Raw genomic sequence first — 42208 nt, 5'->3', positions numbered from 1 at the left:
CACCAGTCACCAGTCACCAGTCACCAGTCACCAGTCACCAGTCACCAGTCACCAGTCACCAGTCACCAGTCACCAGTCACCAGTCACCAGTCACCAGTCACCAGTCACCAGTCACCAGTCACCAGTCCCCTGCTATAATTGCCGAATTTTCCACAGATAGCTAGATAGCCAATTTGTCAGGATATGAGCCATTATTGGTACTAACAAGTTGCCACTCAATAAGGCGCTATATGCCAAGATGATACCGATAATAGTTGCCCAAATTACATAAGGCCATTGTTCAGCACCACTGAGATGTAATACTCCAAAACAAAGACTGGAGACAATGACGGCTACATGATCAGCGCCCAAAGCGGGTAACATGACACCGCGAAATAATAATTCTTCACTTAAACCCGGTAACAGCCCCAGCCAGAGCAAGTCTGGTAAAGCTAACGGTTTAATTACCATTTCTAGGTAATAATCTGCGCTTTTGCGATAGGGAGGAGAGAAGCGATAAGCTAAACCACTAAAAACAGTGATGACTAAACCCAACCCCAAACCCAAAAATAAATCCTGGGGTTCCCAGTACAACTTAAATAGGGCAACGTTACCAAAGCGCAGCCACAATTTGGCGGCTATCCATAAAATAATCGCTGTTGCGCCCATAGCTACGAGGACTTGGGTGCGTGAGAGTTCAGGAATTTCTGGTTCTTGCTTTTGTTGTTCTACCACAGGCGTTTAAATAATGAGGACTGGACTGGGGACTGGGGACTGGGGACTGGGAGCAGGGGGAGAATAACTAATAACTAATAACTAATAACTAATGACTAATGACTAATGACCAAGGATTAATACCTGCTTTGTGGGCGACTAAGACACCGACTGCTTCTAAATATGAGTTTACCTTTATAGATTTTATTCCTAACGCTGGGGCAGGAACTTGTATTAAAGTTTTATTTTCTGTAACAGTTATTATTTGGCATTGTTTCTGGCTTAAACTTAGTAAGGTACTACTCCCACAGGCGTTTGCTGGTACTATAACGGCATCTACTTGATCTGCCCAAATGTCTGCTTGTAAAGAATTGATAAATTCTCTGTTGACGATAAACTGAGGGGCGCGACTTAAACCGACAAGGACGCATGGTAAAAAAGTATAACCTATTTCTTCGGCTGCGGAACGGGGAGATAAATCGGGATCTGGGGGTGCTGGTGCTAGGGCTGGTGCATGGGCGCAAGGTATTTTAAAGGTTCGCACTAATAAATGGCTAATTACGGCTTCTGCACCTGCTAGGGGATCTACGCCTTTTCCATGACGGTAATTTTGCGTTGCTTGTTCATCTATGTTATCGGGAAAACGGGCTACTACTGCGATCGCCTCTGCTTTCTCTTTTTTAATCAATTTTTCTGCTGCCCGCAATAAACTGTCTGGGTTGCCGATTGTTCCCCAACTGGCTCCAGATGGGGATATACGTAATTCTACGTTTAATGGGGCATCTGTAATTACATGATTTGTAAGATTTAGTCCTAGTGTGGCTCTGGCTGCGTCTGCTGTTTGCAGGTGTCGCAGCATTAATTCTGGTTCTAGTCCTTGGTCTAAAAGTAAACCTACTCGGTTACTATGCACGGGTCTTAAACCCCATTCTCCAGCGGCAAATTTATCTAAACCATATCCTTCTACATAGAAAGAGTTGGGAATATTCCAGTATAAACTTGCACCGTTGAGGACATTGGGATGAGTAATCAGGCGATCGCACACCTGTGATATAACTCTAGCTACTGGTAATGCGTCACCTGCATAACCACCTATGGACGCGCCTATGCCGGTAGGTATAATTAAAATTGCTGTATATGGGCGTTGCATCATGGCATTATGAATTATGTTTCCGCGCAATCTCCGTCAGAAGATCCCGCAGGGTAGGGACACAGGAGCAAAGGCGCAAAGTTGCTGGTTGTAAATTTCTCAGTTTTTTCATGCTCATTCAGCAACGCCTTAATCTTAATTATTCAGGGTTTGCTGTGGTGACAACTGCTTCTATTGTTGCTTTTTCCTGTTCTGTATCTACGGAAGTAACCGCCCAGCGCAGGGGTTCACCTTGTTTTTTTAATTCCGCTTCAATAGCTTTTTGTAATTCTGTGGGTGTTTCTTGGAGATCGATTTCGGCAGTAATAAAATGAGTGGTCATGATGGTAAAATATAGGGTTTTGATTATTTCTAGAATACAGCTATTTTGGGTGATTGGTGATGGGTAATTGGTAATTGGTAAACATTGATTACTTAATTACCCATTAAACGGTTGACTAACTTTTACCAAATTGCTTCTGATAAACTACTTCTTCTTTGTCTGTTTCGATTTTTAAATCAGAAAGAGGTTTAGCTACACAAAGTAAAGCATAACCTTGTTTTTGCAATTCTGGACTTACACCCATTCCCTCAGATTGATCTACGCTTCCTTCAGTGATCAAAGCAGCACAAGTTGTACAAACTCCAGCATGACAGGAAGCTGGTAACTCTAAAAGTTTTGTTTCTGCAACAGCTAAGATGGTTTCATTGTCAGGAACTTGCAAATTATAAATTGTGCCTTGGTGGTTAATTTCGACGGTGTAAGTTTTGGTCATATTTAAAAGAGGAGTCTTTCAACTGATAAATTACCTATTTTATCTCATAAGATGCAAATTTCACAATGGTTACTTTTAACTACAAATTTTGCTAGTAATGAATCCTGATTCATGAATGTTTACTAAACATGATCATTTCATTACCCACAACGGGACTACGTGCAATTAATTTATTTTCAGCATCAACAAGTTGTAAATGTGTAAAATCTAGTTCTTGAGAGCGTTTTAATATATCCGCTGCTAATTGTTGCTGTTGTGATGGTTCTAAGGTGTACCAATCATCACTAATTCTTATGGTTAAGTCGCTGGTGCGAAAATTAGCTTGGACTAATTTTATCAGATTAATAGAAATATTTTCATCTTCTTTGGTTTGTACGGAGATAACGGTAATTTCCGCAAGTTGCTGTTCTATTGCTGCTATTAAAGCTTGTTCTGGTGTTAATTGTACTGCTTCTGGTTCTGGTGTTGGTTCTGGTGTGGGTTCGGGTGTTGGTTCTGGTGTAGGTTCGGGGGTAGGTTCTAGTGTAGGTTCTGGGATAGGTTCTGGTGTGGGTTCTGGTTCGGGTGTGGGTTCTGGTGTAGGTTCTGGGATAGGTTCGGGTGTAGGTTCTGGGATAGGTTCGGGTGTAGGTTCTGGGATAGGTTTGGGTGTGGGAACTTCTGCAACTAAAGGAATATCTGGGGGAATGGTTGCTACTTGAGTAGGTTTGGGAGTCAAGAAAGTTGCTGTAACCCCGACTATCACCACTGCAAAAATAGCAAAAATTGCGTTTAAGGTAAAATCTGATACATTATTAGCAACTTTGGATGGTAAAAACAAGCGGAATGTTTGTAAAAATTTATCCCATGCTAATAAAACCCTTGCTAAAAGATTAGGTTTTTTTTCAGTAGTTGGAGGTGGTTCTGTTTCTAGTTTGACTACTGTATTTTCTAAAATTCCTATTGTTCCTCGGAGAAATTGAATTATTGCTGTTTTCCAAATTGGTTGATTTTTTTGGTAAGGTTGTGGAGCAGGTGGAGTTTTTTGTTCTTTTCTGGGTTTGCGTTTTCTATCTTGTGACATATAATTGATGTTGATTTGTTGATTTATTGATTTATAAATATGAAACGTCGGGAATTTTTAGTTTTAGGTGGTCTGAGTGGGTTGTTTTCGGGTTTGTTTGCTGGTAAGTTTGTGAATAAAAATCTTAAAAATCCTTTTTTAGAAACTGCTATAGCTGCAAATTCCAACCAAAAAGATTTGTTATTGCGGTTTGTGTCGGTTGCGGATACGGGAACAGGTGCTAAAGGACAGTATGCTGTTGCTAGGGCGATGAATTTTTATCATCAAAAAAATCCCTATAATTTAGTTATTTTAGCTGGTGATAATATTTATAACAATGGGGAAATTGAGAAAATAGGGGCAGTTTTTGAACGTCCTTATCAACCTTTGTTGAAAAAAGGTGTGAAATTTCATGCTTGTTTAGGTAATCACGATATTAGAACTGATAATGGTGTTCCACAGGTAAATTATCCTGGGTTCAATATGCAGGGAAGGTACTATACATTTATTAGGGATAATGTACAGTTTTTTGGTTTAGATACTAATGGGAATGCTGACTGGAAAAATCAGCTAATTTGGTTAGATAAAGAATTGAGTTTAAGTAAAGCTGCTTGGAAGATTGTATTTGGTCATCATCAGATTTATGCTTCTGGTGTTTATGGGAGTAATGCGAATTTTATTAAGACGTTTACTCCTTTATTTCAAAAGTACGGTGTGCAACTTTATATTAATGGTCATGAACATCATTATGAACGCACTCGTTCTATTAATGGTACAACTTATTTAACTTGTGGTGCGGGTGCGGGAAATCGTTCTGTGGGTCGTTCTGAGTGGACTGAATATTCTACAAGTAATTTGAGTTTTGCTGCTTATGATGTGTATGCAGATAGAATTGAGGTGAGTGGTATTGGTACTAATAATCGTGTTTTTGATCGGGGTTTGATTAGGGTGAAGGGTGTTTGATAATAATTGTTTGAATTAGGATTTTCAGGATGTGATTTTGTCAGAATCAGGTGGTTATCGAGCGACCTGTACTGAGCGCAGTCGAAGTAAGTCGAGATAATGTCCAGGATTTAAGGATTTTTAGGATGTGTTTTTTGATAAAATGCTATTTGAGTTGCTTTGATTAATTTGTAAACAGATATGCTATAATCATGAGCTATAGCAGAAGGCTAGAGTGAAACCCTTGCTATTATCAGTTGTTAAGGATTAATAATTTCATAATAATTCTGGCTACAGCTATATGAATAAAGAATATATAATTTATGTTGGTTCAGTTTTTCAGTTGGAGTGGTATTTTGATGAACATGGTAAAAGTGAAGCTCTGGAGTATTTTAATCAACTATCCGAACAACAACAATTAAAATTTTTATTTTTAGTGAAAAGAATTGGTGATTTTGGCAAAATAAGTAATAAAGAGCAATTTCGTAATGAAGGAGATAAAATTTACGCTTTTAAACCACAACCAGATAGATTTTTATGTTTCTTTTTTACTGGTAAAAAAATTATTGTCACTAATGCTTTTCAGAAAAAAACACAAAAACTACCCAACAATCAAAAAGAGAAAGCTATACAATATATGAATGCTTTTATTCAACGTCATGAGGAAGGAAAATATTATGAAGAAGAATGAACAGTTATCAACTTTTGATAGAATGATGCAAGATGATGATTTTCAAGCTAAGTTTGCATCAGGATATCAGGAGTTTTTACTATCTGAATTTTTAGTTTCTATCATGGAAAATGATCATATTTCTATTGAACAATTAGCTAAAGAAGTTAATCTTTCTCCTGCTGTTATTCAAGATATTTGTTCTGGAAAGAAAAATGATATTAACTTTAGTAAGTTTTTGCAAATAGTTCAATCTTGTGGGTTTCGTCTGGTTTTAGAGAAAGGTGATGATCGTATTCCTCTAGGTTTGTAAATCTGATTATTCATTTTATCAATTTGTCTGAATCAGGATATCCAGGATTTCAGGATTTTCAGGATGTTGAATTTATTAATACCCACATACTTCATATCCCGGACTTCTTTAAGAAGTCCGGGATCTAGTATTTTGTCTGAATCAGGATATCCAGGATTTAAGAATTTACTGTTGTGGGTTACGCCCTCATTAACCCACCCTACTATACTTATAGTAATTTGTAAATTATTGCTCCTGTGGATTTATCGTTGGTAATTTCCATGAGTCCATCAGTACAAATAGTTTCTAAAATTGAGCGCACTTCTGAAGTAGGTTGACCAAGTTCAATCACTGCATCAGTGAGTGATATACTACCACCTTTACTTTGAGCTAACTTTAAAAGTGTGACAACATCATTTTTGGCTGAAGGTGCAGGTTTGATTTGTCCTTGGGGAAACTGTTGTTGTGGTAGTTGAATATTAGAAGAATGATAACCTGATTCTGGTATTTGTCCATCAAAATTATGGAAACTTCTATCTGAGGTTTTTAAAGAAGATATTAAACAAAGTAATGTTCATTCTATTTTAGAAAATCAAGCTGCATCTACTATCTACAATTATGGTAATTCTTCATTGATTATTAGTAAGCCTAATATAAATAAAAGCCGTATCAATATCTGTAGAGAAAACTCCCAATCTTTAGAAGATATACAAAATCAATCATCTTCTTCGCAAAACCAAACCCCAATAATTGACCTTACAAAAGCACCAGAATTAAACTATAAATATGGACGCACTTCAGAAATTGCCACTCTCAAACAATGGATATTAGAAAATCACACTAGACTAATCACAATTTACGGATTAAGTGGAATTGGTAAAACCGCCTTAACACTGAAATTAATCTCAGAAATTACCACACAATTTGATTATATTATTTATCGCAGTCTTGATAATCTTCCTAAACTGATAACTGTTAAAAACGAACTTAAACAATTCCTTTGTTAATCCCTATCAAAACCATTACCTGAAATCCTAGATTATTTTAAATCATCTCGTTGTTTAGTGATCATGGATGACCTAGAGAATATTTTTCAATTTGGTAACTTCCCAGGTCAATATTTAACAGAATACAAAGATTCTAGTAAATTTTTCCAACAAATTGCAAATTCATATCATCAAAGTTGTGTAATTTTAATCAGTTGGGAAAAACCCGCAGATATCGAAACCTTAGAAAATGAAAACCAACATACAAAAACATTACATCTGCAAGGTTTAGGAGAAGATGCTAAAGCAATATTCCAAGAAAAAGATTTAAAAGATGATGAAAAATGGGAAGAATTAATCACACTCTATCAAGGTCATCCTGGTTGGTTAAATATTATCACATTAGCGATTAAAGAATTATTTAATGGTCAAGTTTACCAATGTTTAATAGATGAAGATGAGGTATTTTTAGGAGATATAGAAGCACTATTAGAAAATCATTTAGAACGTTTATCAGAATTAGAATATCATGTAATTAACTGGTTAGCAAGACAAAATGAACCGATAGATATTCTTCAAAAACCTACTGATTTGGAATTATCAAATGCTAGATTTATCAAAGTTTTACAGTCTTTAAATCGTCGGTGTTTGGTGGAAAAGGTGTTAATAGAAGAGAAAGTGAAATTTAAGGTAAATTCTTTATTCAGGATATATCTCAATAATTAATATTATGGTTGATTGAAAAGATTTTATTATCTGCGTTTATCTGCGTTTATCTGCGTTATTATCCTGTAAATCCTCAAATCCTGGACATCCTGATTCTGATAAAATTCAAATTATCTCAACAAGCAACAAAATTACATAAATTTGACATTTATAAAACCCGTAAAGTAATCAGGAGTCAGTAGGGGTTTAGTAATGCTAAACCCGTACATAATTCAGGATATTATCTATTCCACAAATTTAGGACGATTTTGTTGATTTAACTTGAGCTTTTGCTCTAAAACTTCCCAGTTTTCCTGTTCAATCACGTTAATAAATATGTCGAGGTTTTGACGATATTGATGTAGTGAATTGATTAATGCTTGACGATTATATTGCGCCATCATCACCCCTAATTCTGGATTACCAGCACCAACGCGGCTGGTATCTCGAAATCCTGAACTAGCAAGGTTTTGGGCTAATTGAAAAATTTCTGGATCGGTTTCACCCAAACAAGCAGCCATCAAAGAGGCGCTAACCATCACAGGTAAATGGGAAATCCAACTCACAGCCCGGTCGTGTTTTTCTGGCTGACAATGATAGATAATAGAACCAAGCGATCGCACAATTTCCTCTAAAACAGTAATGGCAGTAGTTGGGGTTGTTTCTATTGGTGTGAGTACATAAGGTCGATTCACAAATAAATTGCGCTGTGCGGCCTCTATACCCACATCTGTATTTCCCGCCATAGGATGACCGCCAATAAAATTCTTCCATAGAGGAGAAATTGCATTGACTATAGGTGCTTTTACTGAACCTACATCAGTTACAATAGTAGTCTCAGGCAAATGAGCAACCAACTGTTCAACTTGAGGCACAATCAGTCCTATAGGAGTACAAATAAACACAACTTCAGCACTAGCTAACAAACTCAAATCAATTGATGCTTGATCGACACTGCCAATATCAACAGCTTTTTGACAGGTTGATTCACGACGGCTAACTCCTAAAACATAATGTCCTTGGGAACGTAAATCAAAACCTAATGAACCGCCTATCAGTCCCAGTCCTAAAATACCAATTTTCATTTTTGCCTTTAACAACTAAACTTTGAAATATTATCTGTATTTCTGACTCCTGCTATAACTAAGAAAATTATATGGAGAAGAAAAATGAGCAATTTTTTTAATAAAATGATGGGTAGAACTCGCTATGTAGTTTGTCGTCTATTTGTGCATTTAGCCGGCAGTGAAGTAGCACCAATTTTAGGAGTTTTAAACCGCGCCGCAAGAGAAGCGATTGAAGCTGACGGTGATTTAGAAGTTTTGGGCGAAGGATTAGTAGAAATTTGTGAAACTTTGCTCAGATACGATCAATACTGGCTTTCAGCAGCTAATGAAGGAGATGTTTTTTGGAATGAAGGAGAAGCGGGAGATTATGTCAATGAATTATTTACCGACTGCGCCCAAAGATACGGCGCTGAATTTGATATTAGTTCTTCCTCTGGTTTCGATCAACCTTTATCTATTCCTGTAACGCGCAACGTAGTCATCATGGTGACAGTGGCTTATGAAGGAGAAGTACCAGAATTAGAAACAGACCTTTCCAACATCCAAGCCTTAAAAGAAGGATTGAAAGCTTTCATCAACTTACACTACAACCATAAACTCCGAGCTATCCAAGTGCATTTCTCACCAGCCCAGCTAGGAGACGAACTCACAAACGATCAATTGTTGCAGTATTTTCCAGAATTGATCCCATTGTAACTTGTTGTTACTCTTTAGTTATCACACCTAACATCGACAATGATAACTAACACATAAGGACAATTATCTAATGATCAGGACTATAATGCGTAAACTAACAATTTTTTGTTTAGCACTAAGTTTGTGCTTGACAAGTGTCGCCTGTGGGGGAGGAAACCAAACTACATCTTCTACTCAAAGTAGTAGCCAAAGTAGTAGCCAAAGTAGCAGCCAAAGTGCAACCCCCACCAAATTAAATGATGGACGGTACGACGTACAACAGGCTACTTACAATGATGCTAATGGGGAGTATACGCTGTTTTTACTTGGTAGTCAGCCGCCTACCTTTAGCACAGAAAAGTTACAAATGGCTCGGTTGACAGATGAAGAACTCAAAGCAGGTAAAAAAACCTATCTCAAAGTAGAAAATGGTCAGCCAGCCTTATATCTGACAGAAGACTTTAAAATTGAGTACGTTCACAACGTCACCGAAACCAAAACCAATCCCCAAACCGGACAACAAGAAACCGTAATTGTACGTCAAGAATCTAACTTCTGGACACCTTTTGCTGGAGCTTTAGCTGGTAACATAGCAGGTCAAGCTATTGGTAGTCTGTTATTTAGACCTCAATATTATGTACCTCCCGTTTATCAGCCCGGTGGAATTATGACCGGTTATGGTGGATATGGTTCTAGCTATGATGCAGCCGTTTCCAGTTATCGTTCTCGGTATAATGAACCACCCGCAGCCGTAAGAAATCGTACAGCTTTCCGCACTACAGGTTCGATCAGAAACACAGGGGGTTCTACTTCTACCACAACCCGCACGAATACAGGTAATAGAGCAACAGGTTCAGGTTTTGGTAGCAGTAATCTCCGTCCTTCTGGTAATTCCAGTTCTACTCGCCGTAATTCTGGTAGTAGTTTTGGCAGTGGCCGTTCTTCTGGTAGCCGTTCAGCCGGTTTTGGTAGCAGAAGAAGAAGATAATTTATAGGAGGCAGGAGGCAGGAGGCAGGAGGCAGGAGGTAAATATTTCTTCCCATCTCCCCTCACAAGGGTAGGTATTTTACATTGTCGTGAGGGCAAGACTTGGAGGACAAGGCAGACAAGGTGACAAGGGAGGAAATACGTAACAAGAATGTACAATTGGTAACAAAAACTGAGGCTAAACAGACCTTGTTTTGTAGAAAATCTTCCTTGTCTACTTTCCCTCCTTGTCTTCCAGGTCCTGCCTCAACAGATAATATTAAAAACCTATCCCTGTGAGCATCTCCCCATCTCCTCATCTCTACTGTCACCTGTCACCTGTCACCTGTTATATTACACAATTGCCAATGCAGGTTGTGGCCAACGACCGACGGCTTTACCAATAACTGCTAATTCTGACATGAGTTGATCAAAGCTGTCTGGTGTTAAAGATTGGGGTCCATCGGATAAAGCCTTGGCTGGGTTGGGGTGAACTTCAATCATTAAAGAATCTGTACCAGCTGCGATCGCTGCCATTGCCATTGCAGGTACAAACTCAGCCCAACCCACACCATGACTAGGATCAATCATAATCGGTAGGTGAGTCAGTTTTCTTAACACCGGCACAACAGATAAATCTAAAGTATTGCGCGTATACTGACGGTCAAAAGTTCTAATTCCCCGTTCACACAAAATCACATTCGGATTACCAGCAGCCAAAATATACTCAGCGGCCATTAACCAATCTTCAATAGTTGCTGCCATTCCCCGTTTTAAAAGCACTGGCTTAGATTGCGCCCCTACTTGTTTTAAGAGAGAGAAATTTTGCATATTTCTCGCCCCTACCTGAATCACATCAGCAACTTCGGCGATTTTTTCCAAATCTCCAGCGTCCATCACCTCAGTAATGATTCCCAGTCCACTGACTTCCCGCGCCTTTGCTAACAACTCCAAAGCACTTTCACCGTGACCTTGGAAAGCATAGGGTGAAGTTCGGGGTTTGTATGCACCACCACGCAGGAACTTAGCACCAGCCGCTTTAACCCGCTGTGCAGTTTCCACAATCATGGTTTCATTTTCCACCGAACATGGTCCAGCAACCACAACTAAAGGATGATGTTCACCAAAAATTACAGGCCCATCGGGAGTATTTACCACCACCTCAGAAGCTTCACCGTGGCGGAACTGACGACTAGCGCGTTTATAGGGTACTTCCACCCGTAAAACTTGTTCGATCCATTGACTGAGTTCTTGAATTTGCAGGGGATCTAAATCCGCCGTTTCACCTACTAAACCTATTACTACTTTATGTTTGCCAATGATTTTTTCTGGTGTTAAACCCCAGTCAGCTAATTCTTGAGTTAAACGATCTATTTCTGACTGTGGGGAGCCGACTTTCATTACAACAATCATTTTAAAATCCCTGTATTTTTGAGTAAACTTTGAGTCAAATATTTACCGAGTCAGGAATGTTGATTTAATTTTTGGCTACTGGAATTACTAAATAATTAAGCGAGAAGATATATAAAAAATGTAGCGCCAGGTACTTTGTCTGCATATTGGGTATAAATCAGATAAGAGTCATTTCCTAATTTACCCAATATGGCAGTTATCTCAAGATACCTGAGCGCCGTTGATCAGACGTTCTTTTTGCGTGTTTCTCGCCAACCTTCGACCATTCTGCCCCAATTGGTACTAAATTCACCAAAACCTAGTAAAGTACCAGGTCTTTCTACATCCCAAGAGGCGGAAAGTACACCGTAGGTTATGCCTAAAACCCCTAACCCAAATAATCCCATATTCACCAATAATACTGCGATGGGAGGTAATTGGACATGAGCGTAACTGACCAACAAATAGCTGACCACCAGAGTAGTAATACCTAAAGCCGTAGGTATCCCACAAAATGCAGCGACTCTGCGGATCATCCGCTGGCTGACCACTTCAGGAATCGCCATTTCCTCTTTCGTGTAAGGTGGTTGCTGTGGCGACTTTTGATTAGATTCCTGTGTTTTTACTATCGGTTGAGTTTTAGTTTTTACAGGTTTTTGACGCTTTTTATTTGGCTCAAAAGGTAAATTACTGCGTTCTGATCCTTCAGCAGACATAAGCAATAATTCCTAACCACGAATGCCCAGGCGAGAAATCAAAGCCTGATACTTTTCCCGGTCGTTTTTGAGAACATAAGCTAAAAGACGCTTGCGCTGTCCGATCATCTTTAATAGTCCTCGGCGGGAGGAGTGATCTTTTTTGTTAGCTTGCAGGTGTTGGCTGAGGCGGTTAATACGATCAGTCAACATAGCGATTTGGACATCCGCAGATCCGGTATCGGTTTCGTGTACTTGGAAGCCAGAGAGAATTTCTTGTTTGCGCTGTTGCGTGAGAGCCATGATTGATTAAACTTCGATTTTCGCTAAATGTATGCAGCAGTCTCTTATAATATCACAGCAATCAAAGTCTGTGGTAATTTTAGGTGATTGGTGACTGGTTATTGGTGATAGGGTTATTTACCTCCCCATCTTCCCCCTGTTCCCTATCCATGACTTTCGTTCTGTTTTGCGTAAGTCCTGAAGTATTTAATCGAACTGAATATTAGTTATTTTCTTGCATACTTCTAACAATTTTTGTCACCATCTTTCGAGGAAAAAATCTGACACTTTTCGCCAGAATTTGATTTAAAAGTCCGGGAATAACTATAGTTTGACCGCGCATTAAGGCATCATATCCCATCAAAGCCACAGTTTGAGCATCCATCATTTTTTGACCTTTCAACAATTTAGAATCTGCCATTCCTGTGCGTTCATGAAATGCAGATACAGTTGAACCTGGACACAAAACAGTTACTGTTACACCTGTACCTTCTAACTCATTAGCAATAGCTTCAGAAAAGGATAAAACATAAGCTTTAGTGGCAAAATAAACCGCCATTAAAGGACCAGGTTGAAAAGCAGCAGCAGAAGCAACATTTAATATTTTCCCCCTACCTTGCTTAACCATATTTTTGAGAAATAACTTAGTTAAATGAGTCAAACAAACTAAGTTAACCTGCAACATTTCTAATTCATGATTCAAGCTGGTTTCATTAAAAAAACCATAAGTACCAAATCCGGCATTATTCACAAGTACATCAACTTGAATATTATCTTGTTGCAATTCTGTAAAAATTTCGTTGGGAGAAGTATGTATAGATAAATCTTTAACAATAGTTTTGACAAGAATATTAAATTTCTCCTTGAAATCAATAGCGATTTCTAAAAGTTTGATTTCGTTTCTATCTACTAGGACTAGATTGTAATTCTCAGAGGCAAATATACAGGCTAATTGGTAGCCAATTCCACTTGCTGCTCCAGTAATAAGAGCAGTTTCTTTACACTGTAATTGACCTTTGATGTTCATATTATAAACTGGTGTTATTCACCTAAAATTATTAGATTGTAAGGTGGGGAATGCCCACCCTACTTTTTTAAGACTATAATTATGCGAGAGTCAGGAAACCTGTTTGCATTAAATAGGAAGTGTAAGTGATTAATAATTGTGAGTCAATTTGCGGACAAACAATAGAACTTCCTTTCAATGCTTCCAGGGTTTCTTCACAGCTAATAATTGGTCTTCTTGCTTGCAAATACAAATCAGGAATGGTGATTTGTTCATCAGACCAACGCTCTAATAAAAAGGGTTTCAGGGTGTATAATGGATTCTCTTGGTCAGTGACATTATTGATTAATTCATTTTGCCATTGTTCGTAGGGAATCATTTCTAATTTAAAGCCAAAGGTGCGTATCCATTCCACCAATGATTTTAAAGAAGCGGGTTGGGGATGTTGCAAATGGAAAGCTTGACCAATGGATTTTTCCTGTCTAGATAAGTAAACTACTGCTTTACTTACATAGTCTACAGGGGACATATCCAACATATAATCTACATCGGGAAAACATCCCATTTGTAGACAACCTTTAATCATTAAATTGATAAAATCATGGGTGTTACAAATCCCAGTTTGGCTATCTCCAGCAATTAAAGGTGGTCTGTAGATTGTAATCGGTAATCCTCTGTCACCAGCAATTTTAACTAACTTCTCAGCTACCCATTTTGTTTGAGAATAACCTAAGAAAATACCTTGCCAATCATCAAAGCTATCTTGTTCTTTAACTACCTTACCAGCGTAAGCGGTAGATTCAAAAACAGCAACGCTAGAAACGTAATGTACAGGTTTAACTTTGGTTTTGCAAGCTAACCTTAAAACTTCCTGAGTTCCTAATACGTTTGCTGCTTTTAATGCCGAATAAGGATAAACATAATTCAGCAAAGCACCACTATGATAAATGGTGTCAATATTGGCAGCTAAATTTTCAAATTGTTCTGCACTAATGCCTAAAAGTGGTAACGATAAATCACCAACAATAGGTATTAAACGCTCACTATATTGATCATCCCAAATGGCATACTGTTGGAGATTTTTGATTAATTTGCTCTTAGCTTCGGCAACATCAGCAGCACGTACCAAACAATAAATAGTTGCTGGGGTTTCTGTTAGAAGTTCCTTAATAATAAACGCCCCTAAATAACCAGTCCCCCCTGTTAAAAAGATGTTTTTAGGATTGGTAACAGCAATCGCATTATTACCCACTGGTTGAATAGTGGGATCTAGTACCACTTCCACACCTAAATCTAAAAATGGTACAGGAATATTGACATTATTAACAGTACCATTGCTGGAGTTTTCTAACTGGGCATTTTCGGGATTTTCTTCTGATAAACGTTGAGAAAGCGCAGCGATGGTGGGATAATGCCACAATAAAACCGGAGAGGGTTTAAAACCTAGTAAATTTTCTAATTTACTAATAACAATCATAGCTTGGGCAGAATCCAAACCATAATTTTCTAGATGTTCTTGAACGTCAATTTCTTCTGGTGTTGTCCCTAGCACTTCTGCTAAGTTAGACACCATAAAATCTTGAATTTGAGCAGCATTATAAGTAGTTGTTAAACTCATGTTTACATCTCCAATTTAGAGTTAAGAGGTTGATATTGACTGTAAAAACTGGGAAGTTGCAAACCTTGGAATTTTAGGTTTTGAATACGATATAAAAAGGCAGTTCCTAACATAATGTGATTGGCGACATCAACAACATGACGGTTTTGAGGTGCTGCTAAATAAGAACCTTTTACCCAGTCGTTAAAACTGCCCATTGCAGGACCGCACCAAATTTGATAATCTACTTCTCGACCTTTTTCGCCGCTACTTGACCAACGAGAAGATAAACCTAAATACCAACGAAAAATTAAAGCCATTTTTAATTTAGGGTTATTAACAGCTTTACCTAATTTTTCCGGGTTTTTCTGTGATAAATAAGCGGCTGTTCCTTCCCAAACTTCGGCGATAGTTTTACGGAAGATTTGTTTTTCTAACTTCTCTCTTTCTGCTTGGGGAATATCTTCAATTGAGTCATAACTGCGGTATAATTCATATAGTTTTTGCGCCCGCATGGGAAACATTGTTCCCCGTTTTAAGACCTGTAATTTGACTCCCATTTCAAACATATCAGCAGCAGGAGCCATCATCATATCTGCCATTTCTGCTTGTGCTAATAACTTTTTGGTGTATTCACAAGCTCCCGATTCTATGCAAGATTGATTGATAGAACCAGTGACTATATAAGCCGCACCCATCATAAATGCAGCTAGGGCGGATTCTGGTGTACCAATGCCTCCTGCTACTCCCACTCTAATGGGTTTTTCGTAATTATATTTACCTTGAATTTCGTCCCGCAAACTAATAATTGAAGGTAGTAAACATACGAGGGGACGATTATCTGTATGACCGCCAGAATCAGCTTCTACGGTAATATCATCAGCCATTGAAACTTTGCTGGCTAAATTTGCTTGCAGTTCGGTAATTAATCCTTGGGCAAGTAATTCTTTAACCATTTTTTCTGGGGGTGGCTGCATAAATTTGGTAGCAACTTCACGCCGAGAAATTTTGGCAATGACTTTATTTTTGATTTCAATTTGATGATTAGAATTTAAACTTAATCCGGCAATGCGATAATAAACAATGTTAGGAGTTAAGTCTAAAAATGCTGATGCTTCGACAGTGGTAACGCCATATTTTAAGTATAATTCTACGGCGCGACGTTCTATTGCTGGTTCGTTGGGACTGTGAATTAAATTAAAAGCATAAGGTCCATTGGGTAGGGCAGTTTGGATGTTTTGAATGGCTGTTTCTAGGCGTTCTGGAGGTAAACCACCTGCACCAAATGAACCTAAAAGTTGTTGTTTTCCTAGTGCAATGACCATTTCTTCGGATGCTATTCCCCCAGCCATTGCACCAGTCATGTAGGCATATTTTACATTATAGGTGGAGAGGAAAGAGCGATCGCCAAATTGTTGCAGTTCTAATGCTGGTAATGATATTAATAGTTCTGCTTGTTCGGATGCACCGTTGTTAGCAGGTGTTAAATATCCGTCGTTGGTTACGCCAATGTTACCTGCTATTTTGACTATATGACAGGGTTTTTCTAGGGTGAGTAGTTTTTGTTTGATGGCGTTTTGTTCAAAGGCAATATAATCTAATGAACCTCTCCAAGCTTGGGTTTGATGTTGGGAAATGTGGGAGAAGGTAAGTCCGTTGTTGGGTTTGTTGAGTACCGTATTAAATGTTGTCACGGTAGTTATTTCCTCAAGTTATCAAGGTTTTTAGTAGGTTGGGTTGACGAAAGGAAACCCAACATTTTGCTTACAAAGATTTTGTTTCGCGCAAAGATGCTAAAGAGCAAAGAGGCAAAGGAAGAAAGGAAGAAAGGAAGAGAATAAAGCATTAATTTTTTTCTCTGCGTTCTCTGCGCCTCTGCGGTTAGTTATTCAAAATTCAGGTATTCTAACAGTAGGATAGGATTAATTTCTACCATCTTACTGATAGCTGAATGCTAACTATTATTTTTCCTGTTGCAGTAAGTTTTGAGCGCAAGCTAATTGCAGTTTGATAATTTCGCTCATTTGTTGGCTGAAGTCTTTTCTAGCTTCTAAAAAGCTGGTGTGTGCTTTTGTTAATTTGGAGTTGTTATTGGTCAGTTTTTGATACTGAGCTATTTTTAAATCGTTCATGTGAATTTTACAAGGTAATTTTTTAGGTGTGGGTTTTTGAGTGCAGGTTAATTCTGAAAAGTTTAATGCTTCTTGGGGTTGAAAACGGTTATCCATGAGCGGTTTTATGGCCGTTTTTTCTGGTTCTGGGTAAATGTCTTGGGGTTGAATTTGGTAAGATGGTTTGAGAGAGTTAATGATTTTATACTCTCGATAATTGGTGTTTGATTCCGGTTTTTGATGTGTATCTTTTTGGAACAGTTGGCGGTTTTCTGCTTTTAAAATTTCGGCGGTGATAGAGTTGCCACCTAGTGTTACTTTTCTCAATGTTGCTTTGTTTTGTTTGGTGGTTGCTAGGGAGAGGTTATACAGGGGAGAAATATCTAATTTAACTCCATGACTGAGCAGTTTTGCTAATGCCTTGACTATTGATGTATGGTCATCTAAGCCACGACGATTTAAGGATACGTTAATGTGTTCTTGGTTGCTGAGAATTTTATCTATCCACCGTGAACAAATACCACCAGCACCAGCTTCAATAAATACTTTTGCACCGTCTTGATAAACTCGATTGACTAAGCGAGGAAAGTCTAATTCCTGACATAATCCTTTGGCGATATTATGGGCAATTACTTCACTTTCTAAGGTAATTGGTTGATATTCTGCCGCAGAATAACAGGTAACTCCGGAAATTTTTTGTGCTGGTAAGTTGTTGAGTCGGAATAGTTCTGGGTATTCTGACTGCATCGCTGGAGCGTGAATAACGTGGTCAAAAGGTGCAGGAAAAGCGTTACATCCTAATTTTTTGATCACTCTTTCACACGCTGCTGGTTCACCGGCAATTAATACTTCTTCTCGTGTATTAATTTGGGTGAGGTAGACACGATTTTCACCTTTTAAAACTTCTCTAACTTGGTCAGGTGTAGACATTAAAACGTAGTTACTCCACAAATTATTATCATGATTTGCAGAATTTTTTGGTAGTCCCCAATACTCTCTGACTGCATTTTTTTGTCCTGATAATCTATCACCAAATAATGATGATGAGTTGAAGGTGTTACTTCCTTGATAGAAGTTGCTCCAAACTCCTTGGGCAACCATCATACTGGTTTCACCTAAGCTATAACCAAAGATATATTTGGGTTTAATTTGGAAGTCATCGCTAATAATTGTGGTGATGAATCTCGTAAAGAGCATTTCTGCTTCAAACATAGCCAGAGAATCATCTAACAATTTCTTTTCTAGTGTTTCTAGTTCTCTGGTAGTTAGTTTTTTCAGACTTCTGGGAAATACTAATTTTTCAACATCGGCTGCCCGTTTGTACAAACTTTTAACAATTACGTCATCAAAGGCTTTAGGAAATAGTCGGAATAATGTCCGTCCAATTCCTACATAAGTGTTAACAGCCGCAGGATAAACAAAGGCAATTTCGCCATTTTTTCCTAATGGTTTGGGTGTAAAATAACTACCAATGGGTGTCACCCAATCTTTGCCATTTACAAAGGCATTGGTTACACCTTTTTTGGCAGAATTGATTTCTTTGAGGAGTTCTTTGTGGTTGCGTCCGGTGATAGATAAGGTATAATTGGCGTTAGGTTGTTGTTGAAAATTGATAAATGTTTGACTGGCTGTGGTTTTCAAACATTCAGCAGTTTCAATGGTTTTTTCTAGGTTATTTAACGCAGTTAATAAGCTAGTTTCATCATTTCCATTGATAGGAAAAAGATGATAGGGGCGTGATTCTAAATATCTGCTATTGCGTTCTTCCTGTTGGGTTTCTTCTGATAAAATAACGTGAGCAAAAGAACCGTCACAACCAATACTGTTAATAGCAGAAATTCGACATTTGACCTCTTTTTGTAAAAACCAAGGTCGAGACTCGGTAGCAACATAAAAGGGGCTTCCTTCCCATACTTGCGGTGTTTTCACACCTGACCAGTTGGGGGTTGCTGGTATATATTTATAGTAAAGACTCAGGGCAGTTTTGATTAAACTGGCAATACCAGAAGCCACGAAAGTATGACCAATATTAGCTTTGACGCTACCAATGGCACAGTGTAAACCATCTCCCACCGAAGGATAAGCTTGCAGCATACCCTGAATTTCTGCTTCGTCCTCTTGGGGTATGCCACTACCGCAGACTTCTAAGTAATTGACCTCTTGGGGTTGGATGCAGGCTTGTTTTAATGCTTGTTTGCAGACTTGATTGATGGTATCTGCATTTATCGCCATTGCAGGAGATTGACCAATACTTAAACCATCAATGACTGCATAGATGCGTTGATTGTTTTGCAATGCGGTATCATGTCTCTGCAAAACTACCGCACCTGCACCTTCTCCCACATTCCAACCGTCTGCATTTTGGTCAAAACTGAGGGTATTTATGCCTGTATTTAGTTTACCAAATTGACTTCTCAGGAAGACATTTTCTACACCCCCAGCTAAGTCAACAGCACCTACAACTACTGCTTCAACTTCGTGAGTTGCTAATAGCATTTCTGCTAATTCTAAAGCTTTAAAAGTGGCAGTTTCTACGGCGTTAATAGTGAAGGATGGACCAGAGAAATTCCACAAAGAAGAAACTCGACTGGCCATGATATTGCCGACATAACTGAGATATTCGCCAATATCAACTTGATGGTGAATGCTATCTTTTACTATGTTTTCTAGTTGGGTGATTTTTTCTGGTGGTAAGGCAATTTCCGCAGCATTCAAACCATCTTTTAATTGCCAAGAAGAATTCCACCGTTGTTGTAATTGATGTACAGATAATTCTATATCAGCGGCGATAATGACAGCGACATTACTATTAGGTTGAATGTTACCATCTTTGAGGGCGCGATCGCACACTTTTAATAGTAAAGTTTGCTGCGGGTTGAGTTTTTCAACTTCGTTGGGCGGAATTTTGTAAGCTAATGTGTCAATTTCAAAATCTTTAATGTATGCACCGTTGGGTACTGTTCCTGCTTCTAAACCGTAACCTTGCAATAATTTTTCTTGTTCATTAATCCCATGCCATCTTTTTTCAGGTAAGGGAATAAAATGTTGTTTTCCGTCGTAAATACTGCCCTCAAAGGCATCTAAACCATCACATTCCCCAAAAAAGGCATCCATGCCCACAATCGCCATTTTTGCAGCCATTTGCGCGTTCATTCTTTCTTGATTATTCATTATCTGACTTCCCCTTGCTCAAGAATTATGCTCAATAATTAAATGAGAGTTTGTTCCACCAAATCCAAATGCACTCAAAGCTACACGCTTAGTTTCTTTACTCGGCCACGGTGTGGCGGTTCTGACAATGTTTTGAGGCGATATCACATTATTTTCAGAACCCATCGGCTCACTGACATTAATAGTTGCAGGGATGACATTATTAGACATTCCTAAAATCGTTTTTGTAATCCCCACCATGCCGGCAGCAACGAGTAAATGACCGATATTATTTTTAGTTGAACCTACTAAGGGTTTGGCATTTTTCGCGCCAAAAAATCCTTCAATAGAGTTAGATTCGGTGGTATCTCCTAAGAGAGTGCCGGTTGCATGACACTCTAAATAATCTATTTCTTGGGGGTTAAGTTTTGCTTCGTCATAAGCTCTTTGATAGGCTGTCATTTGCCCTTGAGCATTAGGACTTAAAAGATGTTTACCTTTGCCATCATTAGATAAACCATTACCGCAGATTGTTGCTAAAATTTTGTCCCCATCTCTGACAGCATCACCATATCTTTTTAACATTAACATCCCAATGCCTTCGGACGTAATTAAACCCCGTGATGACTTATCAAGAGGGCGACTAATGCCATTTTCTGGATATCCTTGAATACCTGAAAATAACATTCTTAAAAACAACGGATCTGAACAACTAATAGCACCAGCTAACATTAAATCTGCTTTACTTGATTGCAGATAATGGGATGCTAATTTAATGGCATAAAATGATGATGAACAGGCAGCATCTATACAAAAATGAGTTCCAGAAAGATTAAAAGCGCGGGAAATTATGGCAGCAGGTAAACCGGAAACCATTGCATTATAGGGTGATGCTTTAGCAGCGGTTAATGTACCACCTAAACGGAAATCTTTTTCCTGTAAAAGTTCACTAATTGCAGGTTCTATTGTTTGCTGATAAATAGGGGCAAACAATTGATTTGATGCTTTAGTTGGTAAAGCGAGAGTTCCTAAAATTACGCCACATTCAGAGAGTGCAGATTGATTTCCCCAATAGCCACTGTTAATAATTGCTTGTTTAGCTGCATACAGTGACCATTTAAAAGTATTGTCCAGACTTTGGACAAATTCCCCAGGTAAATTATATTCGTTGGGGTTAAAGTCAAAGTTACGGATAAATCCACCTTTTAAAAAGTAGAATTTTTCCGGTTTGCCTTTGGTTTTATCGTAGAATATGCTAGGATCTAAACCTAATTCGGTTACGCTAATATCAGAAGTTGAGTCTTTTTCTGCGCTGAGATTCTGCCAAAATTGCTCAGGATTGTTTGCGTCTGGAAAGAGGCAGGATAATCCGATAATGGCTATTTTTTCCACTGTTGAAATCCTCGTTGGGGTAGGAGGGAAAGAAGTAAGTTTCTCACGCAGAGGCGCAGAGGCGCAGAGAGAGAGATTTTTACTTCTTTTCCCAAGTTTCTAAGGATTTACGCGATTCCCCCAAACGTGGTTCAAAGTTTTAATTGTAGGTTGGGTTTCCTTACGTCAACCCAACATGAGAAAAACCAACATTTTGTTGATGTTGTTGGGTTGCGCTGTCGCTTAACCCAACCTACAATTTCTTTATCTATCTATTTCTTACTTAACATTTTCATCGGCCAAATGACTGCTTTTGCTCCTAAAATGCGGGAGTATATTTTTCCTTCTCGACTGTGTAAGATAAAGTTGGCTGTTACTCCTGTATCTGTTTTATTTTCTACTTCGCAGGAAACATAAAATGGTAAATTACAAGGTACTGCTAAAAATTGTTCTGAATACGTTAATTGTCCTGGTAAACATACTTCTTGATGAAAGTGGTTTAACCATATCCAAAGTGATTGGGTACTGATATCTGTGGTATAGGGATTATGCCATTTAACGGGAAATTGTCCTTGTGCTTGTTCAGATATTTCTTGCCAGCAACACTCGACGGTAATTTTATTAGGGTTAACATTTAATACCCTGGTAATTTCCTGGAAAGCTGGTCCATGAAATAAGGATGAATCGCCATTTTGATAAAATTCTTTACCTATAGTGGTAATGATGTTATCTTCTGTGAGATTCATTGCTTCATAGATTGGCGCTTCTGGCATTTTACCCACTACTCTGATGATAGCAGAGAAATGAAAATGGGTTTTACCTTGAGCATTTTTACTCAATATTTTGGTTTGAAATTCTATAAATTCACCATCAGCTTTTGATAGTTCTTGAATTTCTAAAATGTATTCATCTGCGAGGGTGGAATTAAAGGATATTCCCTTTAAGACTTTAAATTCTTTGCAATTTAAGTAGCGATAACCTGGATAAATTTCTTCACAAGCATGAATCATCCAAGACATGGCACAGGTAGCTGGTAATACTTGCACCCCGGCAATGGTATGATCATATAAAAAGGGATTTTCTGCTAATGTCATCCGTCTGCGGAGACGATAACTTTTTAGTTCGCTTTCTAGGGGTGTGGGTGGTAAATTCATGGGACTACCAATCACCACCTGGGATTGATTTTGAAAGGCGGGATGGAGTTCATTAACTAACATTTGTGTACCGATTTCTACGGGAATAATATCAATTCCACGTTCAGCAAATGCTTTTTTCAATTGTGGTGTCACCATCCCACTATCCCAACCACCCCAGTTAATTGCGACTACATGAGTTTGGGGATAATGTTTTTTAAATTGGTGGGCTGATTTGTTGAGAATTTCGTTAGCTATAGCATAATCACTTTGACCAATATTCCCATAAAAACCAGTCACGGAAGAAAACAAAACTAAATGCTGTAATTGTTCAGGATGAATGCAATTGAGTAAATTTTGTAAACCTTGAACTTTGGCAGTATAAACTTTTTCAAAATCCTCAGATGTTTTCTTTTCAATTAACTTATCTGCTAAATTTCCAGCACCGTGAATAATACCTGTAATTTGCCCAAACTTTTGAGCAACAGTATTAAGTTTTTCTTGTAATGCTACTGTATCAGTCACATCAACGCTGATATATTCAGCCTTTCCCCCTGCTGCTTCAATTGCGGCTAAAGTCTTTTTAATTTCTCTGCTGGAAGTAATTTGATTAAATATCTTTTGTACCATCATGGGTGTTGGTTTCTTACCTTGAGAAATCAAATTTTCCATGATGCGTTTTTTCAAAGCTGGTTCTTCTAAACAATCACGGGTATAATCTGGTTCTTCTGTAATTTCTGAACGACCTAAAAGAATGAATTTACAAGGTTGATTTTGGGCTAATTTAATTGTGCATTGTGCAGTGATTCCCTTTGCTCCACCACTGACAACAAATACAGATGATGGGCTAACTTGAAGTGTTGCTGTCATAATTCAACTTTATAATTGATTCTGTGTTGATGAATAAATTTATTTTTTTCTCACGCAAAGACGCAAAGGCGCAAAGAGAAGATTTATTGAACCACGAAGGGCGCAAAGGACACGAAGGAAGAGAGGAAGAAGAGAAAGAAGAATAGAGGTACTTAGGAAATAAGTAATATTTACCTTTGCGTCTTTGCTCCTTTGCATCTTTGCGCGAAACACAATTTCTTTGTGTGGTGGGCATTGCCCACCTTGCAGGTTATTCGGCTTCAGCTACAAGCGTTACTCTTCCCTTTGAGCTATAACCAACTTCACCAATATATCGGTTAGAATCGTACAATTCTCCCACAATATATTCTGCTGATTGATGTGGGTCTAAGTTGGGATGTAAATCAATTGCTCTCAAGAAGACTTTTGGCCATTCCCATCTCAAACTCTTGGTTAATCCAAATAATCCTGCGCCGATAATTCCGAAGTTTTCTGTGTAGTCTAATCCAAATGCACCGTCAAGATGGGCAACTGTACAAAAGCTAACTCTTCCTTCTAATTCGGCGGCTGTGGTCAGCGATTGTTTGAGATGTTTTGCCATTAAAAAGATGTGTTTGACAATCGCTTTTTCTGTTTCTGAATAGCCGAGATTTGCGGTTGTGAATTGTGGATGTAGGTGAATAAATGCCCCAATCTTTCCATGTTGAATAGTTATACTTTGCAGTAGTAGTTGTAGGTGTTCTTCACTCATGTTTGCTAAGGTGAGGCGGGTAACTCCTACTGGTAATGGTGACTGTTCTGGAACTATTGATTGGGGGAAACTCAAAACTACTACTTTCCAACCTTTTTCTATTAGCGCGTGGGCTAATTTTGTTGTAGTTAAAGAACCGTCATCTGTGATTAATCCAATGTGTCCTTCTGGGAGTTTATATTCCCAAAAATCAGGTCTGGGTAATGTTTTGAGTTTGGCTGGACGACGAGGTAAATTTGGGTCTGCTGGTAGTGGTGGGGTTAAGTCCACCACTTTTTTTATTGTTTCTGTTTGTGTTTCTATCTGGTAAGAATCAAGCTTTTTTTTTTCACCTGCCACCAGTTTTTGGAGGTAGTTAACTATCTGTCCAATTGTTCGCAGGTCGCCTAATTCTTCGATGTTTGGTTTGGGTAAATCGGGGTACGCTTCTTGCATTCCTCCTAATATTTCTACCCGTTTGATGGAGTCAATTCCCAGGTCAGCTTCCATGTCCATGTCTAGTTCTAACATTTCTACTGGATAGCCTGTTTTTTCACTGGTAATTCTTAACAGGGTTTCGGCTATATCCGGGTGTTTGGTACTGGGGACTGGGGACTGGGGAATAATGACTAAATCTTGTTTTACTTCCTCTATTTCTGTCACCTGTAACCTGTAACCTGTCACCTCTTCTATCACCTGTAAACTGTCACCTTTCACCTCATTTTTTACTTCTGAACTGTTAACCGTAACCTGTTTTACTAGATATTCAACTATTTGCCCGATGGTGCGTTTTTCTGCCAGTTCTTCTAAGTTTGGTTTGGGTAAATCAGGATATAATTCTTGCAATCCTCCTAAGATTTCTACCCGTTTGATGGAGTCAATTCCCAGGTCGGCTTCCATGTCCATGTCAAATTCTAACATTTCGATGGGATAACCTGTTTTTTCGCTAGTAATTGCTAGGAGATTTTTACCTAGTTCATCAATATTAACTGCGGGTTTTGTTGGCTCAGAAATTAATGCTACAGGTGCAACTGGTTCGGGTTTATTTTCTATTACAGGTTCAGCAATTTTTGTAATGGGAACTTGTTCTATTACAGGTGCAGTTTGAGTTATAGGTTCTATTACTGGTTCAGGAGTTTCTACTATTTTGTTAACAGGAGTAACAACTGTTTCTGTAATAGTTGGTTCTGGGTTTTGGGGGATAAATTCCCGTAGACTTTGGGTGTGTGTTTCGGTAAATTGTGGGGGAATGACAGGTGCGGTTTCTGTAGCGTCAATTAGTAATGAATATTCTTGTTGAATAAGCTGGAAGAAGTTTTTGGTGTATTCTACTTGTTCCCGCAAATATTGTTCATGGATGCGGAGAGTTTCGGCTTGTTGGTTGTGAAATTGCACCATGCTGCGCTCGAAACTTTCCATGATTGATTGTTTAATTTGGGCAGTTTCGGCAGCTTGACTGTTCATTAACAGGGCGTTTTGTTGCTGCATCAATTGGAAAAATGTTTTCGCATATTCCATTTGATGATTTAAATATGTGCCGTGAATTTCTAAGTTATCACTTTGATTATTTTGAAACTGGTTGAGGAGGTTTTCTAAACTTTCCAAAACCTGTTGAAAGTTGGTGTTTTTATCTGGTGTTTCCATATTCCCTCCTAGACTCTCTGCCAGCGCATAAGGCACTTTAGATAATTGTTCTTTGGTGGCTGGATTTAAATTTACAGGTGTAGCAGGATTCATCTGAGAAACTGTTTGCAAAGAAGTAATTACTGGTGTTTTCTTGTTGCCGTTACCGTTACCGTTACCATTTCCGTTTCCGTTGCTGAAAGAAGTTACAGAAGTTACAGGAGTTATAGAAGTTGCAGAATTTTTAACTTCTAAAATCTTAGATTCTTCTAAATTCCGAGATTCTTTAATTTCTTGCACTCCTTGAATTTTGAAACCATCATTAAGTGCTTCGGTAAAGGCATTTTTGGTTTTATCGGAAACGTAGTTAATGCCTCTTAATTTAACGTTTAAGGCTTTTTTGGTTTCTTTGGTGGGTAATGTTTCTGGTAGTTGGTAGGGGTCAAGATTACCTAAAGTCATACCAATTACACGCAGTTGTACTGCTGCTTCTCTGAGAGAGCGATCGCTATTTTTCTGGGTGCTAGGATTGAGAGATATAGTAATATGTGGACGCTCACCCAAAATATCTTTTACCAAGTTGGTAAGAATGCGTTTTGGTCCAAATTCTACGAAGCAATAACCACCGGCAGCATAGATATTTTCTATCTCTTGTTTGAAGTGAACTGAGCTAGAAAGATGACTTTCTAATACTCTTTGAATGGCGGATGGTTCTTGAGGATATTGTTTACCAGTAACGTTACTGAAAACAGGAACTTTGGGATTTTGGAAGGATACAGATTTTGTTGCAATGGCAAAGGATTTTTGAGCAAAGGCAATTAAAGGTGTGTGGAACGCGGCGGATACTGGCAAAGGAACAGCACCATATCCTAACTCTTGAAACTTCTGGTGAATTTTCTGAATTTCCGCAGTAGGACCAGCTAAAACAATTTGAGTGGGAGAATTGAAATTAGCGATCGCAATTTTCGGGAAGTTCTTCAGCACTGCTTCAACTTTGCTGATATCTTCTTTCACCGCTAACATACTACCTGCATCATGATCAGGATCTTTCGGTGCAGCCATCGCTTGACCTCTAGACTTAACCAAGTACAAATAATCTTCTTCACTCAACACTCCCGCAGCCCACAAAGCGGTTAATTCACCAAAACTATGACCGGCGGTAAAATCAGATTGAAACCCAGCTTGTTGGAAAATAGAATACAAACCAGCACTAAAAACACCAATTGCCGGCTGTGCATATTCTGTTCTTTGTAAAGCTGCAATTTGCTCGTTTTTCTCCGCTTCATTAAAAGTTGGATGAGGGAAAACAACTTCCGAAATAGGCTGCAAATTATCTTTATTTAACAACCCATCCATCAACCCATACAACCTTCTTAAAGTTGGGAAATTCATCACCACCTCTCTACCCATTTCTAGGTATTGAGAACCTTGACCAGAGAATAAAGCCACAACTTTTCCAGCTAATTCTATCCCAGAAGCACGGTAATAAATACCCTGTGGATGTTCCCAAGAAGTTGCAGATTGTTTATTTTTCAGTAAGTCAATACTAACTTTGAGTAACTTACAAGCCTCTGCTTTATTCTCGGCTACAAAACCAATTCTCGCCGCAGTCTTAGGAATACTTAGAGATTGAGATTCGAGAACCAATTGTGAATAATATCTATCACCATCGCTAGATTGCAAGTTATTAAAATTTGCTTCTAACTTATTGATTAATTCACTAGGATTGGTAGCAAATAATAACATTTCACTTGCCACATTATGTAAACGATAAGCCTCTTGTTGCTCCCCTTGATATTCTTCCAAAACTACGTGATAATTAGTGCCACCAAAACCAAAGGAACTGACACCCGCACGTCTTGGATCTTCACCTGCTGCACGTATCCAAGGTCTAGTTTCAGTGTTTAAATAAAATGAAGAATTTTCAATATCAAGCTTCGGATTTGGTTCAGTAATATTGATAGTTGGTGGTAAAATCTTGTGGTGTAAAGCTAGGGCAGTTTTCACTAAACTTGCTGCACCTGCGGCGGCTTTTGTATGTCCAATTTGGGATTTTACACTACCTAAAGCAATATGCTGTTTCTTGTTATCATATTGACTAAAGAAACTGTGTAAAGAAGCAAATTCTGTAGGATCTCCCGCCATTGTTCCCGTACCGTGAGCTTCCATTAAACCCACAGTTGCCGGCGAAAAACCAGCATCATTATAAGCACGTTCTAAGGCTTTAACTTGTCCTTCTTTTCGTGGTGCATAAATACTCTTATAGCGACCATCGCTAGAAGTACCAATACCTTTAATTACAGCATAGATTTTATCGCCATCTCTTTGGGCATCTTCTAAGCGTTTGAGAACTAACATAGCGATACCTTCACCTAACATCATCCCATCTGATTTTGCATCAAAAGGTTTGACATTTTCGCTAGGAGAAACCGCCGGAGTTTTGCTAAAAGAAATGTAAGCCATGATGGTGTTATCGGTATCCACACCACCGGTTAACATCATATCGCTGCGATGTTCTACCAGTTCACTAATGGACATTTTTAAAGCACCAAAGGAACTAGCACAAGCAGCATCAACTACACAATTCATACCGCCAAAATTGAGACGGTTGGCAATACGTCCAGCCACAACATTTGCTAACATTCCAGGGAATGCGTTTTCATCCCATTTAACGTAAGCACTCTTAATTTTTTCGACTATTTTCTGAGTATCTTCGTCAGATAAACCGCTACTTTTAAGAACTTTTTCCCACACAGGATATTCTAATCTGGCTGATAATGGCATACCCAATTGTTTAGCCATTGCCACACCTAAAATAACCCCCACATTCTCCCGGTTAAAATCACGAGATTCACCATAACCAGCATCTTCCATTGCTTCTTTAGCAACTACTAAACTTAATAGTTGCGAGACATCAGTAACTTCTAAAATGCTGGGAGGAATCCCAAATTCCATCGGGTTAAAATCAACTTCAGGAAGAAAACCACCACGTTTACAATAGGTTTTATCTTCTGGAGTTCTGGGGTTAGGATCGTAGTAATCTTTGACGCTCCAATGGGTTTCAGGAACATCAGTAATACAGTCAGCTTTATTAACAATATTTGACCAGTATTGTCTTAGGTTTCTAGCTTGTGGCAATAGAGAAGCCATCCCCACAATAGCAATAGGATTTTGTTGCAATTGTCTGTTAATTTTGTGAGTTGACATTTGATTTTCTGACTTCATTTTTCTTTCCTCTATAAACCTAATCAAATCCTTTTCACAACTGTTAATAAGGCTCTCTAACTCTGCCAAGGCAGTATTAATTGAATCAGCAGACATCATGGCATAGAGTAATTTTGAGGATTGTTAATTGTTGAGCAACAGAATTTACGGAAACGTCTGTGGCTTACAAATCATAGACCCATTTTTTTCTTACCAGTATTTCTTGATTTAGCTGTGTAAGAAATCAGGCATTTTCATCCATTAACACCACACGGTAAATACTGCCTTGATTTCCCATTTTAATAATTGGATTCTTTGGTGTTTTGATGTAATTGGCTAACACTATAAACCTGAAACGATACTATACAATGTTGTCTTTCCTTTTCTTGTTTGTTTAGAGACATTATCAGTAAAAACTGGCGTGTGTGAGAAAAGACAGCAGGATTTAGAAAACTCAATCCAAAGAACTCAGGATATTGTAGAAACTGGTAAAATTTTCTGAACTTGTTTGGTTACTAATTGGTTAGTAAATTGGTTAATTGTCTAATCACAGTAGATATGATGTCAGCATTTGTGTGAGCATTAAATTACCAGTGATTAGCAAAATAAGTTAATATATTTTATGACATTCAACCAATAAAAGCTGCCAAACTCGTTACAGAAATAACATCACCTTGACTCTAAATCCATACAATGTGAAAAAATACTTAAACGGTTTTATCGAGATAAGAACAGAGTTTGTTTATCGAAACAATCGGGTTTAAAACTTCGCTTTTTAAGGCGAAAATTTATTGGAGCGGGATATAAATCCCCGTTACAAAAACGGTCTCCTGCCTCCGGTTGGAGAGCGAAGCGATGCACTGAGCACGCTCGAAGTGTCGAACCACTGCCTCCTGCCTTCGTTAAGGTATTTTTTCCTTTTTACTTGCAACTAATTGAATAATTGACTTGCTGCTTTTCATTATTGAATTAATACAAAGAATAACACAATTTGAAAAAATAGAATAGTTCACAGAAAGTAAGTTTTGAAAAATATTTTTGGCTCATGAACTCACTTTTCAATATTCTATCGGTATCATAGTATAGCACCTTACTTGAATTTGCACAATAAAAGTTTTGTTTTAGGTGTGTTCTTGTCATTTACGCTGGCATTATCATGAATTTTAGAGCAACTGTCTTGTCAGTAACAAATCATTAAATAGACACATTATTGATTTGAACATAAATATCTTTTTCTCAGAGAAACATGATAATTAGGCTGTGGTATTTGATGAATTTATAAGATAACTCAGTTTGTTACTCAAATTGGTTATTTATAAAGCAAATCTTAATTTAGTAGCTGTAATTAATCGTATTAAGACCACAGGAGCAACTTGTGATGGAATCTTTATATTTTGACAACATCAATCGTTATTTGATCACAAAACTACAGATGTCACAGTTGATTCATAAACCTCTTATGTCATGTTTTCAAGAAAATATATTATTTGAGTTATTTTCAGTAACAATAACAAATAAGTCCATTTACTTTGTTGACAAAATTCATTTTTTTTGGCAGAATTAGATTGAACTTTTACAGATTTCTTGATTTACTTCTCTGGAAAATCGTTCTATCGGAAACACAAAATTTTTAGTTAGCTATCTTGTATTTCTCGCTACTTTATCAAAGGCTAATTAAAGATAAAACTGATGATAATTGCAAGCTAAATCACCGAGTTCAATCACTGTTGATTTTCCTGTTTATCTTGTTACCTGTAAAGATTGCTATAAACTATCACAACAATTCATACACACAAGTAATGCGACTTATCCATTAGCTAAACGTCAGATTATAAAGGATAAGTTATTTTAGGTAATTTTCGCTATTAAAACTATACCTGAGCAAAAATAACGGGAATAAAAATATGGCAGTAAATAAAGAAAGCCAACTATTAAAAAAAGCTACCAAGCAGTGGAAAATTATTCTAGTAGTTGCAACTGCGTTAACTGCTGGTTTAGGATCTTTCTACAGTTTTTCTCAATTAAGGGGAAAATCTAATTCTCCACTTCCCGCTACTGAAAACCCATCCCCTCAACCCACTCCTGTAAAATTTGCTGTCACTGCTTTAGGAAGACTACAACCCCAAGGGGAAATTACTTATTTATCTGCTCCTAATTCCATCAACGGTGTGCGTGTAGAAAAACTATTAGTAGCAGAAGGGGATGAAGTAACAGCAGGACAAACATTAGCTTATTTAGAAAACTATGAACGTTCAAAAACTGCAATCAAACAAGCTTTTGATAAATTATTAGTTGCTAAATCTAAACTAGCACAGGTAAAAGCTGGAGCAAAACCTGGAGATATTAACGCTCAAAAAGCAACAATTACTCGGTTAGAATCACAATTAAAAGGTGAAATTGCAGTACAAAACGCGACAATTAACCGCATTCAAGCTGAAGTAGAAAATGCTCAAAAAGAGAGCGATCGCTATCAGAAATTATACAAAGATGGCGCAATTTCTGCTTCCATTGCTGATGCCAAAACTTTACAACTAAAAACAGCCCAACAACAATTAACAGAAGCAAAAGCGACACTGCAAAGAACCAAAAACACCTTACAAGATCAAATTCAAGAAGCAACTGCCAAACTCAACAGCATCAAAGAAGTACGTAGTGTAGATGTGGCATTAGCTGAAAGTGAAGTTAAAAGTGCAGAAACTGCCGTTCAACAAGCCAAAGCAGATCACGAATTAACTTACATCAAATCCCCCATAGATGGCAGAGTATTAAAAATTCATGCCAAAAATGGCGAAGTAATAGCAACTTCTGGTTTTGCAGAACTTGGTAAAACCTCAGAAATGAATGTCATTGCTGAAGTTTATCAAACAGATATTCAAAAAGTGAGAGTTGGACAAAAAGCTAATCTTACCAGTGCTGCATTTTCAGGAAAACTACAGGGAACAGTCAAAGAAATTGGCTGGCAAATTGACAAACAAAGCATCTTTAGTCTTAACCCCAACTCAGATACAGATCGCAGAATTGTCGAAGTAAAAATCGCCATTGATAAACCAGCAGACAGCCAAAAAGTATCTCGTTTAACTAACTTGCAGGTAGACGTTGCTATTCAGATTTAGTCATTAGTAGGTGATTGGTGACTGGTGACTGGTGATTGGTGATTGGGTAGAATTAACTAATGACTAATGACTAATGACTAATGACTAATAACTAAAAACAAAATATATGACCATCAAAATACCTTTAGCATGGCTACAGTTAGCCCAGCAAAAACTCCGTTTTGTTGTCGCTGTAGCCGGAATAGCCTTTATTGTGCTGCTGATGTTTATTCAACTTGGTTTCCAAGATGCACTTTATTCTAGTGCTACAGCAGTACATCAAAATCTCAAAGGAGACTTATTTTTAGTTAGTTCTCAATACAAATCTTTGACCTCAAATCAAAGTTTTAATCGCAATCGTTTATATCAAACATTAGGGTTTAATGGTGTAGAATCAGTTAGCCCGATGTATTTGCAATTTGCAAAGCTAAAAAATCCAGAAACAGGCGAGAAATATTCTATTTATGTCATTGGTTTTGACCCCGGTAGACCAGTGATGAATATTCCCGAAGTGCAGGAGAATTTAGATAAACTCAAAATTCCTGATGTCATGTTATTTGACAGATCCTCACGCCCTGAATTTGGTCCCATAGCCAAAAATTTTGAGAGAGGAAATACAGAACAAAAAATAGAAATTTTCGCATTTGATGCCTTGCAAGGTTATCGAGTCAGAGTAGGGGGTTTATTTAGTTTAGGTCCCTCCTTTGGTGTCGATGGCAATTTAATTGTCAGTGACTCAACTTTTGTAAAAATCAATCCCCTTGTACGTCCATCAGAAAAAATAGATGTAGGTATTGTTAAACTGAAACCAGGTGTTGATCCCAAAGAAGTGTTAAAAAACTTGCGGGACAATATACCTAATGATGTCCAGATTTTCACCCGTCAACAATTCATTGATTTTGAAAAAGAATATTGGGCTTCTAGAACACCCATTGGCTTTATTTTAAACTTAATGTTGACAATGGCTTCTGTCGTTGGCGTAGTCATTGTTTATCAAATTCTTTATAGCAATATTGCTACCCAATTTATTGCCTACGCCACCTTAAAAGCTATCGGTTATGCCAATGGCTATTTATTAAATGTAGTTTTTCAACAGGCACTCATTCTAGCTTTACTAGCTTATTTCCCAGGATTTATTATTTCAGTTGCTTTATATGATTTTGCTATGGAAGCAACTAAATTACCCATCGTGATGACTTCTAATAATGCCATACTTGTTCTTACCTCTACAGTTTTGATTTGCATCACTTCCGGCGCATTAGCAATTAATAAACTGCGCTCCGCAGATCCAGCAGATATTTTCTAAATCGTCAATAAATTAACTCAGAATATTCACTAATCAATACTATGGACATCAAAAACAAAACCATTCTCATTACCGGCACTGACGAATTTATTGGCTCTCGTGCAGCAGAATTAGCAATATCTCAAGGCATGAAAGTCAAAGGTTTACAAACTTCTCAAGTACAGGATAAAAACCTCCAAAACTTAGGAGTAGAAATTATTGTTGGTAGCATCACTGACGATAAAATAGCCCAAAAAGCTTGTCAGGGAGTAGACATTATTTTACACACTGCCCAACTAGCAGAAGAAGCAGGAGACATTAAAAGTTTTCGAGAAATTAATGTAGGAGGTACTGTCAACATAGCTAAAGCTGCTAAACAAGCAGGTGTGAAAACATTTGTTCATCTTTCCACTGTCTTAGTTTATGGCTTTAACTATAGCGATAATATTGCCGAAATAGGAACATTATCTAGTGATAATAACCCCTATTGTCAAACTAAAATTGAAGCAGAAACAGAAGTTTTAAAACTTAACTCATCCCCAGATTTTGGAGTGATCATAATTCGCGCTGGAGATGTTTATGGTCCGGGTAGTATTCCTTGGATAGTGCGCCCAGTATTAATGATGCGTCAAAAATTATTTGCCTATGCCAATGATGGTAAAGGTGTGATGAATCATCTTTATGTTGATAACTTAATTGATGCCATCTTTTTAGCAATAGAAAAAGAAGCTTATGGCGAAATATTTAATATTACAGATGGTGAAAAAACTTCTTGGAAAGAATATTTTATTCACCTCGCAGCAATGGAAGGTTTACCTGCTCCCATGTCCTTGCCTAAGGAAGAAATGAAATTGTTTCTTAAAGTGCGTAACCAAGGACAAAAACTATTTCGCAAAAAAGCTGATATCCTCCCAGAGTCAGTAGACTTTATGAGTCGTCCTTATGCTTATTCTATTGCTAAAGCTACAAGTTTATTAAACTATAAACCCAAAGTTGATTTAGAAGAAGGCATGAAACGTACTCATCAATGGTTACAAAAAACCGACATCCAAAAATTGATGAAATAAGTAATCAGTAATGTAAGTATTCAGCTATCAGTAATCAGCCCATAGCCAGGATTCAGGCGTTTTTAGTTCAGGAATGTTATCTACATCTATTTCTTTTGATTCTTTTTATTTCAATCTTTCATTTACATAGCTGATAACTGACGGCTGAATGCTTACTCAGTAATATATTTTTGTCGGGAATGGCGTATGTATAAACCTCAAGCAAAATTAAGTATTGGATTACCTGTATACAACGGCGAAAAATTTATAAAACAGTCTCTAGATTCTCTGCTAAATCAGACATTTAGTGATTTTGAGTTAATTATTTCAGATAACGCTTCCACAGATAATACTGAAGAAATTTGTAGAAATTACGCTGCACAAGATCATCGCATTCGTTACTATCGTAATCCTACTAATATCGGTTGCGCTTGTAATTTTAACCGCGTTTTTGAATTATCGAATAGTGAATACTTTAAATGGGCAGCTTACGACGATTTACACGCTCCTGATTTTCTCAGTAAATGTATACAGGTACTTGAGGAAAATCCACATTATATCTTATGCCATTCCCACACATATCTGATTGATGAACAGGGTAATTTTTTCCAAAACTATGAAATTAAACTCAATACTAACTCAGAAAAAACACAGATCAGATTTGAAGAATTACTCACTAAACATCTCTGTTATCAAATGTATGGAGTCATTCGCAAAAGTTCCTTACAAAAAATCACTCCTATGGGTGGTTATGGCAATGCAGATGGAATTTTATTATTAAGACTTGGTACAGTTGGCCAGTTTTATGAAATTCCCGAATACTTATTTTTTGCCAGGATTCATCCCCAACAATCTTTGAGTATGTTTTTTCCAAGTTACCTGTCTTTTACTCAGAAAGATCCTCAATATTCATTAGATATGTTACCAGATTTCTATGAGTATTCAATTTGGTTTGATTCAGGTAACAAAGGCAAACTTTTATTTCCCCATTGGCGCATTCTCAAAGAATATTTACTTTCAGTCAGTCAAAGTTCACTGAATTTATATGAGCAAATATTGTGTTATTTGATTATTGTTAAAAAGCTATCTGGAACAGAATCTTTATTGCTTAAAGATTTGTGGATGGCTGCTAAAATTTTGCGTTCCCACAAAACCAAAACTAACAGTAATTTAAGTTTGTCCAATGAATATTTAAGCAATTAATCCACAAGCTATATCTCACAGCTTATGTTGAAAATATCTCGCCTTTCTTATCTATTGCTGGCGACTGTTTTAAGTTTCAGTTGTGCTAACACTGCCCATGCACAAACTACCACGGCATTAACTGTAGTCGTGAATGGAATAAGTAACAAAACAGGTGAAATTTGTTTCCGAATTTATAACTCTGAAAAAGGCTTTCCTATGAGTAGTTCTAGTGAAGTTCAAAGTGGCTGCACTAAAATTACTGGTAGTTCTGTGAAAAAAGTATTTTCTGGTTTAAAACCAGGAACTTATGCAGTAGCAGTAGTTGATGATCAAAATGGCGATCGCAAACTCAATAAAGACTTTTTTGGTATTCCTACAGAAGGTTTTGGCATTTCCAGAAATCCCATTGTCTCTATCCAAACTGGTACACCAAAATTTAAACAAGCCAGTTTTAAAATGACTAAAAATACCACCATTAACATCAACATGAAATATTCCCTTGATCCATAAGTAATTGGTGATTTGTGACTGGTGACTGGTGACTGGTGACTGGTGATTGGGTTATTTACCTCCCCATTACCAATTACCAATTACCTATTACCAATTACCTATTACCTATTACCTATTACCTATTACCTATTACCTATTCCTTATTCCCTATTCCCTATTCCCCATGACTAATGACTAATGAAAGATTTGACCGCATTTCTGTCTAATTCTTTGATAGGTTGGCTGGTAATTCAGGTATGTTTAATGCTAATATTTTTATGGTATTTGCGAACCTATAAACAACCATTCTTATCAGATAACCAACTACCAAAAACGGCAGTAATTCTTTGTTTACGAGGTGCTGATCCATTTTTACCTAATTGTGTGCGATCGCTCTTAAATCAAAACTACCCAGAGTACGATTTAAAGCTGATCATTGATAGTCCAGAAGATCCAGCTTTTAAAATTGCCAAAGAAGTCATCGCTGAAACTAAAGCCACTAATTTCCAAATTAGCACCCTCAGAACAGTACGTCATAATTGTAGTCTCAAATGCAGTTCTTTAGTACAAGCAGTTTCCGATTTAGATGACTCTTACCAAGTAATTGCCTTAGTAGATGCTGATACCATCGTCCACAAAAATTGGTTAAGAGAATTAGTTAGTCCCCTCACCGATGAAAAAGTGGGAATCACAACAGGAAACCGTTGGTATGTACCCACAGGAAAATATTGGGGTTCTTTAATACGCTACGCTGGTAACGTTTCTACTGTCGTGCAAATGTTCCTCTTTCAAGTTCCGTGGGGTGGGAGTTTAGCAATTAAAAAACAACTCCTCCAACAAACAGAAATACTGGAAAAATGGGGAGAAGCATTTGGTGACGATATGCTCCTACACAAAGTCATCAAAAAACACGGATGGAAAATTAAATTTGTCCCTTCTTTGTTAATGGTAAACCGAGAAGAAAGCAATTTATCTACTTTATTTCCATCTCTCCAACGCTTAATACTTTGTTCTCGACTTTATCACCCCAATTGGTTAGCATTAGTCAGTGATGCAGTTTCCAGTATTCTCTTTCCTACCCTCACCATTTTCTTAGCTTTAGGATTGTTTTTAGCCACAGAATGGAATACAGCATTTTCCTTATTTAAATCCTATAGCATCTACACAATTGGATTACTCTTGTTAATGCTAGTCATGGAACTAGGAGTACAAGAAATAATTCGCTCTCAAGGACAACCAATTCCAGAAATTTCACTCACCAACATCCTCAAAATGTTCATTGCTATTCCTTTAACACAATGGGTTTATGGTTTAGCAATGTTATCTTCTCTGGGGATGTCAACAGTGACATGGCGAGGACTTACCTATAAAATTCAAAGTCCCTGGCATATTCGCTTAGTTGAATATCATCCTTATCAATGGTTAGATCAACCAATTGATCCGAAAATTTCTCTCTAGTCATACTCTTGATAGAAATTCAGAAGCTTGTCTGTAATTTGATTGGGAATTATAATTGGGAATTTTATTAATTATCAGCGCAAAAACCAAAAGTTTCATCATAGTTGCTGCGTAAATCCTGAAACCAGCACTAAAATCATTGAAACAAAAATGACAAAACAAACCCTCCGCATTGCCTTATTTACTGGCTTATATTCTCCTTTCTTAACAGGAGTATCCGTTGCTGTACATCAGCGCGTCCATTGGTTACTTGAACAAGGACACGAAGTTTTTCTTATTCACCCACAAATCAATAATAAGTTCAGTAAACAAGTTGGGAAACGTCCAATGGCAGGACTAGAAGAACTAGAATCTTTTGCCAACTTTTCCTCCTATGCTTTTCCCACAGAACCGCTAATATTCTATAAATCTCTGCCCCAACCTCTAAACTATCGTCATTGGAGCGATACTCAATTACTAGAAAAGTTTCAACCTGATATCATTGTAGTTGAAGAAGCAGCCCAAATGAGAGGGCTATATTCAGTTTTTCTGCAAGGTTATGGCAGACCTGTAGGAGTTGATTATGCGAAACGTACTAAAACACCCATCATCTCCGTTTTTCATACCGATATCGTTGCCTATATCCGATATTATTTAGGTGATTTCCTATTCGGATTGATGCGTCCCATAATTCCATTATTAGTTAAGCAATTTAGTAATGCTTACACCCTCAATATATTTTCTTCTAGGGAACAACTTTCCAAGTACCAAAAACTAGAATGTCTACGCGGTGAATACGTCCCCTATCAAGGAATTAACTGTGAAAAATTCCATCCCCGCAACATCTGTTATGATCCAATTCCTAACGATAAAAGACCGACAATTTTATTTGTAGGACGCATCACTGCCGAGAAAAATGTCACACAACTTTTAGATGCTTATCCCTTGATAGCTGCTCAAATTCCTGATGTCCATTTAGTCATCGTTGGTAGCGGTCCATTAGATCAAGAAATTCGTCGTCGCGCTCAAAAATTCCTCCACGGTGTAACGCTTTGGGGTGAGTCCCACGGTACTGAACTTTTAGGATGGTTTGCTAGAGCAGATGTTTTTATTAACCCTTCAGTAACGGAAAACTTCTGCACTACAAATAACGAAGCTTTAGCATCAGGAACTCCTGTAGTCGCCGCTATGGCTCCCTCAACCACTGAACAAGTAACAGTTGGTTATAATGGTTTTCTAGCTCAACCCAACAACGCCCAAGATTTCGCCGAGAAGATAATTGCAATACTGCAAAATCCTGAACTCAAAGCCCAATTATCCGCACAAGCTCGTCCTTCTATCTTAGAGTTTGATTGGTCAGTATGTAGCCAAAAATTTGAAGATAAGCTATACCAGTTAGTTGGTATACCCCAAATAGTTAAGTCTTCCTCATAATTATTAGCACCCACAAGTTAAAAAAAGCCAATTTGGCTACATATCTTTGATTATGTTTGGTAGAGTATTCCAGTAATTGACCTGTGGGCTTTTAGGTTATAAGTTGCAGACACGAGCAAACTTTGCCACGGTTTTATCAGCAGAGACATGACCTACTCTCACTGATGATCATCCTGGTATTGCCCTCAACTGTGCCTAAAAATCTTTAGACCTCATAAGTCATGACTTATGGGGTTTTTTATCATCTTACTACTCAGCAGTCAGCTTTTTAACTTAACCAATATTTTCAACATCTTTACTCCTCAATCTTCACTCCTGAATGACCACACAATTACAGACAAAATTACAGGAATTTTGTCTCAAGTTTTTGATGTTTAAATGCACTCTTATGTCAAGATTAAATTCTTAGCAACTACATAAACTAGAAAATGTGTTATTTCTCAGACATAATTACTGCTATTATGTCTCAAGATTTACAGTTAGAGTATTGATTTTTCATATTTTTGCAGCAAAAATACAAAGTAAGTCTAACATCTTGTAGGCTCTCTTGGTGACAACTTAACCTTATCCAATGTCCATAGTCCGCACCTGCGGACTTTTTTTATTGCCTTCATAACACAAGGAGTTAAGTAAGTTGTTAACCAGCTAAATTTTATGATCCTAATATTTTTTACATCTACACTAAACCTACAAGAATAGATATCTCCGAAAATTGAATATGCGTAACCTGAAACCCTTGTTAGGGACAATTCATGAATTGTCCCTACATCTTTTTCGGACAGGTCAAATAGTGATCGCTCCTAGTGCTACAAGCTAGACAACACAAGCAACTTAAATATAAAAATTGCTCAAGTTGAGAAATTCAATTTAGGTAAAATACACTTCACTCGGAATATTACAGCACTTTTGAAGTAAATGAGGTACACCAATTTTAACAGTTGGTTTTAAAACTTGAAGTTCAATTGGCTACTGTACCTCATAAACCTCTAAACTGCTGTATCTCCAACTGATTTTATCCACAGCTTGTAAATAAGGTTTAGGTAAGGTAAACTTGGCAAATACTGAGATGTGTTAGTTTACTTTAACCTGACAGCAATTTTCAGGTAAATGAAACAGGGTTTTTCTTTTGCGAAAAGGAAGTCATCAAACAAAGTGTCGTTTAAATAGATGAAAGATGCTGTAAGTTAGGCAAACTATAGAGAAAAGTAGTTGTTTGTAGTTAATAAACCAGTAGCTATTGTGCCAGTTATACCTGTGACATTAATTAATAGGTCATTGCTAGAATTAAAAGCAGCAAGACTATCATTAACTGATAGATAAGTACCACCATTCCAACCAAAGAATACAGCTTGGTTAGCAGCTAAAGATTGTGTTCCAGTAAGATTGGGATTAGCATCAGCATAAGCAGCGATCGCCGCAGCACTTAATGTAGTAGCGGTTGAGAAAACGCCAGCATTAAAAAGACTGGTGGGAAGTGCAGCTAGGGCTATGCGATCGCTCTCTCCCGGATTAAAATCAATGATGCGATCGGGTGCAGCTAACAGGGAATCATTAAAATTAGAGTAGACAAAGCGATCTGTGCCTAGTCCTCCAGTTATAGTGTCTGATCCGACTCCTCCAGAGATAGTATCATTACCTGCACCACCAATTAAGGTATCAATGCCTGCACCACCATTGAGGGTATCGTTCCCATCTCCACCGTTGAGGGTATTATTGCCACTGTTACCTGTGAGAATATTATTACCTGCGTTCCCTGTACCGTTAATAACTGTACTTCCAGTCAGAGTGAGGTTTTCTACATCGGCCAGGTTAGCTAGGCTGAAAGTGACGCTAGATCGAATGGTATCCGTACCTTGACTGGCTACTTCTGTAATCACATCTGTTGTGCTGTCTACAACGTAAATATCATTACCTGTACCACCAATTAAGGTATCAATGCCCGCACCACCACTGAGGGTATCGTTACCATCTCCACCGTTGAGGGTATTATTGCCACCGTTACCTGTGAGAATATTATTACCTGCGTTCCCTGTACCGTTAATAGCTGTCGTTCCAGTCAGGGTGAGGTTTTCTACAGTGGCCAGGTTAGCTAGGGTGAAAGTGACGCTAGATTGAATGGTATCCGTACCTTGACTGGCTACTTCTGTAATCACATCTGTTGTGCTGTCTACAACATAAATATCATTACCTGCACCACCAATTAAGGTATCAATGCCCGCACCACCACTGAGGGTATCGTTACCATCTCCACCGTTGAGGGTATTATTGCCACCGTTACCTGTGAGAATATTATTACCTGCGTTCCCTGTACCGTTAATAGCTGTCGTTCCAGTCAGGGTGAGGTTTTCTACAGTGGCCAGGTTAGCTAGGGTGAAAGTGACGCTAGATTGAATGGTATCCGTACCTTGACTGGCTACTTCTGTAATCACATCTGTTGTGCTGTCTACAACATAAATATCATTACCTGCACCACCAATTAAGGTATCAATGCCTGCACCACCATTGAGGGTATCGTTCCCATCTCCACCGTTGAGGGTATTATTGCCACTGTTACCTGTGAGAATATTATTACCTGCGTTCCCTGTACCGTTAATAGCTGTCGTTCCAGTCAGGGTGAGGTTTTCTACAGTGGCTAGGTTAGCTAGGGTGAAAGTGACGCTAGATTGAATGGTATCCGTACCTTGACTGGCTACTTCTGTAATCACATCTGTTGTGCTGTCTACAACATAAATATCATTACCTGTACCACCATTGAGGGTATCGTTCCCATCTCCACCGTTGAGGGTATTATTGCCACCGTTACCTGTGAGAATATTATTACCTGCGTTCCCTGTACCGTTAATAGCTGTCGTTCCAGTCAGGGTGAGGTTTTCTACAGTGGCTAGGTTAGCTAAGGTGAAAGTGACGCTAGATCGAATGGTATCCGTACCTTGACTGGCTACTTCTGTAATCACATCTGTTGTGCTATCAACAACATAAATATCATTACCTGTACCACCAATTAAGGTATCAATGCCCGCACCACCATTGAGGGTATCGTTCCCATCTCCACCGTTGAGGGTATTATTGCCACCGTTACCTGTGAGAATATTATTACCTGCGTTCCCTGTACCGTTAATAGCTGTCGTTCCAGTCAGGGTGAGGTTTTCTACA

Annotated in this window: 33 protein-coding genes; 15 read left to right on the top strand and 18 right to left on the bottom strand. The window is 38.0% G+C overall.

Going from position 1 to position 42208, the window contains the following annotated elements:
* Window positions 1–132: 132 nt before the first annotated feature.
* The 5 genes from H6F45_RS21470 to H6F45_RS21450 form a co-directional block, all read right to left on the bottom strand.
* Window positions 133–714 (bottom strand): CPBP family glutamic-type intramembrane protease, encoded by a 582-nt coding sequence (locus H6F45_RS21470; protein WP_190348343.1) that lies wholly within the window; start codon window positions 712–714, stop codon window positions 133–135.
* Between the two features lie 88 nt (window positions 715–802).
* Window positions 803–1843, bottom strand: coding sequence for a DUF3326 domain-containing protein (locus H6F45_RS21465; RefSeq protein WP_190348347.1), 1041 nt, complete (start codon window positions 1841–1843; stop codon window positions 803–805).
* Window positions 1844–1982: 139 nt separating this feature from the next.
* Window positions 1983–2165: a hypothetical protein gene (locus H6F45_RS21460; protein WP_190348342.1), complete on the bottom strand. Its 183-nt coding sequence runs from the start codon at window positions 2163–2165 to the stop codon at window positions 1983–1985.
* Window positions 2166–2280: 115 nt separating this feature from the next.
* The gene (locus tag H6F45_RS21455; RefSeq protein WP_137666550.1) at window positions 2281–2598 is read right to left on the bottom strand and encodes a 2Fe-2S iron-sulfur cluster-binding protein; all 318 of its coding nucleotides are present in this window, start codon (window positions 2596–2598) and stop codon (window positions 2281–2283) included.
* 109 nt (window positions 2599–2707) lie between these two features.
* Entirely contained in the window at window positions 2708–3661 is a 954-nt protein-coding gene (locus H6F45_RS21450) for a hypothetical protein (protein WP_190348341.1), read from the bottom strand.
* Window positions 3662–3694: 33 nt separating this feature from the next.
* On the opposite strand from H6F45_RS21450, the gene H6F45_RS21445 reads away from it, so the two are divergent.
* The 3 genes from H6F45_RS21445 (at window position 3695) to H6F45_RS21435 (ending at window position 5565) form a co-directional block, all read left to right on the top strand.
* Window positions 3695–4603 (top strand): metallophosphoesterase, encoded by a 909-nt coding sequence (locus tag H6F45_RS21445; RefSeq protein WP_137666552.1) that lies wholly within the window; start codon window positions 3695–3697, stop codon window positions 4601–4603.
* Between the two features lie 280 nt (window positions 4604–4883).
* Window positions 4884–5273, top strand: a complete 390-nt coding sequence (locus H6F45_RS21440; protein ID WP_137666553.1) for a type II toxin-antitoxin system RelE/ParE family toxin — start codon at window positions 4884–4886, stop codon at window positions 5271–5273.
* Window positions 5260–5565, top strand: a complete 306-nt coding sequence (locus H6F45_RS21435; protein WP_096572218.1) for a helix-turn-helix transcriptional regulator — start codon at window positions 5260–5262, stop codon at window positions 5563–5565. The genes H6F45_RS21440 and H6F45_RS21435 overlap by 14 nt, the downstream gene beginning before the upstream one ends.
* 208 nt (window positions 5566–5773) lie before the next feature.
* Here the strand turns inward: H6F45_RS21435 and H6F45_RS27120 are convergent, their stop codons facing one another.
* Window positions 5774–5896, bottom strand: a complete 123-nt coding sequence (locus H6F45_RS27120; protein WP_277877012.1) for a hypothetical protein — start codon at window positions 5894–5896, stop codon at window positions 5774–5776.
* A gap of 280 nt (window positions 5897–6176) precedes the next feature.
* On the opposite strand from H6F45_RS27120, the gene H6F45_RS21430 reads away from it, so the two are divergent.
* Window positions 6177–6551 carry an ATP-binding protein gene (locus H6F45_RS21430; protein ID WP_190348340.1) on the top strand — a complete coding sequence of 125 codons (375 nt, stop codon included), beginning with the start codon at window positions 6177–6179 and terminating at the stop codon, window positions 6549–6551.
* A 63-nt stretch (window positions 6552–6614) separates the two neighbouring features.
* Window positions 6615–7256 carry a hypothetical protein gene (locus H6F45_RS21425; RefSeq protein WP_190348339.1) on the top strand — a complete coding sequence of 214 codons (642 nt, stop codon included), beginning with the start codon at window positions 6615–6617 and terminating at the stop codon, window positions 7254–7256.
* A 224-nt stretch (window positions 7257–7480) separates the two neighbouring features.
* On the opposite strand, the gene H6F45_RS21420 is transcribed toward H6F45_RS21425, so the two are convergent.
* Window positions 7481–8320 carry a prephenate/arogenate dehydrogenase gene (locus H6F45_RS21420; RefSeq protein WP_137666556.1) on the bottom strand — a complete coding sequence of 280 codons (840 nt, stop codon included), beginning with the start codon at window positions 8318–8320 and terminating at the stop codon, window positions 7481–7483.
* A gap of 84 nt (window positions 8321–8404) precedes the next feature.
* Between H6F45_RS21420 and H6F45_RS21415 the strand changes: the two genes are divergently transcribed.
* Together H6F45_RS21415 and H6F45_RS21410 are read left to right on the top strand one after the other, a co-directional pair.
* Window positions 8405–8998, top strand: coding sequence for a DUF1517 domain-containing protein (locus tag H6F45_RS21415; RefSeq protein ID WP_137666557.1), 594 nt, complete (start codon window positions 8405–8407; stop codon window positions 8996–8998).
* Between the two features lie 70 nt (window positions 8999–9068).
* The gene (locus H6F45_RS21410; RefSeq protein ID WP_190348338.1) at window positions 9069–9965 is read left to right on the top strand and encodes a hypothetical protein; all 897 of its coding nucleotides are present in this window, start codon (window positions 9069–9071) and stop codon (window positions 9963–9965) included.
* A 333-nt stretch (window positions 9966–10298) separates the two neighbouring features.
* Here H6F45_RS21410 and aroF read toward each other — a convergent pair whose 3' ends face one another.
* The 10 genes from aroF to H6F45_RS21360 form a co-directional block, all read right to left on the bottom strand.
* Window positions 10299–11357: a 3-deoxy-7-phosphoheptulonate synthase gene (aroF, locus tag H6F45_RS21405; RefSeq protein ID WP_187038503.1), complete on the bottom strand. Its 1059-nt coding sequence runs from the start codon at window positions 11355–11357 to the stop codon at window positions 10299–10301.
* Window positions 11358–11581: 224 nt separating this feature from the next.
* Window positions 11582–12052 (bottom strand): PAM68 family protein, encoded by a 471-nt coding sequence (locus tag H6F45_RS21400; RefSeq protein WP_137666560.1) that lies wholly within the window; start codon window positions 12050–12052, stop codon window positions 11582–11584.
* Window positions 12053–12064: 12 nt separating this feature from the next.
* The gene (rpsO, locus tag H6F45_RS21395) at window positions 12065–12334 is read right to left on the bottom strand and encodes a 30S ribosomal protein S15 (protein ID WP_096572226.1); all 270 of its coding nucleotides are present in this window, start codon (window positions 12332–12334) and stop codon (window positions 12065–12067) included.
* A 202-nt stretch (window positions 12335–12536) separates the two neighbouring features.
* Window positions 12537–13340 (bottom strand): SDR family oxidoreductase, encoded by an 804-nt coding sequence (locus H6F45_RS21390; RefSeq protein ID WP_137666561.1) that lies wholly within the window; start codon window positions 13338–13340, stop codon window positions 12537–12539.
* A gap of 79 nt (window positions 13341–13419) precedes the next feature.
* Complete coding sequence (locus tag H6F45_RS21385; protein ID WP_190348337.1) at window positions 13420–14937, bottom strand: thioester reductase domain-containing protein; 1518 nt, start codon at window positions 14935–14937, stop codon at window positions 13420–13422.
* A gap of 2 nt (window positions 14938–14939) precedes the next feature.
* A complete protein-coding gene (locus H6F45_RS21380; protein WP_137666563.1) occupies window positions 14940–16610 on the bottom strand; it encodes a PfaD family polyunsaturated fatty acid/polyketide biosynthesis protein in 1671 nt (556 codons plus the stop codon).
* Between the two features lie 267 nt (window positions 16611–16877).
* Complete coding sequence (locus tag H6F45_RS21375) at window positions 16878–20198, bottom strand: type I polyketide synthase (RefSeq protein WP_242052696.1); 3321 nt, start codon at window positions 20196–20198, stop codon at window positions 16878–16880.
* An 18-nt stretch (window positions 20199–20216) separates the two neighbouring features.
* Window positions 20217–21569, bottom strand: a complete 1353-nt coding sequence (locus H6F45_RS21370) for a polyketide synthase (RefSeq protein WP_096572230.1) — start codon at window positions 21567–21569, stop codon at window positions 20217–20219.
* Window positions 21570–21820: 251 nt separating this feature from the next.
* On the bottom strand, window positions 21821–23551 hold the full coding sequence (locus H6F45_RS21365; protein ID WP_137666565.1) for an SDR family NAD(P)-dependent oxidoreductase: 1731 nt from the start codon (window positions 23549–23551) through the stop codon (window positions 21821–21823).
* Between the two features lie 250 nt (window positions 23552–23801).
* Window positions 23802–29204, bottom strand: a complete 5403-nt coding sequence (locus H6F45_RS21360; protein WP_190348345.1) for a type I polyketide synthase — start codon at window positions 29202–29204, stop codon at window positions 23802–23804.
* A gap of 1787 nt (window positions 29205–30991) precedes the next feature.
* Between H6F45_RS21360 and H6F45_RS21355 the strand changes: the two genes are divergently transcribed.
* The 8 genes from H6F45_RS21355 (at window position 30992) to H6F45_RS21325 (ending at window position 39055) form a co-directional block, all read left to right on the top strand.
* On the top strand, window positions 30992–32200 hold the full coding sequence (locus H6F45_RS21355) for an ABC exporter membrane fusion protein (RefSeq protein ID WP_190348336.1): 1209 nt from the start codon (window positions 30992–30994) through the stop codon (window positions 32198–32200).
* 106 nt (window positions 32201–32306) lie between these two features.
* Window positions 32307–33485 (top strand): ABC transporter permease DevC, encoded by a 1179-nt coding sequence (devC, locus tag H6F45_RS21350; protein WP_137666567.1) that lies wholly within the window; start codon window positions 32307–32309, stop codon window positions 33483–33485.
* 41 nt (window positions 33486–33526) lie between these two features.
* Entirely contained in the window at window positions 33527–34531 is a 1005-nt protein-coding gene (locus H6F45_RS21345) for an NAD-dependent epimerase/dehydratase family protein (RefSeq protein ID WP_096572235.1), read from the top strand.
* 186 nt (window positions 34532–34717) lie between these two features.
* The gene (locus tag H6F45_RS21340) at window positions 34718–35713 is read left to right on the top strand and encodes a glycosyltransferase family 2 protein (protein ID WP_190348335.1); all 996 of its coding nucleotides are present in this window, start codon (window positions 34718–34720) and stop codon (window positions 35711–35713) included.
* Window positions 35714–35737: 24 nt separating this feature from the next.
* Complete coding sequence (locus tag H6F45_RS21335; protein ID WP_137666569.1) at window positions 35738–36205, top strand: DUF2141 domain-containing protein; 468 nt, start codon at window positions 35738–35740, stop codon at window positions 36203–36205.
* A 35-nt stretch (window positions 36206–36240) separates the two neighbouring features.
* Window positions 36241–36372, top strand: coding sequence for a hypothetical protein (locus tag H6F45_RS27115; RefSeq protein ID WP_277877011.1), 132 nt, complete (start codon window positions 36241–36243; stop codon window positions 36370–36372).
* Window positions 36373–36382: 10 nt separating this feature from the next.
* Window positions 36383–37642: a glycosyltransferase family 2 protein gene (locus H6F45_RS21330; RefSeq protein WP_190348334.1), complete on the top strand. Its 1260-nt coding sequence runs from the start codon at window positions 36383–36385 to the stop codon at window positions 37640–37642.
* A gap of 150 nt (window positions 37643–37792) precedes the next feature.
* Window positions 37793–39055, top strand: coding sequence for a glycosyltransferase (locus tag H6F45_RS21325; protein WP_190348333.1), 1263 nt, complete (start codon window positions 37793–37795; stop codon window positions 39053–39055).
* A gap of 1193 nt (window positions 39056–40248) precedes the next feature.
* On the opposite strand, the gene H6F45_RS21320 is transcribed toward H6F45_RS21325, so the two are convergent.
* Window positions 40249–42208 (bottom strand): calcium-binding protein (locus H6F45_RS21320; RefSeq protein WP_190348332.1); only part of this gene is annotated, 1960 nt, incomplete at its 5' end.

It is taken from the genome of Sphaerospermopsis sp. FACHB-1194 (assembly GCF_014696235.1).
Taxonomy (GTDB): Bacteria; Cyanobacteriota; Cyanobacteriia; order Cyanobacteriales; family Nostocaceae; genus Sphaerospermopsis; species Sphaerospermopsis kisseleviana.
Note: the sequence above shows the minus strand (reverse complement) of the source record. Positions and strands in the feature narration are given on the sequence as shown.

Bases quoted from the DNA above. Each gene is read 5' to 3' on its own strand.
- H6F45_RS21410 (WP_190348338.1), top strand. From the start codon at position 9,069: ATGATCAGGACTATAATGCGTAAACTAACAATTTTTTGTTTAGCACTA.
- H6F45_RS21450 (WP_190348341.1), bottom strand. From the start codon at position 3,661: ATGTCACAAGATAGAAAACGCAAACCCAGAAAAGAACAAAAAACTCCA.
- H6F45_RS21360 (WP_190348345.1), bottom strand. From the start codon at position 29,204: ATGTCTGCTGATTCAATTAATACTGCCTTGGCAGAGTTAGAGAGCCTT.
- devC (WP_137666567.1), top strand. From the start codon at position 32,307: ATGACCATCAAAATACCTTTAGCATGGCTACAGTTAGCCCAGCAAAAA.
- H6F45_RS21355 (WP_190348336.1), top strand. From the start codon at position 30,992: ATGGCAGTAAATAAAGAAAGCCAACTATTAAAAAAAGCTACCAAGCAG.
- H6F45_RS21365 (WP_137666565.1), bottom strand. From the start codon at position 23,551: ATGACAGCAACACTTCAAGTTAGCCCATCATCTGTATTTGTTGTCAGT.
- H6F45_RS21465 (WP_190348347.1), bottom strand. From the start codon at position 1,843: ATGCAACGCCCATATACAGCAATTTTAATTATACCTACCGGCATAGGC.
- H6F45_RS21340 (WP_190348335.1), top strand. From the start codon at position 34,718: ATGTATAAACCTCAAGCAAAATTAAGTATTGGATTACCTGTATACAAC.
- H6F45_RS21345 (WP_096572235.1), top strand. From the start codon at position 33,527: ATGGACATCAAAAACAAAACCATTCTCATTACCGGCACTGACGAATTT.
- H6F45_RS21375 (WP_242052696.1), bottom strand. From the start codon at position 20,198: ATGAATAATCAAGAAAGAATGAACGCGCAAATGGCTGCAAAAATGGCG.
- H6F45_RS21400 (WP_137666560.1), bottom strand. From the start codon at position 12,052: ATGTCTGCTGAAGGATCAGAACGCAGTAATTTACCTTTTGAGCCAAAT.
- aroF (WP_187038503.1), bottom strand. From the start codon at position 11,357: ATGATTGTTGTAATGAAAGTCGGCTCCCCACAGTCAGAAATAGATCGT.
- H6F45_RS21390 (WP_137666561.1), bottom strand. From the start codon at position 13,340: ATGAACATCAAAGGTCAATTACAGTGTAAAGAAACTGCTCTTATTACT.
- H6F45_RS21385 (WP_190348337.1), bottom strand. From the start codon at position 14,937: ATGAGTTTAACAACTACTTATAATGCTGCTCAAATTCAAGATTTTATG.
- H6F45_RS21440 (WP_137666553.1), top strand. From the start codon at position 4,884: ATGAATAAAGAATATATAATTTATGTTGGTTCAGTTTTTCAGTTGGAG.
- H6F45_RS21330 (WP_190348334.1), top strand. From the start codon at position 36,383: ATGAAAGATTTGACCGCATTTCTGTCTAATTCTTTGATAGGTTGGCTG.
- rpsO (WP_096572226.1), bottom strand. From the start codon at position 12,334: ATGGCTCTCACGCAACAGCGCAAACAAGAAATTCTCTCTGGCTTCCAA.
- H6F45_RS21420 (WP_137666556.1), bottom strand. From the start codon at position 8,320: ATGAAAATTGGTATTTTAGGACTGGGACTGATAGGCGGTTCATTAGGT.
- H6F45_RS21425 (WP_190348339.1), top strand. From the start codon at position 6,615: ATGGATGACCTAGAGAATATTTTTCAATTTGGTAACTTCCCAGGTCAA.
- H6F45_RS21415 (WP_137666557.1), top strand. From the start codon at position 8,405: ATGAGCAATTTTTTTAATAAAATGATGGGTAGAACTCGCTATGTAGTT.
- H6F45_RS21455 (WP_137666550.1), bottom strand. From the start codon at position 2,598: ATGACCAAAACTTACACCGTCGAAATTAACCACCAAGGCACAATTTAT.
- H6F45_RS21435 (WP_096572218.1), top strand. From the start codon at position 5,260: ATGAAGAAGAATGAACAGTTATCAACTTTTGATAGAATGATGCAAGAT.
- H6F45_RS21460 (WP_190348342.1), bottom strand. From the start codon at position 2,165: ATGACCACTCATTTTATTACTGCCGAAATCGATCTCCAAGAAACACCC.
- H6F45_RS21335 (WP_137666569.1), top strand. From the start codon at position 35,738: ATGTTGAAAATATCTCGCCTTTCTTATCTATTGCTGGCGACTGTTTTA.
- H6F45_RS21325 (WP_190348333.1), top strand. From the start codon at position 37,793: ATGACAAAACAAACCCTCCGCATTGCCTTATTTACTGGCTTATATTCT.